Origin of the sequence: Paraburkholderia bannensis (assembly GCF_014200455.1) — a bacterium.
Taxonomy (GTDB): domain Bacteria; phylum Pseudomonadota; class Gammaproteobacteria; order Burkholderiales; family Burkholderiaceae; genus Paraburkholderia; species Paraburkholderia bannensis_A.
In genome coordinates, this window is the sequence record NZ_JACHBW010000014.1 from 173,015 (window position 1) to 230,538 (window position 57,524).

Consider the following 57,524-nt stretch of genomic DNA (forward strand, 5'->3'; position numbering starts at 1 on the left):
ACCAGTTTCGATGCGAGCGGCGCGGCGGCCGCAGCGGAAAAACGCGCGAGCAACGCGGATTCATCGACTCCCATCGCTTCCGCGATCCACGCGCGCTTCGACATGAAGCCGCTCACGACGGGCATCGCATGTCCGTGCGGCTGCGTGAAAAAAGCAGCTTGTTCGCCGTCGAGCCGCTTCGCAATGGCGGCGAGTTCGTGCTTGAGCGCGACGGGCTTGTCGATCGTGGCGACACGACCGGTTTTCGCGAGATGCGCGAGCCAGTCGCGCAGCGACAGCGAACCGGTGTCGGCGTTATGCCGTGCCCAGGCGAATGAGGGAATGCCGTGCGTTGCGGCATCGCGTGTATTCATCGTCGTCTCCATCTGTGAGCGCCGGCCATGGCAAGCGCATGGGATGAAGCCTAACGAGATCGCGCCATAGCATCTAATACTGTTTACTGATGCGACGAATCATTTGTTCTTATATCCGTGCTAGCCCGGATGACAGGTTTCTTACAGTTACGTATCAATAGATGGCTCGCGCACGCCCTTACGGAAGGGCACGCCACGGCGCGCCACGATAAGCCGCCCTGCGCCGTCGATGAACGCAGGGTGATAATGTCACCGCACCCCATTAGCATCGCTGATGCCCCGAGGGAACATGGACCTCAAGCAAATCCAGTACTTCATCGCGCTGTTCGAGGACGGCTCGGTCACGCGCGCCGCGAAGCGGCTGAACATCGTGCAACCGGCCTTGAGCATGCAGATCGCGAAGCTGGAGGACGAACTGCATCAGCAACTGTTCGAGCGCGGCGCGGACGGCATGGCGCCGACCGCCGCCGGACGGCTGATGTACCGCCTGTTTTTACCGATCCTGCGCGACCTTGCCCACGCGCGGCAGCAACTCGTGCAGCGCGACGAAGTGGTGACGGGACACGTCGGCATCGGGCTGATCGCATCGGTCACGGAAAGCGTGCTTGCGGATTCGCTGTCGCGCTTTCACGCGCGTTACCCCGATGTCGAAGTCACCGTCGCCGATGGCTACAGCGCGACCTTCATCGACTGGGTGGCGGGCGGCCAGCTCGATGCCGCCATCATCAACAAGCCGCGAGCGCGCCTTTCACTCGACTCGCGCCCGCTGCTCGACGAAGAGATGGTGCTGGCCACCAGCGCCGCGCATGGTCCCGACTTGCCCCATGCAATCGAACTCGCGCAATTGCCCGAACTCGAACTGGTGCTGCCGACGAAGCGCCACGGCCTGCGCGGCGTGCTCGACAGCGCGGCGCAACACGAGGACGTCTTGCTCGCGCCGCGCTTCGAGATCGACGCGCTCTCGACGATTCTCAAGCTGGTCGAGCACACGCGCTTCGCTACGATCCTGCCGCGCATCGTCGTCGAACGTGCCGCGCGGCACGGCACCTTGCGCGCGCGCCCGATCCTCGCGCCGCGTATCGTCCGGCACATTCTCTGCGTGAGCCATCCGCGCCGCCCATTGAGCGCGGCGGCGGAGGCGTTGATCGCGACCATCGGCGACGAGTTGCATCGGGCGTCGGCCATTGATACGAAGAAGGGCTCAGCATGAACGCACGACACTGGATTGCCGGCGAATGGACCGGGATACCCACCATCGACAGCATCGATCCCGCGACTGGCGAGGCCGTCGGCCAGTTCGCCGACGGCGGCGCGATCGAAGCCGATGCGGCCATCGCCGCTGCCCGCCACGTGTTCGATCACACGGCCTGGGCGCAGGACGCGCGCCTGCGCCAGGACGTGCTGCTCGGCTGGGCTGCCGCGCTCGAAGCCGAACGCGAGATGCTCGCGACCCTGCTCACGCGCGAAAACGGACCGGGCATCGATCCAGCAACGGATATCGGCGCGCTCATCGACAGCACGACGCGCGATGCGGTGCAGCGGACGATCGAGCGCGCGTGCGGGATGGCCGGGCGCGTGCTGCTGCGAGGCACGTGCTCGGGGCATGCGTTTCTGTCGCCGACGCTCGTTGAACACAGCGATCCCAAGGCGTTCTTCTGTCAGGACGAGATCTTTGGCCCGTTCGTCACGCTGGAAGTCTTTGAGAACGAAACGGAAGCGATCGACAAAGCCAACGACACGGTCTTCGGTCTCTCGGCAAGCGTATGGACGCACGACGGAGCGCGCGTTTCGCGTCGCGCGTGCGCTGCGCAACGGCACCGTGTGGATCAATGACCACAACAAGCTTTTCGCCGAAGCCGAAACGGGCGGGTATCGCCAAAGCGGACTGGGGCGGCTGCACGGCTACGATGCCCTCGCCGACTTCACGGAAATCAAGCACATCTGCATGCCGGCCGGCGTTGCGGGACATATCGCGCCGTTGCGGTGAATGGCAGGAAGGCGAGTCAATGGGCCTGACGCTTACGTGCTCATCACGTGACGAGCACGGCAAATCAGTTCAATTTTCGGTCTGGCCGTCTTCGCGGGGCGGTCCGCCTTGCTGTCGCCGCGCGTGCATCACTCGATCATGCTCCGCTCGCGCGGCGCTCGCCGCGTCGACCGGGTCATCACGCTGCCGCATCAGCCAGTAGACGCTGCCCAGTGCCACCAGCGCAAATGCAAGCGCCGCGATCTCGGCTGGCGCACCGGCGGGATCGAGAATGATGAATTTCCGGGCGATAGCCAGCAGCGCAACCAGAAGCACCGTTTTGACCTGCACGATGTGATCGCGACGCGCCATCACGCGCGTAATCGAATGTTTGAATTCCATCGCGATCAGCAGAGTCATGACCATACCGAAGATCGTTTGATACACCGCGTGATCCAGCGGATTCAGCGCGTCCGCAACCAGCAATGCAAGCACGGCGCGAATCAACTGCCAGAGCGACACGAGGATAATCACGGAAATCACGACACTCAGCACATGCACGACAAGCTGTTCGAATCGTTCATAAAAGCCGAGCATGTCCCACTGCAGACGCAACACATCGAGTTCCTTGCGTAGCCAGCTTCTCTTACTTTCCATGATTAGACTCCCGAAAGACCGTCGCTGCGCCGCGAGCGCACCGCACGTGCATGGATTGCACATGCGCCGTGCACAGTCCATCCCACGGTCGCGGATGCTGACATATTCAGTTATCGATAACGGAGGTCGAACTATCTTGCGGTCCTGACACCCGTTCCTGTCATCTGTTCGAAGAGGGACTCAGCCTGAAGCAGCAGGCCCATGCACTGTACGCCAACGAGCGCGATAGGGAATACTCCGTTTTGGCGGCGTCACAGGAATTGCGACACTACCCGCCCCACCCGGATGCGCCGCATGGGAGGCCTCGCGGACCATCAACCGCGGACACCGGCTTTGGATTCGATACGGACTGCTCTGGAGATGGTCGGGCCCTTGTAGCCCCTTGGGCGTTTCTCCGAAGAGAAGCTTTGCGGCGCGCCTTCCCTTGATGCAGTCCGAAAAAGCGAAGCTAAGCCATACATCTCCGGATTAGCGACTAGACTTGAAACATCGTTCGTGCATCCTCACGCGGGAGGCACGGATGGACTATCCAGTCACGATTGGAACGCGCGATCAAGGGAGGCAGACCTATGCCGAAAACCGTTCGAACCGCTGAGCAGATTCGCGACGAACTGCAGAACCGCGTGGAGAAAATCGCCGCTGACGTGCCGGGCGCTTTGCGGGTGCGCATACCCCTACCGGAGCGGCACCCACCCGACGCATCCGGGCGCAACTGGAACATGGCGCCGCGCAACGATCTCGGCGCAGATTACGCACATCATATCCAGAAGGTGATCGAAGACATGCGCACCGAGTTCGTGCTGCCAGATTGACATGTCGATACGAAACGGGAGCCGCTCATGCAAACGCACGTGTTTGTGCATCGAGGCTACGAGATCGCGGTACAGCCGGGGCAGAATGCATACGGCGCGTGGCATGCGAAGGTGAGTGTGCGCCATGCCGATAGCCCCGCCGTCGAATTTCGTCCGGAGACGGTTCAGCCGGAGTGGCTTACTCAGGATGAAGCGGTCCGCGACGGCATCGAATGGGGCACGCGTTTTGTCGATCGCAAGCTGGAAGATTTGCCCAACCCAATGTGATGCAACCCATCAGAGAAAAACGAGCGAAAAACCGGCAAAAAAAGCAGTTTCTCGAAAGACGCCAAATTCCAGTTCACTTACGGTGCAGGGATACGTGCCGCCATTATCCTTGAGAGGTGGCCTGCGCGTGAAGCGCAGGAAAACGAAACAAAGTCGTGACGTCCTCAAAGGCAGATAGCATATTCATGGTCAGGATCTATGGACGCATGCGCAGCGCCAATGGCTACGCAATACGCGACTTCCTGCATCGCTGCGACATAATGTTCGAATGGATCGAACTGTGCAGCGATCAGGAAGCGGAGGAACTGGCGCATGTGCAGCACCTTTCCGATTCGCGCTTGCCGGTCTGCGTCTTCCACGACGGAACGCGGCTGGAATGTCCCACCATCCGGCAAATCACCGAAAAGCTCGGCTGGTTTGCGAGTCCCTCCCGTGAGGCCTACGATCTGGCGATTTACGGCGCAGGACCGGCGGGATTGAGCGCCGCGGTGTACGGTGCATCGGAGGGACTGCATACCGTACTGGTCGAGCGGTTGGCACTGGGAGGACAGGCCGGTAGCAGTTCGAAGATCGAGAACTATCTGGGCTTTCCGCAGGGCGTGAGCGGCGCGCAGCTCGCTGAACGGGCGCGCGACCAGGCCGTCAAGTTCGGCGTCGAAATCCTGCTGGCGCGCGCAGGCGTGCACGCGGAGTTTCCGCCGGGCCAGGGCATCGTGTATCTGGAAGACGGCACGCGTATCACGGCGCGCACGTCTATCTGTGCAACGGGCGTGGCCTATCGCACGCTAGGGCTGGCAGGTGAAGAGCGCTTTCTTGGCGCGGGCCTTTATTACGGCGCCGGCGCCAGTGAGGCCGCGCTGATCCATGGCGAAAACGTCTACGTGGTGGGCGGCGGCAATTCGGCGGGACAGGCCGCCATGCATTTTTCGCAGTCCGCCAACCGCGTCTATATGCTCGTGCGTGACGCATCGCTCAAGAATACGTTGTCCCAATACCTGGTGGATCGCATCTCATCGGCGTCGAACATTGAAGTGCGCACGTGCACCGAAGTGACCGCGCTCGCAGGTGATGACGTGTTGCAGGAGATCTCGCTGACCGATGTGCGAACGGCACGGGAGCGCACGGAAAAAACGAATTGGCTATTCGTCTGCATTGGCGGCGTGCCACAGACGGAATGGGCCCTGGAGGTCGGCATCGTTCGCGATGAAGCCGGCTATCTCGTAACCGGTCCCGATCTGCAGGAATATCGGGCGGACCTGAATTGGCCTCTCGAACGCGCACCGCTGCATCTGGAAACAAGTATGCCCGGCGTATTCGCAGCGGGCGACGTGCGTCACGCGTCGATCAAGCGCGTGGCGTCGGCCGTCGGCGAGGGGGCCATGGCTGTGACGCTGGTGCATCGCTATTTGAATAGCGCTTGAGCACGAACGCAATGTTGATCCCGGCACGTCTGCGCATAGGAGCACGATCATGACCCCCGGTTGCACGCACCTGGGAGAGGCCCGCATTCTCCACACGTCCATCAACTATTGCGAGGACTGCGTGAAGCTTGGCCAGCCGTGGGTACATTTGAGGCTGTGTCTTTCTTGCGGCCATGTCGGCTGCTGCGATTCGTCGCCCAACCGGCATGCAAGCAAACATTTTCACGCGACCGGTCATCCGCTGGTACGTTCAATCGAACCCGGAGAAACGTGGATCTGGTGCTATCGCGACGAGATCGTAGTAGGTGAGCTTCAATCGTGAGTGCGACGCCCCGCACGGGCGGCGGCGTCGCGTTCTCAATCATCCAGGCGTCACGCACGTCGCCTCGCAACAGTGCATTGGCGAGTTGCGATTCCACCTCAAGACGGGTCTTGCGTTTGAGCATCCGCGCGCCGAACTCGGGGGCATATCCGATCTGCGCACGATGATCGCGTAACCCGTCGTCGACGCGATTGAGAAACTCCGGCACGAAATGATGCCGCAGGATTTCCATCAACCGGTCGCGCAGTTCAGGATAGTCGAGCTGCTTCGAGTCGGACTTCATGTCGTCCTGAATCAGCTGTGAGCCGACATTGCTGGTCGCGATGATGATCGTGTTGTTCTGGCGCCGGGTATCCACATCGCAAGGATCAACCTATGCCGTGCGCAATGGCCGGTATAGCAGCCAAGCTGCATTTCCACGCGCGCCGCTCTGCTAGGATCGGCAGTCTTTAGCGGGCGCGACTCAACGAGGTGCACAAGGCACCGGGCATTCGCCCCCCGGCAACGCAATAACCCATTCAGAGATCCATCCCGGCGGACATGCGGTTGAAGTCATGATTACCATAACGACGCTACGTGGCCGCCGCCGCAATCTGCACAGGATCCGCACAATCGCGACGCTACCTCACCGGCGCCTGTCATGGCTTCTTGCTTTCGCCTTGTGGTTCGGCGCCTGCGCGCCGTTGATGTCGCATATGGTCGAGAGCCGTTTCTCCGCACCCTCGACCGATATCTGCGGGACAAACGACGGTGCAGAGGCTGCGGGACTCGCGGCCACCCAGCCGGCTAAAGCAGACCAGGCGCTGATGAAATTCGACAGCTGCGCATTCTGCGCGCTGCTCCATCATGCGCCGCCGCTGCCTGTCACCCTCCCTCCCTGGCAAGCGCTTAGTTTCTGGTTCAAACGTACCCGGCAACCCCGAGCCGTATGCCGCGGATACAAGCGCTTTCGCCGCCGCGCGCATCGCAGCCGAGCGCCGCCTTCCAGCGCTGCCCCGCGGGCGTAACGCAGGCTTCCAACGTCACGGCGCGGCCCAGGACAACGCCGAAGACCTGCCTGCCCTACTGTGAGCCGCACACCGCGCGGCATGACGCGCAGCGCGCGCCCGCTTCCCTTCCCGCTATCGCCGACGCTCCATTGAGGGCGTCGCGTCCCCGCTCGCGTTTGCGCAGTGCGCCTCGCCAGGATGCGCACTGCGCGCGCACTCTTTTGTCTCGAAGGAGATCGTCATGGACATGCTGGGCATGTATCCAACGTTCTACGTACCCGGCATCGGCACGGCCTGGGTCATGGGCATCATCGGCGTGATACACGTCGTGGCCTCTCACACTTCCGTCGGCGCATCGTTTCTTTTTGCGCTTCTCGAAACACGCGCCTGGCGCGAGAAGAAACCCGAACTGCTCGTCTTCATCAAGCAGTACGGCATGTTCCTGCTGGTGTTTTCCTACATCATCGGCTCGATCACGGGCCCGGGCATCTGGTACGCCATCACCGTGGCCAGCCCTCGTGGCGTTGGCGGTCTGATCCACAACTTTGTGTGGGTCTGGGCCAGCGAGTGGGTCTACTTCACGGTCGAAGTGATCGGGGTCTACGCACTCGTCTATCTGCTCGGGAAAATCGATCCGAAAACGCATCTGAAACTGACCTGGTCCTTCGCACTGGCCTCGTGGGCAACCATGCTGCTGATCGTAGGCATCCTGTCGTTCATGATGTGGCCGGGCAACGACCGCTGGTATCGCACCGGCTCCACCAGCGATGCGTTTTTCAACGTCAACTTCTTCGCGCAGCTTGGCACCCGCACCGGCGCGATGTTCGTGATGGCCGCGCTGGTCGGGCTGCTGGTTGCGAGCCGTCTCAAGGATGCCGCTTTGCGGCGCAGCGTCGTGCGCTTTCTCGCGCCGATCGGCCTGCTCGGCGGCCTGTTCGCCGTGCTGATGTTCCTCTACTACCTGCGCACGCTGCCCAGCAACGCCATCGTGATGCTCAACACCCATCTCCTGCCCGTGTATGCGAAGGCGATGGTGGCGGTGTTCACGGTCGCCACGCTGTGGCTTCTGTTCGCATGGTGGCGTCCGCAACAGGTTTATACCTCGCTGGCGCTGGCGATGTTCGCCTTCATCGCCGTGTTCGGTGTCTGGCCCGAGGAGCGCATGCGCGAATCGATGCGCAAGCCGTACGTGGCCGGCCAGTACATCTACGGCAACCAGGTCATCGCACGCGATGTGCCGGGCAAGGGCATCGCCTCGGAAGTGGACACCATCGCCGCTCACGGCCTGCTCAAGCTGAATCCATTCGTGCCCGCCCACCTGCGTGAGGTCACGGATGCCAACGAGCTGGAGGCCGGCAAGCTGCTCACGAAAATGGCGTGCGCCAACTGCCATTCGCTGGAACCGGGTGGCCCGTTGCGCAATCTGCCCGCCAAGCTTCACTACGCCACGGACGAAGACATGATCGCGGCCTTTCTGCGCGGGCCGCTCAAATACGGCACCCAGCCGTACATGCCTCGCATCGATCTGCCCGACGACGAAGTGCGGGCCATCGCCCACTATCTCGCCGCCGTCGATCGTACCCGGACGGCGAATCCCCCGGGCGGCCAGCAGCCCCTGGCGGCCATTCAACCTGTTTCGATGAGGAAATAAGTTCATGGATATCGGAACTGTCATGAACACCCTGCGCGACCCCGCCGGGGTCCCTGCGCAGCCGGTGGTGTTCCAGATCCTGATGGTGTTGACGTGGGTGCTGCACATCGCGTTCGTGCATCTGGCGCTCGGCGCCGCGGGTCTGGCGATCTTTGCGTTTCACCGGCGCAGGCACGGCCCGCACTGGGAGCGGCTGTCGCTTGCGCTGACCAAGGTCGCGAAAGTGGCCGTGTCGCTGCTGATCGTGCTGGGCGTCGGCCCGCTACTGTTTACCCAGGTGATTTATGACCCTCAGTGGTACACGTCGAATGTGTTATCGGGGCGCTGGGCGATCGCCTTTATCTTCACGCTGATCGTCGCCTATTGCTGCTGGTTTGCGTTCTATCACGCGAACCGCGCGGGAGCGCGCCGGTATATCGGCGTTTATGCGTGGATTGCGCTCGCGCTCTTCTGCCTCGACGGCCTCATCATGCATGCGCTGTCGTATCAGGCCCTGCTGCCGCAGCGTTGGATGGACTGGTATGCGCCCGGCGGCGTGGTGGACACCCGCGGCGCGGCGCTGCACGCGATTCAATGGCCGCGCTATGTCTTCATCATGGGGCTTTCGGTGCCGGGGATCGGTCTCTTTCTGATCGCCTATACGCACTACTTCGCCGTGCGCGCCGATTACGAGGCGAAGTGGCTCGACTTCGTTCGCACGCTGGGCAGGCGGCTCGCGCGCTGGGGCTTCGCCCTGTCGATCGTACCGATGCTCGCGTGGCAGGCGGCCCTGCCCGCCGGCAGCGGCCTTTTGACCGATCCGCTCGGCTGGCTCATCGTCGCCACGCTGGCCGCGATGGCGCTCTGGATGCGCGGGGACAAGGACACGACCCACGGCTATCTGCCGCTCGCCGGCGGCGTAGCGCTGCTCGGCGCGCTGGCGATATGGCGCGAAGTGATCCGCGTGCATTATCTGCGTCCGCTCGGTTACGACGTCCAGACCTACAAGGTCCACGTGGACTGGCCGTCCACGGTGCTGTTCTTCGCGACGCTCGCCGGCATCGGCGGCCTGGTCGGGGGCTTCTATCTGCTGCTGCTCTATCGCTCGGGACGCACACAGGGCATCTACACGGCTGATCGATCCGTCTCGCGCATGGGCACTGGCGCGGTCGCGGTGCTGGGCGTCTGGATCGCTGTGTTCCTCGCCTACGGTATCGCGATTTCGGTTCGCGACACCTTCTATTGAGCCGGTCCACGGCTACTGGAGTCTCTTACATGAAAACGATGCTTCGAATCATGCTCGCGCTAGTGGCTCTGCTGCAGTCGGCCGCGTATGCCCAGTCGGCTTCGAGCGCGCCCGATGCGGGCGCAGGCCAACGGCGCGCTGCAGTATGTTTCGCCTGTCACAATGCAGACGGCGTGGCACGCATCCCCGGCGTGCCGAATCTTGCCGGGCAACAAAGCGACTATCTGGAAAGCGCGCTGCGTGCGTATCGCGACGGCAAGACGCGCCAGAATCCGACCATGAACGCCATGGCCCAGCCATTGTCGGATCGCGATATCGCCAATATCGCGGCGTATTTCAGCCAGCAGGCGCGCGACGCGAAAGGCGGCGTGCAGACCGTGGGAGCCGTCGCACAGCCGCCGCGCGAGGCGATTGTGCCGGTGCGCGCGACCGCGGCGGACAGACCCACGGCCGCAGCGCTTGCGCCCTCCGGAGCAAATCTGCTCGCATCGGGCAAGCAGGTCTATGGCACGTCGTGTTTTGCGTGTCATGCGAGCGGTGCGGCCGGCGCGCCGAAGGTCGGCGATCGCGCCGCCTGGTCCGCGCGCATCGCGCAAGGCGATGCAACGCTGCTGCAGCACGCGCTGCACGGCTTCAACGCGATGCCCCCCAGGGGCGGATGCGCAAGCTGCTCGGACGCAGATCTTCGCGCAGCCATCGCCTACATGACCGCGCAGGCGCGATAACGCGCGAGATTCGGGAAGGTGGCGCGCCATTGCGACGGATTGCCGCAATGGCGCTCGATCGATCCGCGCGAAGTGCCTTACACGAGGAAGCGTCGCGTACACCTCGCAGACGATCTCCTCGCCATGCGTTACCATGCGCGGATGTCGTCGTCCGCCGCCAACCGCAAACGTCTGAGTACATGGCTTGCCCTGCTTGCCATGTGGCTTGTCGTGGTGATGCCGGACGTCAGCCAGATCGTGGCGTCGCTGCATGCACGCGAGCCGGTCGCAGAACTTTGCTCCGGCGACACTGCTTCGGTTCATGCGGGCGCCCACCCCTTGGGCAGCCTCGCGCAATGCGGCTATTGCGATCTGCTCCATGTGCATACGCCGCTGCCCGGCGCGGCACATTCTGCGCCGCCAGCGCCGACGCGTTACGCACTAGCAGCCGCAGCCCCGTCACGTGACGTGATCGGCCGCCTCGACGGCTGGCGCCCTGACCTCGCCCGCGCCCCTCCTGTCGCCTGAGCTTCGCCAGCGCCCGCCTATGCGGGCCGTTTGTGCAGCCGGTGCGTGATGTTTGTCGCGCTCCCTCGTTCATTTCACGCTCCACGCCCGTTAAACGGCGTGCGCGCATGCTCGAACCGACAATCCATGTTTAATGCCTTTCACCGCTTTACCGGTGCGGCTTCGGCGCGACCCTTGAATATCGTGCTGGCCGTGTGCGCGCTCGCGGGTGCGATATTGCTGGGCGGTTGCGACCAGAAGCCGCCGCTCTCGTTTCAGAATCTCGACATCACCGGCAATACGCAGTTCGCCAAAAATTTTTCGCTGCCCGATACGAATGGACACACCCGCACGCTCGCCGACTACCAGGGCAAGATCGTGGTGCTGTTGTTCGGCTATACGCACTGTCCGGATGTGTGCCCAACCACGCTTGCCGAGCTATCCCAGGCGCTCGACCAGTTAGGACCGCAAAAGGCAAGCCGTGTCCAGGTGCTATTCGTCACCGTCGATCCGCAGCGGGACACGCCTGCGGTGCTGGCGCAATACGCCGCCGCCTTCAATCCGTCGTTCCGCGCCCTGCGACCAGCAGACAAGGCGCAACTGGACAAGGTGACGAACGACTTCAGTTTCGTATATCAAAAGGTGCCAGGCAGCGACGCCAGCAACTACACGATGAACCATACCGCCGCCGCCCTTGTCTTCGATTCCGCAGGCCGGTTGCGCCTTTACGCCCGTGACGGCCAGGGCGTCAAGCCCTGGGTTCACGATCTCGGCCTTTTACTGCAGGCAAGCTGACGGGACGCTTCTTCCTGATTGCTGTCCGCTTGAGTCCCCGCTAACTTAAACAAACCCATCTACAGGAGAAAGACCATGAATCGCTTCTTGCGCACTATCGCTCTGAGCATGCCGCTGGCTGCGGCAGCGCTGCCCGCATTCGCCGCCCCCTCGGGCGCGATGATGGTGTCCGACTGCTGGATTCGTTCCATGCCGGGCGACACGCCCTCGGGCGGCTACTTCAAACTGATGAATATGAGCGATAAAGGTATCGATCTTGTCGGCGTCAGCACGGACGCTTTCGGCGTGTCGATGCTGCATCAGACGCAGAGCAGCGGCAGCACGTCGAAAATGGTGATGGTCGACAAGGCGAGCATTCCTGCAAATGGCACGCTTGCCTTCGCGCCGGGGGGGTATCACGTGATGTTCGAGCATGCGAAAAAGCCGCTCGTAGTGGGATCGAGCATTCCCGTCACCTTCAAGTTCGGTGACGGCGAAAGCGTGGATGCGCAATGCGCCGTGAAGAACGCTGCAGGCCAGTGATGGATGATAAATGGCGGGCATGTTTCATCGATGTCCGCCATTTATACGAACTGCTGATTAAAAATTTCATAACTCGGATTCCTTATACTGGCGATCCGAAATAGCACTGTTTAAGCGCGCATCTGCGATAGAAACGTGATTCTGACAGTGCTAGACTTACGCGTCCCATAGCGTCCATTGGCATGAACTTACGCGCCCGAATTCGTGCAACCGCCTGGCTTGGCTTGATCGCCATGTGGCTTGTCGTGCTCGCGCCATTGGTCAGTCAACTTGTTTTGGCCCAGCGGGCGCACCAGCCGGTCGCCGCCCTATGCTCCGCCGCAGAAACCGTGGATAGTGCGCTTCATCACACGCTCGATAGCGCGCTTTCTGCCTGCGGGTATTGCGATCTGCTGGCAACCCACTCCGCCGCGCCACCGATTCCGGCTGTCATGCCGGCGCTGTTCGCACTCGTCATCGCGGCTCTTGTTCCTGCGCTGGTCTCACGCTTCACGCCGCAGGGCGCTTTCCCCTCGGGACGGCCCAGGGCGCCGCCCACCGCTTCCTGATTTCCCCTTCCCTGCTGTCATGCACTGCGCGCTCGCAAAGCGTGCGGGCGCTCAATCACGCGTATGGAATGCTCGCATGAAGCCCGCACACGCCATGCGCTAACAGGCAGCCACGCGTTGTCCCTTGCGCTCATTGCGCGACGGCGTGCGTATCGCGGCGCGTATTTTCTCTCTGCTGCTGGCTATCGAGGCATACCTTCAATGTGCTTGCTCAAATGGTTTCATCGCTACGCCGTGTGGTTTAACGTTTCCGCTTTCATCGCCGTCATGTTGTGGGCCGGTTGGGCGTGGTCTGTCGTGTATGCCCGACTCGAAGCCGGCGTCCCCATGCGACTACAACGTGTCCACGCGTGCCCGTGCCAACAACCCGATGGCGATCAACGCGCTGCAATGCGCATCTGACGCTTTCGTGTAGCAACCCCACAGAACGACGAACTTCGAAATGAACGATCCATGGCTGAAAGAGCGCGTCGAAGCCATCCGCGCACTTAAAAATCCAACCGAACATCAACGCGCGCTGCTGCTTCTGTTCGACAATCCGGCGCGCAATATTGATGAGGAACGCAAACTTTCTGCGCTCGCCAAGGCAGAAAGGGCGGCAGTACGCGCCCAGAAGGCGCGCGCGAATGCAACACGGGCGCTCAAGGAAGACCGGCTATCGCAGCGCCGCGCACGTGACCAGCTCGCCATCGTGAGAGGCGCACTCATCGATTGCGCTGTACTGGAAAATCGCGACCCCGGCGAATTGCTGGGGGCGTTGCTCTGCTTCATTGAGCAGGGCACACCATGCGATCGCGAAAGCTGGAAACAGACGGGAGACGCATTGATTGCCAGACAAATGACGGCTGGCGTTCCCACTGCGCGAACACGCACTACGGCGAGCACCCGTACACGCGCGAATTCGCCAGCGAAACCGCTTTGAGCGAGAGCGGCCAGCGCACTTGCCAGTCCGTCCAGGTGATCCCGCGCCGCATGATCGGGGAGCGGGATGCGCGCACGTTGGCCGTTGCGCTGGCGACTGTATCGGGCGCCATTCCCAGCCAACCCGAAGAAAACGGCTTTGTGGGCAACATCGCACGCGCTGGTGCGGCCGAGATTGATATGGACGGCATGCCGATGGATGGCGGTATCGGCTCGCCTCTGGGCGGCCGCAACAACATCGAGTCCGAGCAACTGTCCTGCGAGGCAGACGGCTACGTCGCCCTGCGCGCAGGCAGCGACGGCACCGTCGACCCCTACTTTGATCTTACCGGCCCATTGACCTCTGCAATCAACGCCCGCCTCTCTGGCGAATACCCGAACGAGCGTGCCAGGTTTTAGCGCGTATAAAACGCCCGTATGCATGATCGCGCAAACGTATGCGAGTAAAGAATTAACTCGCCATGCATTAAATCCTGTTGCTGCCATTGCAACATTTAGCTAGCATCCTGCCAGCTTTTTTCCACGTTTTTCGTCTGGCTGGCTGTTTGCGGGTCGGCGCGGACGAGGCTGGTTTCTATGCGCGACAGGATTAAATTATTTTTGTCATACAAAAAAAATCAAAAAAGTAGTGTTTAACAGCCAATCAGGGGTACAGGAAATCCTCTCATTGACGTAAACATGATCGAAGCAGTCGTCGAGGGACTAGACTCGCATGAAAAATCACGGAGATATTCTGTGAATGCAATTCAGTAAAACGAAAACGAATGCGCTTGCGGTCCTGAGCCAGGTCGCATCGCACCGAACGAAGAAACAGAACGTCCGCTAGCAACATAACAAGCAGTCAACAGCGGCCGGAAGAACAAAGCCTGGGGAACGACGTGTCAGTGCTGTCTATTCATGACGAGCCAAAGCAGGAGCTCGCTCAAACGCTTTCGCACGCGCACGCGAGTCATCGCGCCGTGTTGCGCCCACGCGCGCACGCTGCCGCGCGCCGCCGCCCACGACCGGTAAGCCAGCGTATGCGGTTCGCAGCAGATGCGATCCGCGCAGGCCATGCCGGCATTGCGCTTTTGATCCCGCCGATTGCGTTGTTTGCGCCGATTGCACCCCTTGCGTCGATTACGCGATCAGGCCGCGCGCCGCTCGATTCCTGAGCACGCGACACACCGCGTCAAGCCACTACATTCAGCGTCAAGCCTTGCCGGGTCATCCACAGGAACCAGGCGGGGCCAGCGCGGCACCTGGACGGGCGCCGCATGGAGAGACACGTCATGAAGATTCTCAAGCACTGGTTCGCGCGCCGTGAGGCCAACACTCACCGACGCGGCCCGAGCGTCACGGCCTCGCCCCTTCTGCTCGCGCTGGAACCGCGCGTCGTCTATGACGCGTCGGTCGCAGCCGTCGCCGTGCAGCCGCACGCGCATCAACACGAACACACCGACACGCATCGCAGCACCGAAACACAAACGGATAGCGGCTCGATCAACGCCACGCCTGCGAGCCAGAACAGCGGCCAGCAATCGAACGCCGCAGCGCAGACCACGCAGGACTCGCACGCCTCCGGTCGCCACGCAAAGACCGACGATGGCCGCGTCAATCCGCACGCCGGACAGACACCGCGCGACACCGCGGCTGACACGAGCGGCATGACAGCCACCGGCCAGACCGAGGTGGTGTTCATCGACCCGAGCGTGGCGAACTACCAGACGCTGATCGCAGGCCTGCCCGCCGGTACGCAGTACGTCGTGCTCAACGCCAGTACCGACGGCTTCGCGCAGATCGCGCAATATCTGCAATTGCATCAGGGTGTGGGTTCGATCAGCCTGATTTCGCACGGCTCCGACGGTCTCGTGCAAGCTGGTTCGGCCTGGCTGAACACGTCCGACATTTCCGCCTATCGCAGCGAGCTCGCGCAGATTGGCGCGGCGATGAAGCCGGGCGGCGACTTCCTGATCTACGGCTGCGATCTGGCGCAGCAGGCCGACGGCCAGGCGCTCGTGCAGCAGATCGCTGCGATCACGCATCTGAACGTGGCGGCCTCGACCAATGCGACCGGCGCAAACGCGCTCGGCGGCGACTGGACGCTCGAATACCAGGTGGGCACGGTGCACACCGCGCTGAACGAATCGGCCAGCGCCCAGTCGCAGTTCAACGAGCTGCTCGGCGTGACGACGGAAACCTACGACAGCGCGGCGGCCAACAACTTCGCGGCGGTCGGCCAGTCACAGTTCACGCTCGACGGGCTTGTCTACACGTTCGACCAGCCCAGCAACACCTACGCCTATAACGCGTCGAACTGGCCATTCCCGAGCGACATTTCCAACTCACCCACCGACGGCGTGCTGGAAATCAATGCTGACGGCGCCTCGACGATGCGCAACGTCACGATCTCGCTCGCCAACGGCCACCTGTTCAGCCTGCAGAGCTTCGATCTGAGCTCGTTCAACGGCGACCTGTACATCCAGGCCAACTACGCCAACGGTTCGAAGAGCTCGATGATCCAGCTCGCCACAGCCGTGGTAGGCGGCTTCGAGGGCACCGTGTCGAACCAGAACCAGCTCGGCACCGCGTTCAACAACATCGTCTCGTTCTCGCTGATCGACCAGAACGACACGGGCAGCTTCGAGCCCACGCTGAACAACCTCGCCTATATCGACAGCGGCCCGAGCGTGACCGCCTCCAGCGGCAGCGCGTCCTGGGTGTCGAGCGACAACGGCGTGGGCGGCACGGCAGTAGCGGTGGACCCCGGCATCACGCTCACCGACCCTGGTTCGTCCTCGGCCAGCAGCGCCACGGTGCGCATCACCAACGTCCAGAGCGGCGACCAGTTGTCGTTCGTGGCGCAAAACGGCATCAGCGGCAGCTACAACAGCGCTACCGGGATCCTGCTGCTGACCGGCAGCGGCTCGCCGAGCCTCGCCAGTTGGCAGGCCGCGCTGCGGTCGATCACGTACTTCAGCACGCAGACCTCGCCCAGCCTCTCGACCACCACGCGCTCCGTGTCGTTCGCATTCAACGACGGCGTGAACACAAGCAACGTGGCCACGCGCACCGTCACCATCACCGCAACCGACCAGACGCCGCTCGTGACGGAGGGCGGCGCGGCCAGCACCAGCTATATCGCCGGCACGTCCCCGGTCGCGATCGACTCCAACCTGCACGTCAGCGACGCCGACACCCCGAAGCTGACCACGGGCACCGTCTCGATCGCAAGCGGCTACACGTCGGGCGACACGCTCGCGTTCAGCAATTCGAGCGCGACGCTGTACGGCGACATCGTCGGCAGCTACGACTCGAGCTTGCACAAGCTCACGCTGACATCGGTATCCAACAACGCCACCGTCGCGCAATGGCAGAACGCGTTCGATGCCGTCACGTTCTCGAGCCCGACGGGCTCGTCGGGCGGCACCCGCGACATCACGTTCTCGGTGAGCGACGGCACCAAGACCAGCGCGCTGCTGCACCACAGCATGGTGGTCACGCTGGGCCCCACAGTCAGCACCGACATCGGCTCGGCCCAGTTCGTGAGCGGCGACAACGCCGCCTCCACGCCGGTCGCGGTCGACCCGGGCATCCTGCTCGCCGACGGCAACAGCTCCACGCTGGCCAGCGCGACGGTCTCGATCACCGGCAACTTCCAGATCGGCCACGACGAGCTGGTGTTCGTCAGCAATCCGTCGACGATGGGCAACATCAGCGGCGTCTACGACAGCGGCACGGGCATTCTGACGCTGACCGCATCCGGCGGCGCGTCGCTGCTCCAATGGCAGAACGCGCTCGCCTCGGTCAGCTTCACGAGCGACCTGATCACGCCGTCGACCGCCAACCGCACGGTCAGCTTCCAGATCAACGACGGCACGCTGACCAGCTCGATCGCCACGCGCACCGTGGCCGTGACGGCCACGGACCAGACGCCGGTGCTCGGCGGCGGCGGCAACAGCTCCGCGTTCGTCGCGGGCGACAACGCCGCCTCCACGCCGGTCGCGGTCAACAACGCCATCACCGTGGCCGACCTGGACGGCGGCCCGCTGCAGCAGGCCGTGATCTCCATCACGGCACACTACGAGGCCACCGACGTCCTCGCGTTCAACAACAACAACACCGCGCTGTACGGCAACATCTCGGCCATCTACGCGAACGGCGTGCTGACGCTGAGCTCGTCGGGCAACCAGGCCACACTTGCCCAATGGCAGAACGCGCTGCAAGCCGTCACCTACGACTCGACGGCCATCACGCCGGGCAACAGCTCGCGCACCGTCAGCTTCGTGGTGAGCGACGGCACCAGGACCAGCACGGCGGCCACCTCCACCGTGACGGTTGCCGATACGGATCAGACGCCGCTCATCGTCGGCTCGTCGGGCCACACGACGTTCACGCAGGGCAACAACACCGCCTCCACGCCCATCGTGATCGATCCCGCCATCACGGTGTCCGATCGCGACAACAGCACGCTGTCGCAAGCGAGTATCGTGATTAGCAGCGGCTACGATGCCAACGGCGACGCCCTGCTGTTCACCAATGACGGCTCGACGATGGGCAACATCACGAGCGCGTACTGGAACGGCGTGCTGGTGCTCACCTCGTCGAGCGGCTCGGCCACCCTCGCGCAATGGCAGGCCGCGCTGCGCTCGATCAGATTCACGGACGCCGCCTCGGCGCCCTCCGGCACGCAGCGTGTCATCAGCTTTTCCGTCAGCGACGGCGTGAAGACCAGCGACGGCTTCCAGCGCTCGATCAACATGGTGCTGACCGACCAATCGCCAGTCGTCACCGACAGCAGCGGTACAACGACCTTCACCTCGGCCGACAACGCGAGCTCCACGCCCGTCGTGGTCGACGCCGGTGTGACGCTGACCGATGCCGATTCGCCGACCATGACATCGGCCACCGTGGCGATCACCGGCAACTTCCATGGCGGCGAAGATGTGCTGGCGCTCGGCAGCGGCTCGTTCGGCGACATCCAGGCGGCCTTCAATTCCGGCACCGGCGTGCTCACGCTGACCTCGGCGGGCGCCTCGACCACCGCGCAGTGGCAGGCCGCGCTTCGCTCGGTCACTTATACGGACACGGCCGCCGTGCCGCAGACCGCGAACCGCGTCATCACCTTCAGCGCCAACGACGGCACGAAATCGAGCATCGGTTCGAGCAAGGTCGTCGTAGTGGATGCGACGCACCAGACGCCGGTGCTCGGGGCCTCGCGCAACAGTCTGACCTGGCTGCCCGGCCAGGCCGCCACCTCGATCGACAGCGGCATCACGCTAACCGACCTGAACGCGAGCGGCTCGACGCTGGTCTCGATGACGCTCACGGTGCAGATCACCTCGGGGCTGCAGAGCGGCGACACGCTCGGCTTCAGCCTGCCGACGTCGACGCTGACCAACGGCATGACCCTCAACTACGACGGCACCAGCGGCACGCTGACGATCACCTCTAGCGGCGGCACCCTCGCGCAATGGCAGACGGTGCTCGACCATCTGCAGTTCTCGACTGCCGCCGACGCACCGATCGGCACGCGCACGCTCAGCATCACCATCAGCGACGGCGTGAAGACGAGTGCTCCGATCGACTACAGCGTGAACGTGATCAGCTCCGCCCCGCCGCTGGGTACGACCAGCACCGGCAGCGTGAGCTTCGTGGCCGGCGACAACACCAGCGCGACGCCAGTGGTGGTCGATCCGAACCTGACGATCGCGGACCCGCTCGGCAACGTGGTCGACAGCGCGGTGTTCGCCATCACGGGCAACCTGCACAGCGGCGAGGACCAGCTCTCGTTCGTCAACGATGGCCTCACGATGGGCAACATCACCGGCAGCTACAACTCGTTGAGCGGCGTGCTCACGCTGATTTCGAGCGACGGCTCGGCCACGCTTGCGCAATGGCAGGCCGCGCTGCGCAACGTCACCTACACGGATACGCTCGTCACGCCGAACAGCGCCACGCGCACCGTCAGCCTGGCGGTGAACGCCGGTCCGCAGTTCAGCAACGTGCTGACGCGCCTCATCACGGTCTCGCAAACCGACCAGACGCCGCTGCTGTCCACCAGCAGCACCGGCAGCGCCTCCTTCGTGGCGGCCGACAACGCGGTGTCCACGCCGGTGGCGATCGACACCAGCATCGTGCTCGCCGACCTCGACAGCCCCACGCTGGCCTCGGCCACCGTGCAGATCGGCGCGGGTTTCAACGCTGGCGAGGACCTGCTCGGCTTCGTCAACGACGGCCTCACGATGGGCAACATCACGGCCAGCTACGACGCCATCCACGGCACGCTCACGCTCGCCTCGGCCGATTCGGGCGCCACCCGGCTCCAGTGGCAGAACGCGCTGCGCGCGGTCACCTACACGGACACGGCCATCACGCCCGACAACACGCAGCGCTCCATCGGGTTCACCATCAGCGACGGCACAAAATCGAGCGGTGTCCTGACGCGTACCGTCAGCGTGACCGACACCGACCAGACGCCGGTGATCTCGACCAACAGCACCGGTTCGACCACGTTTGTGGCTGGCGACAACGTGGCCTCCACGCCGGTCGCGATCGACACCGGCATCACCCTGTCCGATCTCGACAACGGCACGCTGGCGTCGGCCACCGTGCAGATCGGCGCCGGCTTCCATGCCGGCGAGGACGTGCTCACGTTCATCAACGACGGCACGATGGGCAACATCGGCGGGACCTACGCCCCGACCACCGGCACGCTCACGCTGACCTCACAGAATCACACGGCCACCCTCGCGCAGTGGCAGGCCGCGTTGCGCTCGATCACCTATCTCGATACGGCGATCACGCCGGACACGACCACGCGTACCATCGATTTCACCGTCAACGACAACGTGAAGACGAGCGCCGTCTACTCTCGCGACGTGAGCGTGGCCGACACCGACCAGACGCCGCTGATCTCCACCAGCAGCACCGGCAGCGCCGCGTTCGTGGCCGCGGACAATGCGCCTTCGACGCCGGTCGTGATCGACGATGGCATCGCGCTCGGGGACGCCGACAACACGACGCTGGCTTGCGCGACCGTGCAGATCGGCGCCGGCTTCCACGCCGGTGAGGACATACTCAGCTTCACCAACGACGGCACGATGGGCAACATCACGGCCAGCTACGACGCCGTGAACGGTACGCTCACGCTGACTTCCCAGAACGCCAGCGCCACGCTCGGCCAATGGCAGGCGGCATTGCGCGCTGTCACCTACACGGATACGGCGGTCACGCCCGATACGACCACACGCTCCATCGGCTTTGTGGTCAACGATGGCGTGAAGCACAGCGCTGCGCTCACACGCGACGTCACCGTGGCCGCTACTGACCAGACCCCGCTGATCTCGACGGGCAGCACGGGCGCGGCCAATTTCGTGGCGGGGGACAACACCGTGTCCACGCCAGTCGCGATCGACAGCAACCTCTTGCTCAGCGATCTCGACAACAACACGCTGGCTTCGGCCACCGTGCAGATCGGAAGCGGCTTCCACATCGGCCAGGATGTGCTTGGCTTCATCAACGACGGCTCGACGATGGGCAACATCACGGCGACCTACGACGCGGTGCACGGCACGCTCACGCTGACCTCGGCCGATTCGACCGCCACGCAGCTGCAATGGCAGAACGCGCTGCGCGCCGTCACCTATACCGATACGGCGATCACGCCCACGGCTGTGACGCGCACCGTCGGCTTTACCGTCAGCGACGGCACGAAGACGAGCGCTGCGTATTCGCGCGATGTCACGGTAGCCGACACCGACCAGACGCCGATCGTGAACTCCACGAACGGCGGCTCGGCCTCGTTCGTCTCTGCCGACAACGGCCCGTCGACGCCCGTCACAATCGATTCGGGCATCGTTCTGAGCGACCGCGACAACGCGACGCTCGCATCGGCGACCGTGCAGATTGGCGCGGGTTTCCATGCTGGCGAAGACGTGCTCTCGTTCGTGAACGACGGCGCGACGATGGGCAATATCACCGCGAGCTACGATGCGACGCACGGCGCGCTCACGCTGACTTCGGCGGGCGCGACGGCCACGCTCGCTCAGTGGCAAAACGCGCTGCGCTCAGTCACGTATATCGATACCGCGATTACGCCCAATACGGCCACGCGCGCGATGAATTTCAGCGTGAGTGATGGCGAGAAATCGAGCGCCGCCCATACGCGCAATGTCAGCGTCGCCGCAATCGATCAAACACCGCTGATTTCGTCGGGGAGTACGGGTTCGGTCTCCCTCGTTGCGGGCGATAACGTCGCTTCGACACCGGTGGCTATCGACACGGGCATCACGCTTTCGGATCGTGACAATACGACGCTGGCTTCGGCTACCGTGCAGATTGGCGCGGGTTTCCATGCTGGCGAAGACGTGCTCTCGTTCGTGAACGACGGCACGACGATGGGCAACATCACCGCGAGCTACGACGCAACGCACGGCACGCTCACGCTGACTTCGGCGGGCGCGTCGGCCACGCTGGCGCAATGGCAAAACGCGCTGCGCTCGATCACCTACACCGATACGGCGATCACGCCTGACACCGCCACGCGCACGATCAGTTTCAGCGTCAACGATGGAGTGAAGTCGAGCACGGAGATTTCACGCAGCGTAACCGTGACGGATACGGATCAGACGCCGGTTATCGCCACAAGCAGCACAGGTTCGGCATCGTTCGTCGCAGCCGACAATGCACCGTCAACGCCGGTTATCGTCGACACGGGCATCACGCTTTCGGATCGTGACAATACGACGCTGGCTTCGGCTACCGTGCAGATTGGCGCGGGTTTCCATGCTGGCGAAGACGTGCTCTCGTTCGTGAACGACGGCACGACGATGGGCAACATCACCGCGAGCTACGACGCAACGCACGGCACGCTCACGCTGACTTCGGCGGGCGCATCGGCCACGCTGGCGCAATGGCAAAACGCGCTGCGCTCGATCACCTACACCGATACGGCGATCACACCCGACACCGCCACGCGCACGATCAGTTTCAGCGTCAACGATGGCGTGAAGAACAGCACCGCCCTCATGCGTGACGTCACCGTCGCGGCCACGCACCAGACCTTGCTGATCGACACGGGTAGCGACACGCTGAGCTACACCGCAAGCGGCAAGGCCACCGCGACGATCACCGTCGGCGACAACATCACGCTGACCGACCGCAACACCACGCCGCCCACCTCGGCCACGGTTGCCTTCAGCGGCGCGTTCGACGCCCAGCACGACGTCCTGGCCTTTGCATCGAGCGCGGCGACGGGCGACATTGCCGCAAACTACAACGCCGCAACCGGCACGCTCACGCTCACCTCAGCGAACTCAACGGCGACCCTCGCGCAGTGGCAGGCCGCGCTCGCCGCAGTAACCTACCGCGACACTCAGGCCGAGCACAGCAACGGCACGCGCACGCTCGTCTTCACGATCGCCGACGCGAGCAGCACGAGCGCCGTGGCCACGCGCACGGTGAACATCGTGGGCGTCCCGCAACCAGTCGGCACACCAATCCTGCCGCAGGAAAGCGCCACCAGCGCTGCGCCCCAGGACGTCACGCCGCCGCCCGTGACCGGCACGACGCGCACCGATCCGCTGATCCTCTCCGGCCTGACCGGCCGCGAAGATGGCGTCGCGAACCCGCTAATCGTGTTGACCGGCGCGGCGTCACGCGTGCCGGTCGGCACCATCGTCGCGCCGCCGACCTTCACGTTCTCGACGGCCGGCATCCACGCGGATTCGTTGGGCCATACCCGCGTCGATCACCTCGATTCGATCGTGCCGACTGCCACCGATACGGCGCCCGTCAGTGCGCATACGCAGCCAGCCATCGACGTCCATCCGCTGCGCGCCGCCAGCGGCGGCTTCACGCTGAATGTCGCGCCGCTGACGTCCGACGCGCACGCCGGAGAAGCGGCCAACATCACGCTCACGCTCGCCAATGGCGCCGGGCTGCCCGCCTGGTTGCATTACGACGCGGCGCACGGCGTCCTCACCGGCACGCCGCCCGCGGGCGTGCGCGAAGTGCGCGTGGTGATGCAGGTGCGCGACGCGGCGGGCAACGTCACGAGCCGCGAAATCGTGATCCGCTTCGATACCGCACACGCCGCAAAACCCGCGCAAGGCAACGCCACGGGCCATGCCGCAACGCCATCCGTGCCGCACGCGCCGCACGCCGACGTTCCTGCGGCCAAAGCCTCGCTTGCCGCCCAGTTCGCCCAGGCGCGCGCGGCGCTGCACGTCGCCCGCGACGACACGGCGGCTGCCGCGAACACGGCGCGCCGCTCATGAAATCCGCATTCGTTTCGCCCATCACTACTTTTACGCAACTCGCTACTTTTTCGAAGAGACCCGACGAAGTGAAAAAAACATCGCCTACGGGACGCATGCCGCGTCCCGCCCTGCTCGCGGTTGCCGTTGCCGTTCTGTGGCTGTCTGGCTGCGCGATCAAGCCCACGCCTTTCACCGACGCCGAGCGCGCCGAAACCGCCCGCGCCGACCGCACGACGATGTTCGCCAACCAGCAACCCGTGAGCGGCCCGATCACGCTCGACGAAGCGATGGCGCGCGCGATCCGCTACAACCTCGACCATCGTCTGAAGATGATGGAAGAGGCGCTCGCACAGCATCAGCTCGACCTGTCGAACTTCGATCTGCTGCCGAAGCTCACCGCGCAGGCCGGGTACACCAACCGCAATCACCCCCTCGCTTCGTCGTCGCAAGGTCTCTACACCAACGAACAGTCGCTGATCCCGTCGTACTCGACCGACCAGAATGACCGCACGGCGGACCTGAGCCTGTCGTGGAACGTGCTCGATTTCGGCGTGAGCTACTTCGAAGCAAAGGAACAGGCCGACCACGTGCTGGTGCTCGAACAGCGCCGCCGCAAGGTCGTGCAGCTGATGATGCAGCAGGTGCGCGAAGCTTACTGGCAGGCCGTGGGCGCACAGCGTCTGCGCGATCGCATCGGGCCGCTGCTCGATCAGGCGAAGAGCGCGCTTGACGATTCACGCAGCGCCCAGGCGCAAGGTCTGCGCTCGCCGGTCGAAACGCTCAACTATCAGCGCACCCTGCTCGATCTGATGCGCCAGCTCGAAGCCGTGCGCGACCAGCTTGAAGAAGCCAAGCCGCGTCTGGCGTCGCTGATGAATCTCGAACCGGGCCAGGACTACACGCTCGCGCCCGCCGATGCCTTCAGCGTGCCCGCCTTCGACATGGCCATGCCGAAGATGGAAGACATGGCGCTGCAGCGCCGCCCCGAACTGGTCGAGGCGAGCTACAACGAGCGCATCAGCGTCAACGAGACCCACAAGGCGATGGCCAAGCTGCTGCCCGGCATCGAGTTCAGCCTCGGCGCGCACTACGACAGCAACAGCTTCCTCGTCTACAACGCGTGGCGCTCGGCGGGCATCAGCGTGAGCTGGAATCTCCTGAACCTGCTGAACTACAAGTCGATTCACGGCACCGCGCAGGCACAGCTCGACGTCGCCAAGGTCCAGCGCATGGCGCTGAGCATGGCCGTGCTCACGCAGGTCCACGTCGCGCGCAGCGAACTGGCCGCCAGGACGCGCCAGTTCGACCTGCTCAAGCAGCTCAATGACGTCGATCAGCAGATCCTGGAGCACACGCACAACGCGACCATCGCGAACGCCCAGGGCAAGCTTGAGGAAATTCGCGTGGCGACCGCGGCCATGATGTCGGAGCTGCGTCTCTACCAGAGCTACGGCGAACTGGAGAGCGCATACGGCCAGATGCTGGCGACGCTCGGTCTCGATCCGGTGCCCGATGCCGTCGGTGGTCACGATCTGGCCGCGCTCGAACAGTCGATCGCCGCGGAGCGCCAGCAGTGGGACCGGCTCGCGCGCGGCGTCGATGCCACGCCGGCGATGTCGCTGCCCGTGCAGCCCGGCCCGACGCTGACCGCCGCAGCGCTTTCCGCAGGAGTCGCAGCGAAATGACGCAGTTCACGCCGTTTTTGCATGCCCGCAGCGCCGTTGCCCTGGCGCTGCTCGTCGCGGCAGGCGCGGCTTCGGCGGCCGCGCCCGCTGCGGTGCCCAATGCTGCGCCAGCCTCACCCGCGGCGAACGCCGCGGCCCCGCTGGACAGCTCCGACTCGCGCGCCCGCATCCAGCTCGTCTCGCGCGATCAGGTCGACGTGTCGAGCGAGATCTCCGCGAAAATCGCCGCCCTGCCGTTCCGTGACGGCGACGCGTTCCGCGCCGGGCAAACGCTCGTCGCGCTCGACTGCTCGCTTTATCACGCGCAGTTGCAAAAAGCCCAGGCCGATGCCGACGGCGCGCGCGATCTGCTCGCCACCAACCGCAAGCTCCAGGCGCTGCACTCGATCGGCGATCTCGACGTCCAGCAGGCGCAGGCCAAGCAGAAAGCCAGCGCCGCCGACGTCGCCTACATGCAGGCGACGGTGCGCAAGTGCACGATCGCCGCGCCCTTCGACGGACGCGTGTCGAAACGCAGCGCCGCGCCCCAGCAGTTCGCGGAACCCGGCAAGCCACTGCTTACGATCGTCGATACGGGTCATCTCGAACTCAAGATGATCGTGCCGTCGAAATGGCTGGTGTGGCTCAAGCCGGGCCACGCGCTGAACGTGCAGGTCGACGAAGTCGGCAAGGCCTATCCGGCCAAGGTCGCGCGCATTGGTGCGCGCGTCGATCCGGTCACGCAAACCGTCGATGTGACGGCGGCGTTGAACGGCAATGCGCCCGAGCTGCTGCCGGGCATGAGCGGATGGGCGACCTTCGCGCGGTGATGCAATGATGGACACATCCACGGCCGAAGAAGCGGGCCAGAAAGCCGCTCAGGAAGCGCCACCGCAGCCGCGCATCGACGCTCACCAGCTCGCGCTGCTCTGGCAACTGTCGGCCCGTGCACGCCAGGCGGCGAGCGAATCGACGCTGGGTTTCACGATCGTCAACGAAACGCTTGCGCTCGTGCCTTACCGGCAGGCGGCGTGGTGGCGCGGCGACGCGCCAGGTCACGTCGCCGCCGTCTCCGGGCTGCCGCAAAGCGACCCGAACGCGCCATACGTGCAATGGCTGAACGCCTTGTGCAAGGCGCTCGCGAACGGTCTGCGCAACGCGCCGCCAAAGCACGCAGCGGCGCACGTCGAAGGCCAGGGCGCGGCCGTGCTGCCCGCGCGCCCACAGGTGCGCACCTTCACCGCCGCCGATCTGCAGGCCGATGCGCCGCACGTCGCCGCCGAGTGGAGCGCGTGGTGGCCCGCGCACGGCGCCTGGCTGCCGCTCACCGATCGCGCGGGGCATCCGGCAGGCGGCGTGGTGTTCGCGCGCGACGAGGCGTGGACCGCCACCGACGCCTCGCTGCTCACCGAGCTGGGGCAGGTCTGGGCACACGCATTTCAGGCCTTTGCGCCGCGCGCCAGCTGGCGCGAACGGCTGCGCGCGGTATTGAAACCCGGGCGCACGCAACGCCGCGTGTTGATCAGCGTGGCGGTGGCCTGTGTGATTCCGCTGCGACTGACCGTGCTCGCACCCGCCGAGGTCACGCCGAAAGACCCCTTTATCGTGCGTTCGCCGCTCGATGGCGTGATCGATCACTTGTACGTGCAACCGAACCAGCCCGTGCAGCGCGGCACGCCGCTCTTCGGGCTCGACGCCACGACGCTGCAGTCGCGCTATGCGGTCGCGCGCAAGGACTTCGATACCGCGCAGGAGGAATTGCGCCAGACCGCGCAGCTTGCCGTCACCGACGATCACACGCGCCTCGATATGGCCGAGCGCCAGGGCAAGCTCGAACAGAGCCGTGTGGAACTCGATTACACGGCGCGCCAGCTCGCGCGCGTGAACGTGAGCGCCACGCGCGCGGGCGTGGCTGTATTTAGTGATCCAAACGAATGGACCGGCAAGGCTGTCGCCGTGGGCGAAAAGATTCTCGTGCTCGCTGATCCGGCACATGTCGAAGTCACCGCGTGGCTCCCTGTTGCCGATAACATCGACGTGAAGCCCGGCACGCGCCTCACGCTCTATCCGAAGAGTTCGCCGCTATCGAGCTACGACGCGACGATCGATTCGGTCGCGTGGCGCGCTGAACCGACGCCCGAGGGCGTGCTCGCCTACCGCGTGCGCGCGACGCTGGCCGCCGACGACACGCACGCGCCGCTTGGCGCGATGGGCACGGCGCGCATCCGCGGGCCGTGGGTGCCGGCGATCTACTACGTGCTGCGCCGCCCGCTGACGCTCGCGCGCCAGTGGCTCGGCTGGTGAGGCCGCGGCCTGCCGCTGTCATGCGCCGCTGCCATGCGAAGTTGCCACACGCCAATGCCCTATGTAGTCACCCAACGCTGAAGCCTCAATCCGCACCATGTCCCGACTTCCGCCGTTGCGTCAGGAACTGACGCTCACGCCAGGCGCAGCGACGCCCGATGGCGCGCCCACCTGGATGCTGCACGATCCGGCCGCGAACCGCTTCTTCCAGATCGGCTGGCCGGCCTTCGAACTGCTATCGCGCTGGCCGCTCGACGATGCGCGCGCGATCGTCGAAAGCGTGAACCGCGAGACCACGCTTTGCGTCACGCCCGACGATCTCGAAGCACTCGTGCGCATGTTGCGCCAGCAGAACCTGCTGATCGCCACTCATGCGCAGGACACCGCGCGCCTGCAGCAGCACGCCGATGCGCAGCACACGTCGCGGGCAATGTGGCTGCTCAAGCACTATCTGATGATCCGCGTGCCACTCTGGCATCCCATGGCGTTTCTGCGCCGCACCGCGCGCTATGTCGCGTTCGCGTACCGCCCCGCCTTCTGGACGGGCGTCGCGATCGTCGCGCTGCTGGGGCTGTTTCTGGCCTCGCGGCATTGGGACGAATTCGTCCACACCTTTCACGGCTATGCGGACTGGCGCGGATTGATTGGCGTAGGCATCGCGCTGGGCTTCGCCAAGGTGCTGCACGAATTCGCGCATGCGTTCACGGCGCAGCGCTACGGCTGCCGGGTTCCGACTATGGGCGTGGCGCTGCTGGTGATGGTGCCGGTGCTCTACACGGATACGACCGAAGCCTGGAAAGTACCCGGACGCAGACAGCGCCTGTGGATCGGCGCGGCGGGCATGCTCAGCGAAATCGCGCTGGCAGCGCTGGCGACGCTGGCCTGGAGCGTGCTTCCCGACGGCCCGCTGCGAGCGGGCGCCTTCATGCTCGCGACCACCACCTGGATTGCCACGCTCGCCATCAATGCGAGCCCGTTCATGCGTTTCGACGGCTACTTCCTGCTCTCGGACTGGCTCGATATGCCGAACCTGCACGACCGCGCCTTCGCGCTCGGGCGCTGGTGGCTGCGCGAATGGCTGTTCGGGTTCGGCGATCCGCAGCCGGAACCTTGCACGGCGGCCAGGCGGCAGTTCCTGATCGCCTTCTCGTTTGCGACCTGGCTGTATCGCGTGATCGTGTTCATGTCGATCGCGCTCGTGGTGTATCACGCGTTTTTCAAACTGCTGGGAATGCTGCTGTTCTGCGTCGAATTTGGCTGGTTCATCGCGCGGCCGATCTGGCGTGAAGCGCATCTGACCTGGCAACGCCGCGACGAACTCCACTGGCGCCGCGAAACCCGACGTTCGGCGCTGCTTGGTGCAGCCCTCGTCGCGTTCTTCGTGCTGCCCTGGCATGCTGGCGTGAGCGCACCCGCTGTGCTCGGACCGTTGCGCGCGCAAGGGCTTTATACGGTCGAAGCCGGCTATCTGGCTGCCAATCCGCCGCCCGCCCGGGACGGCCAGCATGTGCGCGCGGGCGAGACGCTCGCCGTGCTCGTGTCGCCCGACCTGGAGGGCCGGCTGGCCGAAGCGAAGGCAAACGAAGCGCAATTGCGCTGGGAAGTCGAACAGCAGCCCTTCGACGACCGGCTGCAACAGCAAGGCACTGCACTGGCGCGCCGCTGGGATGCGGCGAGACAAACGGTGGCGGGACTGGAAGCCGAGATCGCGCAACTCACGCTGCGCGCGCCGTTCGACGGCACCGTGCAGGCCGCCGACGAACAGCCCGCGGCGCTCACCTGGCTGCCACGCGGTGAACGTGTGTATGACCTGATTGCCCCGGACGGCGTAAAGGCCGATGCCTATGTCAGCGAGAACGACGTCACGCGCCTGAAGGCAGGTCAACCCGCGGTGTTCGTGGCGAGCCTGCCCGAACTCGCGGCGCGTCGCTGCCGTATCGATGCGATCGACAAGGTCAATGTGGCCACGCTAGACGCGCCATCGGTGGCGAGCACTTACGGCGGTCCCATTCCGGCCGAGCAGGACGCGAAAACGCATCGCCTCGTGCCGCTGCAGGCAACCTGGCAGGTGCGGCTGGGCAGTTGCAACGACAACACCGGTATCGGCCGCGAGATCAACGGCACGGCACAGTTAGGCGCAGGACGGGAAAGCTGGCTGGGGCGAGGGGCGCGCTTTGTCGCCGCGGTCCTGCAGCGCGAGGTGGGATTCTGATTGAAGGGGGAAGGAATGTTCGGAGCGTCTTGGTGGGAGAAGGCGATGTTGCTGCGATGCCGGCTCGCCCACTTGCACTCGGGCGGGCCGCTACGCCCACGCTCAAACTCAGGATTGGCGGCGCAGTTAGTCCTTTAGCCAGCGCGCTCTGCTCCCCCGTCAAGCCGTCGCAACGATTCACATCAAAAGAGATGTCGCCTGCCGCGCATCGATGGCCCTCTGCGTGCCACTGGCTGATCCACACCAGGCAACGCATCGCTCACCGTAGATCAGTTGCGCCGAGCACGCGCGAAGGGCGGTTTTTGCCGCGCAATCGCCTTCGCCTATATCGAGATTAAAGATCCGGCACGCCGCTGTATAACAAAACTGAACTTACATTGTTGCGGAAGTAGCTGTGTCACGGAGTGAGCTTTGTAGTCCAGCGTCTACCCCATACTGGGACGGGATCGATCCTGCGTATCGGTGCGGCCACCAAGCACCATTCGATTGATAGGCAAGTCTCGACTGTGCGCCGTGCTCATGAGAGGTAGCTGATACCTCAATTGTCAGCGTGCTCACGCGCGTTGCGGCGAATAGCCTGAGGTGGTTCACCAAACGCTCGCAGAAACGCACGGCGCATTCTGTCTGGATCAGCAAAACCCGTTTCTCGCGCAACGACGTCAATTGGCAACCTGCCCTGCTCGACCATGAGACGCGCAGCTTCCAACCGCAGGTTCTCGACAGCCTTCATCGGTGATTGTCCGGTCTCCTCACGAAACGCACGGCTGAATTGGCGCACACTCAGATTGGCGGCTTCAGCGAGCCTGTCGACTGTCAGCGGGGTGTGCAAATTGCCTTTCGCGTAGACCAGCGCGGTTTGTATCCGGTCAGTTTTTGCATCGAGGTCCAACAGTGTGGAGTGCTGTAACTGTCCACCGGCACGTCGATGGAACATGACCATTCGCTTGGCGACAATTCGCGCTACCTTTGCGCCAAGATCTCTTTCCACCATCGAAACCGCAAGATCGGTCCCTGCAGTCATGCCCGCGGACGTCCATACCGGACCGTCCACGATAAAGATCCGATCTTCTTCGACTTTGACCTTCGGATACGTCGTTTGCAATTCGCGCGCGTGTGCCCAGTGAGTCGTGGCGCGCCGATCGTCCAGAACACCGGCCTGAGCCAGGAAGAACGCGCCCGTGCACATTGAGGCAACGCGTCGGGTGTTTTTCACGGCGCCTTTCAAATATTGAATCAGCCCGGCGCTCGCCATATGCGAGCCAGTGATGACGCCGCCGATGATCACCGTATCGAATCCCCCTTCAGCGAAACTGTCCGTCATGACGGAATATCCGAGAGAACTTTGAACCGGTCCACCGCTTTCAGATATCAGACGTATCTCGTAGTACGGCTCCTTCGTCAGTCGGTTTGCGAGCTCAAACACAGTTAGTCCGCCGAAAATCATGACCTGGAAGCCTGGAACGACGATGTAGCCAATGCGCAGCATGATAAGTCCCGAAAAATAGCAGGCCATAACCTTACGTCCTGCAAGCTGGCGCGTGGCGCGAGCCTTCGCCTGCTGAGCTGTGAGTCTAACGAGCGATCCCGATGCCGATAAGACTGACCGCGCCAGCATGGCCAGAATTGTCGGAAATACGTCCTTTCCGCGGCGTTGAGGGCTTCTACCATTAGCGGATTCCCGAGTCTTACGTCGGACTATTCTAGAAACCCCTATGGAAAGCAATCTCTCTGGAACAGAGTCTATTCTTGTGCCCTCTATTTCGCGCCGTGCGTTCGTCGCGAGCGGGATGGCTTTGGGTGCGAGCCTGCTACTGGATCGCGGGGCGCAGGCGCAAGGCCCTGATACCGAACGCGCATCCGCTATCAAGGAATACGACGTCAACACCAATGGCATCACCCTGCACGTAACCGAACAGGGAGAGGGGCCAGCCGTACTGTTCTGCCACGGGTTTCCGGACACTTCCTACACGTGGCGCCGGCAGATGAAAGCCGTGGCGTCTGCCGGATTTCGGGCAATTGCTCCTGATATGCGCGGCTACGGACGCAGTTCGGCACCGGCAGATCCCAGCTTGTACACGCCGCTGCAAACAGTGGGCGACCTTGTGGGCCTGCTCGATGCATTGAAGGTTCAGGACGCTGTCCTTGTCGGTCACGACTGGGGCGCAACACATGTGTGGCAAGCAGCATTGATGCGTCCCGACCGATTCAAGGCCGTGTTCTGTCTGAGCGTGCCGTTCGTTCCTCGTGGGGATATCAGCGTCTTCGAGAAGATGCGCAAGTCCGGCCACCAGGATGACTTCTACATGTTCGAACAGATCCGGGCGGACGCCGATCAGATCTGGGCCGACGCCACGGTGACCATTCCGGGAATCCTGTACTGGGCCTCGGGCTCCGCTCCCGCAGACGAGCGATGGAGTCCTATGGATCCGGCACGGAGTCTTCACCGTGCGGCGCCCGGACCGTTACCGTCATGGGCAGATCCGGATTACGTTGCGCATAACGTAGCGGAATTTCAGCGCACCGGCTTTCACGGTGCGCTGAATTACTATCGGGCCGCTGAACCGTACTTCTACCTGTCCGCTCCATGGAAGGACGCCAGGATTACGCAGCCTTCGTTTTTCATCTGGGGCAAGGCAGATGGCTTGAAAGAGCTTTATCCGCTGACCGTGGACCAGATGCGCTCCGGCGTTCCAGGTCTCATTGGCGGTCTCGAACTCGACAATGTGGGCCACTGGGTACAACACGAAGCGCCTGATGTGGTCAATGAGCAACTCGTCAAGTTCCTGCACGCCGTAACGCCCAGCTGAGAAACGGATTTCACGATGGTGACAGGCAAAAGCCCCGTGTACAGGTTGAACAAGGGAATTGAGACGCCCGCATTCGGACTTGGGGTGTTCCGTAGCGAGCCTGAGAAAACCGTAGCCGCGGTCAGATCGGCCGTCGCAAATGGATATCGGCTGATCGACACCGCTGCGGCCTATATGAACGAGCAGCAGGTTGGAGAAGGTATCCGCTCGTCCGGTGTCCCTTGGGAGGACGTCTTCGTGACGACCGAGGTGTGGATCACCGACAACGGCTACGACCATGCCGGATTGCCGAGAACATCGATATCTTCGACATCGCACTCGCGTCGGAAGAAGTTCAGGCAATCAGCGCGCCCGACACCGGCGACCGAGGCGGACCGGACCCGGAACAGGTGAGTCCGCCATACTTTCCCATCATCAATCGTGATTAAACCAGACCTCCTGATCTCAGCCATGTCGCGCCGCACGCCGCGCGCCAATGGAACAGCCTTTGATGCAAGCCTGTTGTTGAGCAAAGCAGTTTTTGGTGCTGGGGCTGCCGGCGGCACGGTGGTTGTCGGCGCCAGTGCAGCTAACGTCCCTGATCTGACCGTGCATACCTTCAGCTCGCCGCGCCACACAACGCGCTACCTGGAGGCTGGCCCTGCCGATGGACCGTTGATGATCTTCCTCCATGGCTGGCCCGAGATCGGCCTGATGTGGCGCGCACAAATCGAGGCGTTCGCATCCGAAGGCTGGCGCTGCGTTGCACCGGATATGCGTGGCTATGGCGGCTCATCGGCGCCGGCCGCAACCGAGGCCTATGCCTTGCACGAGATTGTCCACGACATGGTCGAGCTCCACGACCATTTGGGGGCGCGCCCGGCAATCTGGGTTGGCCACGACTGGGGAAGCCCTGTGGCCGCAGCGCTCGCTGCGCACCATGGGGCGCGTAGTTGCGGCGTGGTGTTGATCTCAGTCCCTTACTTTCCCGAGGGCTTCGCGCTGCCCAATCTCTTGCCGCTGATCGACCGTCAGCTGTACCCTGCGGACCGATATCCGGATGGGCAATGGGATTACTTCCGCTTTTACCTGACGCACTTCAGCCAGACGGTGAGCGATTTCGAGGCGGACACCCCGGCAACGCTAGCGTCGCTCTTTCGGCGCGGCAATCCTGCTTCTGCAGGCCAGGTCTCTGCTTCCGCCTTGATCACCGAAAAAGGTGGGCGTTATGGCTCAGCGCATCGCGCCCCGGCGACACCGCCCGATCCGGCGCTCTGGCCGCCTGCCGACTTTGACGCGCTGGTCGATGCGTTCGATGTCAGTGGCTTCCGTTCGGTCAACGCCTGGTACCTGAACGATGCCGCCAACATTGCCTACGCGCGCGCAGCGCCGCAGGGCGGCCGGCTACGGCGGCCCGTTTTGTTCGTCAACGGTGATTGGGATCCCATCTGCGACATCAACCGCAGTCGCCTCGGAGAACCCATGCGTAGCGCTTGCGCCGCCCTCTCCGTTACGAACCTGCCCGCTGGCCACTGGCTTCCGCTTGAGCGCAAGGCGGAGCTCGTCCAAGCGATTCGTGCATGGCTTAAGACGAGCGCGTTGTAGCAGGTGGACCGGCCGGGCGAACGTCTTCCCGTCGAAATTAACCCGTTCGTCGATTGGCTGAAGCAACGCTAGTGCAAGACAAGAGCGACGAATCAATTCGACTGCGCTATCTTTGAGTCTTCAGATTCTCCTCCCCGTCAATCGAACAATGAAACCTGCTTTAAGCGAACCGTCAGGCGTTCTGATCACTGAGCGCTTGTGGCTACGGCCGGCGAGTCGTCAACATGTGTCGGCTTTGCTGGGATATAGCATTGCTAATCGAGCACATCTGCAGCCATGGGAGCCGTCCCGGCCCGAAGCGTTCTACACGTTGCCGTCGATTGAGGCACGGCTCGAATCCATGGAAAAGCAAATCGCGGCTGGCCTTGCCATACATCTGTTGTTTTTCGACAAAGAGGAAGGTCAACTGATCGGCGACTGCAACTTTACTAACATCGTACGAGGGCCGTTCCAGGCATGTCACCTTGGCTTCTCGATTGCGCATGATCATGAGGGGCGTGGGTTGATGCGTGAATGTCTCGCTACTGCAATCCAGTATATGTTCGCCGAGCTTGGGCTACACCGTGTCATGGCGAACTATCGACCCGAGAACAAGCGAAGCGCGCAGTTGCTCAATAAGCTGGGCTTCGAGCAAGAAGGCATCGCTCGCGCATACCTGAAAATAAACGGTGTTTGGGCGGATCATGTCCTGACTTCACTGATCAACCCAGCGGACGTTTGATCTCTTGTCAACGCGCCCGCCTTGCCACGCTTACCAATGCTTTCTTGACGCCGCCGCTGCTACCTGAATCTGCGCGTAGGCATGCCGATAAGGCACGAAACCTACGCTACCCAATAATCTACAAAGGCCTTTACCTCATCGCGTGATCGAAAAAAAACCTGCGCGCTGGTGAAACGACGCAATGGCCTTCCACATCAGCTCGGGATTTGAATACATGGGGAAATGTCCGCAGTGCGGGATCTCAGCCAGTTCGACACCCTGCTCGCGGATATGATCGAGGTAGGAAAGCGATGAGTTCTGTTCGCCATACATGAACATCCGCGGAAACGGCAGGCCGAGAAACTTCGCCATCAGGTTGCCGTTGTCAGAGAGGTCGACCATCGACCGGAAGATGCCGCCAACCGCTTCGGCACGTACCTTGTGACGCAGGCTCGCCGAATAGAGCGCGCTCGCGTACGCCGGGGCGTGTAACGCGCGTTCGATGAAGTCATCAAAAAACCGCAGAGCATCATCGCGCGGGTGCTCGATGATCTGCCGGCTGAGAAAGCAGTCCTCCGGTGCGAGGTTGCCTTCAATATCGACAAAGCTGATCACGCGCTCCGGATGCCGATGTGCAAGCATCAGCGCAGTGAGGCCACCCATCGAATGGCCAACCAGATGAAAACGTTCGAATCCGGCTCGCTCCAGCACCGCAAGCGCCGTATCCACGAGGAACGGAATGCTGATCTTCGAGAGCTCGGCGCAACGCGTCTCGCCGCAACCCGGCGCGTCGTATGCGACGAACGGATGACCGGCGAATTGCGCCTGACGGACAATATCGGCGTAGTCTTCCTTGGTTGAGCCAAACCCGTGCAGGAACAGGATCGGCGCCTTCTCGCCGTCCCGGCGGATAGCCGAAACGTCCAGCTTCGATTCATCGACGGAAAACACGAACTGTGCGCGGGTAAATTCTGCAGTCATCTTCTTTACTCTCTGGATAAGGAACGCTTCGCACCGGCCACGACGACATATGAACCGTCGAGGCCGGCCACTTTTGCGACGCGTTAGTTTGTCAGCGTCCGGCAGAAGTCTTGAATTGCTGCACAAGCGCGCAACAGCGACTCGTCATCGAGCGCATACGCGATGCGGATGTAAGGCCCGAGCCCGAATGCGCTCCCGTGCACAGTCGCAACGCCCTTCTCGTCGAGCAACGCGTTGACTACGGCTTCGTCGCTATCGAGACGCACACCCGACGGCGTGGTCTTGCCGAGCAGGTCTTCGCACGATGCAAACACGTAGAACGCGCCTTGCGGCACTGCACAGTGCAGACCAGGCGCCTGGTTGATCTGCTGGACGAGCAAATCGCGACGGCGCTGGAACGCCTCGCGCGAATGCTCGATGAAGTCCCGCGGCCCAGTCAGGGCGGCCAAAGCCGCGTATTGCGAAATCGTCGATGCGCCTGACGTCTGCTGACCCTGCAGTTTCTCCATCGCTTCTACCAGCCAGCCGGGACCGGCGCCAAAGCCAATGCGCCAGCCCGTCATCGCGTAAGCCTTCGACACACCGTTCATCGTGAGCACACGGCCGCGCAATCGGGGCTCGACCTGGGCGATCGTGAAAAATTCCAGGTTGTCGAAAATCAGATGCTCGTAAATGTCATCGGACAGTACCAGCACCTGCGGATGCGCGAGCAGCACTTCGGCCAGCGCCTGCAGTTCCGCGCGGCTGTATACCGCGCCGGTCGGGTTCGACGGCGAGTTCAGGATGAGCCAGCGCGTGCGTGGCGTTATCGCGGCTTGCAATGCATCGGCTGTGAGCTTGAAGCCGCTACCAGCGTCGCACGAGACGATCACTGACTGCGCGCCGCACAATTGAACGACTTCGGGATAGCTCACCCAGTACGGCGCCGGCACGATTACCTCGTCGCCTTCGTTGAGCGTCGCGGCCAGCGCGTTGAAGATCACCTGCTTTCCGCCGCTGCAGACAAGCGTGTCGCGCCAATCAACGTCGAGGCCGTTTTCGCGCTGGAACTTCGCGGCGATCGCTTCGCGCAGCGCGCGTAGCCCCGCCACCTGTGTGTAGCGCGTATGGCCCGCGCAGATAGCGGCAATGCCCGCGTCGCAAACATGCCCGGGCGTGTTGAAATCCGGCTCGCCGGCGCTCAACGAGATAACGGCGGAGCCGCTCGCGCGCCGTGCCGCGACGCGATCCATAACTTTGTAGGTTGCCGACGGGCGTGCGGCGGCAAGGAAGCGGTTCAGACCTTCAGCCGACGCGTTCATTGTGGCTCCCTCCAGTTCGTGAGACCCATCAACTCCAGCGTGCTGCGGCCTTCACGTAGCGCGTCCATCATCTTCGCTTCCTTGTCGGCACGTGCCTGCCCCTGCGCCATGGTCTCGCCGACGTGTGCAGCAGGAATCACGAGGACGCCGTCATCATCCGCGACAACGAGATCGCCGGCAGCGACGGGCGTTCCCGCGAAGTTGATCGTCTGACCGACCGACGGCGAACTCGCCTTGATGGTGCCGCGCATACAGATGCCGCGAGTGAACACCGGGAAGCGGCGCGCCGTGAGTGCCGCGATGTCACGCACACCGCCATCGATGACCAGACCCACGACGCCGGCTGCTTCCGCGGCCACCGTCAGCACCTCGCCCCAATAGCCCGCAACGAAGCCGCCGGTCGATATCACGAGCACGCTGCCGCGCGGCACCCTCTCCATTGCGATATGGATCGAGAGGTTGTCGCCAGGCGAGCATTCGAGCGGATACGCCGCACCGGCAACCGACGCACCCGACCATACCGTGCGGATGGCGGAGTCGACGGCGCTGGTGGCAACACCCGACGCTTCATAGAGCGTGGACGTGCCCAGTCTGAGCGCTTGTTCCAGCAGGGGCTGAGCGTAGGATTGAGCGATAGTCATGATTCAGCCTTTGGATTGCAGCGTGTGATAACCGAGTGCCGCACGCGCATCACCGAGGGACTTGCCCTGGGCGATCTGTTCGCGGATGCGCGACTCGACTTCCTCGATCTGGCGGGCGATCTGTGCGACTTCGCGTGCGCGGCCACGCGGCACAACGACAACGCCATTCGCATCCGCCACCACGATGTCGCGTGATGCAACGCGCGCGGTGCCGATCCCAACCGTCGTGTTGACCGACTCGACCTGCACGCGGTCCTTGCCGGTGCGCATGAAGCGACCCGCCGTGAACAGCGGATAGTTGTCGCCGAGCGCCTTGTTGACGTCGCGACACACGCCATCGATTACCGTGCCGGCGATGCCGCGCAGCCCCGCGTACTGCGTCATGATGTCTCCCCACACAGTGCAGTCGGTGCGGCCGTCGTTGTCGAGCACGATGACGTCGCCTTGCGCGACATCGTCGATAAAGTCGCCGACCGTGCTGGGGGGATTGCTGGCCGGTACATATTTGACGGTGAAGGCAGGACCCACCACTACATTCGCGTAATTCGCGAGCGGCACGATGCCGAGCGCCTGACCATGCAAACCGAGCTTGTCCATCGCATCGGAAATGCCCGGGGTATCCAGTCCGGCGAACAGCGCGACCAGTTCCTGATCTTCAGCACCAGCCTTCTTCAGGTTAGTCATATGAAAACTCCACAAAATGATGTCGGATCAGCGAACTGCGATCGCTTCGAATTCCTTGTCGTGCATGACCTCTGCAACCGGGCGACCGGCTCGCACGGCCGCCACCATGCCATCCTGGCGGTGCGCAATACGCTCGCCGAGATCCACCACGTCCTCGATACGAGCGGCCGGCACGAACACCGTGCCGCAGCGATCGGCGATCACGTAGTCGTCTTCGCTTACGGTCACGCCCGCCATCTGTACGGGCTTTCCTGAGTCGATCTGGATAACACGGTTGCGCGCGCTGATCATCGTCACGCCGCGCCCAAAGACGGGATAACCAATTGACTCACTGCCTTCGATATCACGGCTCAAGCCGTCGATGACCGATCCGCGGACCTGCTTTGCGGTGGCGGCGTTGGCGAGGATGTCGCCCCAGCACGAGATACCCTGCGCTCCACCGGCGATGACCAGGACACGATCGTCCGTGGTCACCGCGTCGATGACGGGTGAAATCAAATGCACGGCCGGTTTCGCATCGGCCTTCGGCCCGAGCTGGATAGTGCTCGCCCGACCGACGATCTTCGGGCAATCCCACAACGGACGCAGTCCATAGGTCGCACCGGGCAGACCGAGAAAGTCAAGCGCGTCGGAAACCGTGTTTGTGTCCAGCGCCGCGAGGCGATCAAGAATGAGGGACGGGCTCATAACGGGTATTTCCATGGAAAAGAGCGGAGAGTGCGGCAATCCTCGCCCCATCCTTTTGATATGTAAATTTCGTATTCAGTATCTGGCTGATACTATTTCCGGATCAGGCACAATGAAAAGTCCGTCGCGCTCTCCCGCTCTCTGCAATAGGACCGATTCACATGAACAATACGATCGATTTCAGGCTGATAAGGCAGTTATGGATGTTTCTCGCCGTCGCGGAGGAGCAGCATTACGGACGGGCGGCGAAGCGGTTGAATATGTCGCAGCCGCCGCTCACGGAGCAAATCAAGGTTCTTGAACAGTCGCTCAAACTGCAGCTCTTTTATCGGTCCCGGCAAGGCACGCAGCTCAGCCCAGCGGGGGCGGCGATATTGCCCGCCGTTCGGCAATTCGCAGATCAGGTGGAACGACTGGAACACGTAGTGCGCGAAGTGGCTGCCGGTCAGTCTGGTGTCTTGCATGTTGGCGCTATCACTTCTGCCATGCTGGAGACGGTCCCGCCCCTGCTGGAAGCGCTTAAACGTGAGCACCCCCAACTGACGGTATTCGTGCGCGAAATTGATAGCGTCGATGCTATTCCAGCGCTGGAAGCAGGTGAGATCGATCTGGCATTTGTCCGCGTCGATGGGGAACCTGGCAACGGCATCGCCACGCTGCCGCTTGCCGAAGACAGGTTGGCAGTAGCGCTTCCGAAGGATCATCCGCTAGCTGCGCAGTCCAGGGTTCGACTGAAATCGCTTTCGAATGAGCAGCTTGTGATGTCATCGCGGCAGGTCAGCCCTGTGTACTTCGACTTGCTTACGTCGGTATGCCGTTCACATGGGTTCACTCCACGCGTCACTCACGAGGTCCGCTCGGTCACCTCGCAGATCGCATACGTCGGATGCGGACAAGGTGTAGCGCTGGTACCTGCAACGATGCGGAAGTTGGCCCCGGAGAACGTGGTAGTGCGGCCTCTGAAAGAGAAGGTCATGGTTGTCACCGCTGCTTTGGTATGGAATACCGGGCGCCACCATCCGATGGTCGACAAAATCGTTTCATGGCTTGCACAAGGCGCGTCGAGGCATTCGCGACACTGAGCGCGCGCTCTGCGGTTCGGGCGAGACGCAACGTACCCGGAGTCGGCTGCCAATCGATCCACGGTTGAATGATCGACCTCAATGCCGCGTTCAGCCATCCTCCAAGGCGTGGGACAGGGCCCGCGAATACTCAAGGATGGGCGTACGCGTGCGGCTGTATTGGCGGCGGCATGCGCGATTTGCGCCCACGCCCTACTTCAGCGGCGACAACCCTCCTTGCCGCCCCAGGACCATCCCTGGCAAGCCATCTGAAAGACGCCGCTCGCCCGAGACGCAGCACCTTCCATTACCAAAGGTATGGGAAAGAGCCCAGAAAATGTAGCTGGGTGAAGCAAATTGGCTTGATACGCTGCACTTCATGCATTAACCGCGATGTTCACCCAACTGACGCACAACCTTCCGCCAGCCGGAAGAAAGGCGCCATTTGTGCGAACAAATGCGGGTTCGCAGTCGAGTGTCTCCGCGCAATCACAAACGCGGGCCATACCCGACTCACGACGGAAATTTCCTTGAACTCGCCAGTTGGGATGACAAATGACCCCAAACCTGACATTTGCGCCGCAAAGCGTGCTCCATCCGGGCGCGATCGGCGCGGACGATGTTTGCGCAGCAGCCAGACCTGCGGCGATCTCCAGCACCGACATCCTCACGGTCAAGAACCTGTCGAAGATCTTCGGCCCGAAGCCCGAGCGTGCCGCTGAACTCGTCCGTCAAGGCCTCGGCCGAAACGAGATCTTCGAGCAGACGGGCAACATGGTCGCCGTCAACAACGTGAGCCTGAGCGTCAAGGCAGGCGAGATCTTCGTCGTTATGGGCCTGTCCGGTTCCGGTAAATCGACGCTCGTGCGCCTGCTCAACCGTCTAATCGAGCCGACTTCGGGCCAGGTTATTCTCGAAGACCGTGACATCGCGCCCATGTCAACGAACGAATTGCGCGAAGTGCGCCGCAAGAAAATGGCGATGGTGTTTCAGTCGTTCGCGCTGCTGCCAAACCGGACGGTGCTCGACAACATCGCGTATGGTCTGGAAGTCGCCGGTCTGAAGAAGGCACAACGCTACGACATCGCGCGTGCAGCACTGACGCGCGTCGGCCTCGGTTCGTATGAAAGGCTGCTGCCAGGCGAGCTCTCGGGAGGCATGCAGCAGCGCGTCGGCCTGGCTCGCGCGCTCGCCGTGAATCCTTCCGTGCTGCTGATGGACGAAGCGTTTTCGGCGCTCGATCCCCTCATCCGGTTTGAAATGCAAAACGAACTGCTGCGGCTTCAAAAGGAAGAGCAGCGGACCATCGTGTTCATTTCGCACGACATCGAAGAAGCGATCAAGATCGGCGGGCGCATAGGCATCATGAAAGACGGCTGCCTGATCCAGGTCGGCACCCCTGCCGAACTGATCCAGTCGCCCGCCGATGCCTACGTGCGCGACTTCTTCCGCAACGTCGATGTGTCGCGCTTCCTGAAGGCATCGAGCCTCATGACATCAGTGGAACACCGGCTGATTTCCTGCGCCGTCGCCGCACCTTCGGAGCGCTATCTGAATCAGCTTATCGACAGCGGCGTCGAATGCGGCTACGTGTGTGACGAAGCGGGTCGATATCAGGGCTGCGTGACGCTGGCCTCTTTGCACAGGACGGGTTCCCATTCGATCCGGGAAGCGTTCGTGAGCGACGTGAACGCTGTCCCGCTGGATACGGATCTGCATCAACTGGCCGCCATCGCGTTGAGCCAGCAACACGATGTCCCCGTCACCGACACAGCCGGCAGGCTCGCGGGCGTCGTGTCCTGCCGGACGATTCTCAAGCAGGTCATGGAACGGAGAGCAGCATGAACTCGTCAGTCATCGGGAAGTTTGCGGAAAACGCTGTCAACTTTCTCTTTCAGCATTTCCGCGGCGGCTTCGACGCTTTCTCCGCCGCATTGGGCGCAGTCATCAAGTTGCTTGAAGACGGACTCGCTGCCGTGCCGTTCGTCGCGATGCTAATCATTCTCGTCGCGTTCGCTTTGTGGCGGCGGGGCGTCGTGTTCTCGGTCTTCGTCGGCTTTGCGCTGCTGGCGATCCAGTACATGGGACTGTGGGCGCAGACGGTGTCGACGTTGGCGCTGGTGATGGCTGCAACCGTCTTCAGTCTTGTCATTGGTGTGCCGCTGGGCATCTGGGGGGCGCGTAACAAACGCGTCGAAATGGTCCTGCGCTCGCTACTCGATTTCATGCAGACGATGCCGGCATTCGTCTATCTGATCCCCGCCGTCATCCTGTTCGGTTTGGGCCGGGTGCCCGCCGTGATCGCAACTATCGTGTTCTCGATGCCCCCCGTCGTACGCCTCACCACGCTGGGCATTCGCCAGGTGCGCGAAGAACTGCTGGAAGCGGGCCGCTCGTTCGGCAGCACCGATTCGCAACTGCTCTGGAAAATCCAGCTGCCGAATGCGCTGCCGTCGATCATGGCTGGGGTGAATCAGACCATCATGATGGCGCTCTCGATGGTCGTGGTCGCATCGATGATCGGCGCAGGCGGGCTTGGCGAGTACGTGTTGAGCGGCATCCAGCGGCTTGACATCGGAATCGGCTTCGAGGGCGGGCTGGGCGTCGTGCTGATTGCCATCGTGCTCGACCGCCTCACGGAGAGCTTTGGCGTGAAGCCAAAGAAGGCGAAGCGCGCCGTACGAGCCCCAAAGCCCGGCACGAATACGGCGGCGCGCACCTGACGCAAGCTCACGCCGTTATCTCCCAGTAAAGAAAACAGCACACCACATTGCCAGGTTCGTCCATCTTTCTATCATTTTCACAATCGCGTAGGAGTACTGTATGAAGACCAATCTGATCAAATCATGGGTTGCGAAACTGACTGCATCGGCGATAGTTGCAATAAGCGCTGGCCACGCTGTAGCGGCGGAACCGATCAAGATGGCGGTGACGAACTGGGCGGACGTGCTGGCCGTCGCCAACGTGGCCAAATACGTGCTCGAGACCAGTCTCAAGCAGCCCGTCCAATTCGTGCAGGCTGATATCGGCATCCAGTATCAGGGCGTCGCGCGGGGCGATCTCGACATCATGGTCGGCGGATGGTTGCCGGTGACGCATGGCGCCTACTACGCGAAGTACAAGAACGACATGGACGACGTCGGCGTCATCTATACGGGCGGCAAGAACGGTTGGGCGGTCCCCGCCTACATTCCCGAGTCGCAGGTTGCAACGATTTCCGACCTCGAAAAGCCGGACGTGAAGAGCAAGCTGAACGGCACCATCCAGGGCATCGAGCCCGGCGGCGGTCTGATGCAGGCATCTGAAAAGGCTCTCAAGGCGTACGACCTCAACGGCTACAACCTGCAATCGTCAAGCGAGGCCGGCATGCTCGCGGGCGTGTCGCGTGCCTATCAGTCGAAGCAATGGATCGTCGCAACGGTCTGGAGCCCGCATTGGCTGTTCCAGAAATGGCAGATGCGCTACCTGAAGGACCCGAAAGGCACGCTGGGCGGCGAGGAGCAGGTACATGCCTTCGCATCGAAGCAGTTCGCAACAAAATTCCCCCGTGCTGACGTGTTCTTCAAGCACTTCAAGCTGAGCCTCGCCGACGTCGAGGCAATTGAATTCGAAGGCAACAGCACGAACGACTACGCGACGGCGGCGAAGAAATTCGTCGATGCCCACCCGGAAAAGCTGAAGGCCTGGTTGCAGCAATAAGCCGCACAGGCTCCCATATGGCATCAACCGGTTTTGCCGTCTTGCACTACATGCTTCACGATTTTTCCCGGAGTCACCACGTGAACGAGAACTCGCGCTTTTTTGCAGAACCGCTCCAGAGCCGCGACCCTGTTATCGCATCGGAGATTGCGCTGGAGTTGCGCCGCCAGCAAACGCAGATCGAACTGATTGCTTCCGAGAACATCGTCTCGGCGGCAGTCATGGAAGCGCAAGGCACCGTGCTGACCAACAAGTACGCGGAAGGCTATCCGTCGAAGCGTTACTACGGCGGCTGCGAGCATGTGGACCGCATCGAGGCGCTCGCGATCGACCGCGTGAAGGCGCTGTTCGAAGCCGGGTTCGCCAACGTCCAGCCGCACTCGGGCGCACAAGCGAACGGCGCCGTGATGCTCGCGCTCGTCAAGCCGGGCGATACGGTCATGGGCATGTCGCTCGATGCGGGCGGGCATCTGACGCACGGTGCGCGTCCCTCGCTGTCCGGCAAATGGTTCAACGCAGTGCAGTACGGCGTGAGCCCCGACACGTATCGCATCGATTATGACCAGGTGCGCCGTCTTGCCGAAGAGCATCGGCCGAAGCTGATTATCGCTGGGTATTCGGCGTATCCGCGCGCGCTGGACTTTGCCGCATTCCGCGATATCGCCGATAGCGTGGGCGCGCTGCTGATGGTCGATATGGCGCACATCGCCGGCATCGTCGCGGCAGGACGGCACGAGAACCCGGTTCGATACGCGGACGTCGTGACGTCGACGACACACAAAACGCTGCGCGGGCCGCGCGGCGGCTTCATCTTCACCAATAACGGCGACATCGCGAAGAAGATCAATTCGGCTGTGTTTCCCGGCTTGCAGGGCGGCCCGCTGATGCATGTGATCGCGGGCAAGGCGGTGGCGTTCGGCGAAGCACTGCGCCCTGAATTCACGGCGTATATCGATCAGGTGCTGCGCAACGCGCAGGCGCTCGGCAATGTGCTCAAGTCGGGCGGCGTGAACCTCGTGACGGGAGGTACGGATAACCATCTGTTGCTTGTCGATCTGCGCTCGAAAGGTCTGACGGGAACGCAGACGGAGAAAGCGCTGGAGCGCGCGGGCATCACCTGCAACAAGAACGGCATCCCGTTCGACACGGAAAACCCGACGGTCACGTCGGGCATTCGCCTCGGCACGCCGGCAGGCACGACGCGCGGCTTCGGCATTGCGCAGTTCGAGCAGATCGGCCAGATGATTCTCGACGTGCTGACTTCACTGGAACGGGAGCCTGGCGGCGATGAACTGGTGGAACGCGCCGTACGCAGCCGCGTGCGGGACCTGTGCAACCAGTTCCCGATTTATTCGCATGCGGAAGCGCTTGTATAAGCCACGCCGCTGATTCAACCGAACGCAGCGGCACGCAGTTTCGCGCGCCGCAAGTGAAATTACTCAAGAGAGAACCGACATGAGCTTCGAGGGAGTCCACACGCCACTCGTCACCCCGTTCAAGGCCGATGGCGAGATCAATCACGCTTTGCTCGGCAAGCACGCCGCGAATCTCGCGGGCCGCGTTTGCGGCCTCGGCATTGGCGGCACGACGGGCGAATACTACGCGCTGAGTTTCGACGAGCGCGTGCAGACTTTCAACACGGTCGCCGAAGCAGCGGGCGGCAAGTCGTATCTGACGGCGGGCATCAACGCAACGACGACGAAAGAAGTGATCCGCCTCGGTCAGGAAGCGAAGCGTGCGGGCCTGAACGCGCTGCTGCTCGCCGCTCCGTATTACGCACAGCCGACTCAGGAAGAACTGCTGGCCCATCTGCTGAAGGTGGACGACGCGCTCGACATGCCCGTGATGCTGTACAACTTCCCGGCGCGCACAGGCACGGCAATCGGCGACGAGGTGCTGTCGAAACTGCTCGAACGCTCCAACTTCATCGCGATGAAGGAAAGCACCGGCGACGTTTCGCATCTGCATCATCTCGCCACGCACTTCAAGGATCGTCTGACGCTGAGCTGCGGCATGGATGATCAGGCACTGGAATTCTTCGCGTGGGGCGCAAAGAGCTGGGTCGGCGGCGCGTCCAACTTCCTGCCGGAAGCGCACACCGCGCTGTTCGACGCCTGCGTGAAGCGAGGCGATTTCGCGACCGGGCGCCAGTTGATGGCGCAATTGCTGCCCGTGCTGGAACTGCTGGAGCGTAGCGGCAAGTTCATCCAGTACGTTCGATACGGCTGCGAACTGGCGGGCACGCCCGTCGGTGCGGCGCGCGCGCCGCTTGGCACGCTCGATGAAGAAGAACGCAGCACGTTTGCCAGGCTGGTTCGCCCATTGTTGCGCAACGCTCAGTAAATCCGCATGGCCTCGAAACTGGAATTCGCGCGGTTTCCCGCTCCCGACGGCGTCAACGGATGGTGGGAAAGCCTGCCGCCGCCCAAGCCTGCCGTAGCGGTGTCGTCGGAACGCCGCTACGACTGGGTCGTGGTCGGTGGCGGCATTACGGGCCTGTGCGCGGCCCGGCGGCTTGCCGAGCTTGCACCCGATGCGTCGATTGCGCTCGTCGAGGCGGATCGCATCGGGCGCACAACAGCTGGGCGTAATTCCGGCTTTTTCGTCGATCTGCCGCACGACATCAGCAGCGAGAGCTATTCGCGCAGCGTGGAAGCGGATAAGGCGGACGTGCGGCTCCAGCGTCACGGTATCGACTATGTGCGTTCGGCGGTGAAGGAGCACAAGATCGAATGTGACTGGCGCGACGACGGGAAATTTCATGCGTCGGTCAATCGCAAGGGACATGCGGCGCTCGCGCATTTTGCCGAAGGCCTGGAGCGTATCGACGAAGCCTTCGAATGGCTGGACAAAGCCGCCATTACGAAGGTAACGGGCACGGACTTCTACGAGGGCGCGCTGTTCACGCCAGGATGCAGCACGGTGCAGCCCGCGGCTTTGATGCGCGGTCTTGCTGCGTCCTTGCCCGCCAATGTGCAGGTCTTCGAACTCAGCGCCGTGAAGCGCATCGAGGACCAAGGGCTAACGAAGGTGCTGACGCTCGCGGGCGGCAAGATTGGCGCGAAACGCGTGATTCTCTGCACCAATGCGTACGCGGCGACCTTCGGCGGGCATCCGAACGGACTGTTGCCTGTGTACACCTTCGCATCGATGACGCGCGTGATGACCCCCGACGAAGTGAAGCGGCTAGGTGGCACGCGTTCATGGTCGCTGATTCCCGCCGACCCGATGGGCTCGACCGTGCGCCGTCTGGCCACCGACCGCATCTGCGTGCGCAATCACTTCGCGTTCCGGCCGAACCTCGAAGTCTCGCAAGGGGATCTGGCGAAAGCGAAGAATCTGCATCAACGCTCGTTCGACCGGCGCTTTCCGATGCTCAAGGACGTCGAACTCGAATACACGTGGGGCGGTCCGCTGTGCCTGTCGGCGAATAACGGCGCGCTGTTCGGGCGCAGGGCCGATGGCGTGTTCGAAGCAGTCGGATGCAACGGTCTGGGTCTTAGCCGCGGTTCGGCTTCCGGCAAGCTGATTGCCGAATATGCGCTCGGTCAGTCCAGCGATCTCGTGCGTCAGCTTCTGAACCAGCCGCATCCGCGTTCGCTGCCCGTGCGGCCGATTGCCGATGTCGCGGTATCGGCGGCCATCTGGGTCAAGGAATTTTCGGCGGGAGCCGAGCTTTAAATCTGTGAGGACAGGACATGACGATGTATCAGGAATGGAAGCAGAAAGCGGACGCCCTGTCGCTCGACGGCAGAGCCTTTATTGCAGGAGAGCGCGCAAACGCGGCGTCGAATGAGACCTTCGCGACGCTGAATCCTTCGACAGGTAAAGTTCTCGCCGATATCGCCAGGTGCGATGCGAAAGATATCGACCGCGCTGTGACCGCGGCGCGAGACGCATTCGAATCCGGCGTGTGGTCGAAGGCCGCGCCTGCGCAGCGCAAGGCGGTGCTGCTGCGCCTCGCTCAACTGATCGACGAGAACGCCGAAGAACTGGCGCTGCTCGAAGCACTCGAAGCCGGCAAGCCGATCAGCGAATGCATGGGACTGGACATTCCCGAGTCGGCGGCCTGCATCCGCTGGCATGCGGAAGTTACCGACAAGCGTTACGATGCCCTGTCGCCGTCGGGCGCGAGTGTCGTCAGCATGATTACGCGCGAGCCGATCGGCGTTGTCGGCGCGGTGCTGCCGTGGAATTTTCCGGCGCTGATGCTTGCGTGGAAGATCGGCCCGGCGCTGTCGGTCGGCAATAGCGTGATCGTGAAGCCCGCCGAACAGACCTCGCTATCGACGCTGCGTATCGCCGATCTTGCACAGGAAGCGGGTGTACCGGCCGGTGTGTTCAGCGTGGTGACGGGCTTTGGCGAAAGCGCGGGGCAGGCCTTGGGCCGCCATGCCGACGTCGATCTTGTGGCGTTCACCGGCTCGACGGAAACGGGCAAACGGTTCTTGCATTACTCGGCGGACACGAATCTGAAGCGCGTGGTGCTCGAATGCGGCGGCAAGAATCCGCAAGTCGTGTTGCCCGACGTTGCGAATCTCGATGCCGTTGCCGAGCAGGCCGTCGCCGCTGCATTCTGGAACATGGGGGAGAACTGTAGCGCGGGCTCGCGCATCCTGGTTCCTGCTTCGCTGAAAGCAAGCCTGCTCGAAAAAGTACTGGCGGTACTCGAAGGCTGGAAGACGGGTGACCCGCTCGACCCCGACGTCAAGCTCGGCGCGCTGATCGAGCAGAAGCACTTTGAGAAGGTGCTCGCGCACATCGAAAAGGCCAAGGCGGAAGGGGCGCGCCTCGTGTGCGGCGGCAAGGCCACACACGCGGAGTCGGGTGGCTGGTTCGTCGAGCCGACCATCTTCGATAACGTGACGCCGGAAATGAGCATCGCTCGCGACGAAGTGTTCGGCCCGGTGGTGTGCTTCATCGAATATGCGGACGTGGAACACGCCGTGCGTATTGCGAACGACACCTGCTACGGCCTCGCCGCTTCTTTGTGGACCGACAACGTGAACAGCGCGCACAAGGTCGCGGCGCGGATTCGCGCAGGCACCGTTACGGTGAACTGCTTCGGCGAGGGTGATCTGTCGACGCCGTTCGGCGGGTTCAGGCAATCGGGCTTCGGCGGACGCGACAAATCGGTCTACGCGCACGACCAGTACTGTGAGCTGAAGACCACCTGGCTGAAGCTCGACTAGACTGGTTGAATATGCAACGCCAACCCGGCCGCCCAGGCCGGGCTTTTCCACAACTCAACGCGGAACACCATGCGAGCAGGATTCATCGGAACGGGCACGATCACACAGGCAGTCGTGACGGGCATGCTGAAATTCGGCGTGCCGTTTGAACAGATATCGCTGTCGCCACGCAACGCGAAAACAGCTGCTGAGCTAGCCGCGCGTGACGGGCGTATTCATGTCTGCTCCAGCAATCAGGAAGTGCTTCAGCGTTCGGATGTCGTGTGTCTCGCGGTGGTGCCGCAAATCGCGTCAGAAGTTTTGCGCGAACTGGAATTCGACGCGCGTCATCATGTGATCAGTTTCATGGCGGGTGTTTCGCTGGATCAGTTGCGCGGCCTTGTTCGTACGGGCGGCAAGATCGCGCGTGCCGTGCCGCTGCCCGCTGTGGCGCAGGGTAAAGGCAGCACGGCAATCTGCCCCGCCGACGAAGTCGCCCGCGCGATTTTCGCGCCGCTGGGCCAGGCCGTCGAAGTGGACAGTGAAGACAAGTTCGATGCTCTATCGGCCGTGACGGCGACCATGGCGAGCTTCTACGCGGTGCTCGAAACGCAGGCATCGTGGCTTGTGCAACAAGGGCTCGACTATGCCGACGCACGTGCATTTCTGTCCGGCTACTGTGTGGGACTTGTTCACGATACGACGCGCACCGACGAGCCGTTCGCAGCGATGGTGCAGCACTCCATGACGCCGGGCGGCATCAACGAACAGGTGCACGCCGAGCTTTCGCGCCGCGGCGCCTACGCGTGTTACAGCGACGCGCTCGACGGCGTGCTGCGGCGAATCAGCGGACGCGCGTGACGACCGGCGTCGAATGCGCAATGCGCGCACCGGCGGCGGATAATCATCAGATGCCGCACAGGCGTAAAGAAAGCGCCCGCGCACTCGGGTTGCACATTGCCAGTTGCCGGGAAGAGTCGCACACTAGATTTAGCGCGGGCAGTCAGAACCCGACACATCGCGGCCGCATTGCGCATCCGCTTTACAGGTGAAAGCCATGCAAAAGAAACAGTTGTTCGCCGACCGGCTGCTCGCGCAGATGCCGTCTTTGCGCGCATTGCGCTGCTTCGTCACGGCTGCCCGCTACGAAAGCTTCACGCAGGCCGCCGAGGTGCTGTGCGTCACCCAGGCCGCCATCAGCCGCCAGATCAAGGAACTGGAAGATTCGCTGGAAGTCCCCCTGTTCGAGCGCACGGGCAGGCATATCGCGCTGACGGACGCGGGGCGCATTCTGTACAACGCGTCCTATCTGTCGATCATGAACATCGCCGAAGCCGCCGAAGCCGTGCGCCGCACCGAGCGGCATGCGCTGACGATCTGCGTGTCGCATACGTTTTCGGCGCTGTGGCTGTCGCTGCGGCTGCCCGGCTTTCGCAGGCGTTTCCCGGACATCCGTTTGCATGTGATGGTCACCGAGCATTTCATGGAGCTGGACGAGCTCATGGAACCGGACATCATCATCACGAAGAATCCGCCGCGCGAGCCCGAGTACGAGATCGAGCCGCTCTTTCACGACGTGGTGTATCCCGTGTGCAGTCCGTCGTTTCATGAGCGGCATTTCCACGCGAGACAGTTGAAGCCCCTGGATCTGCTGTCGCATCCGACCTTGAACCTGTCGCCGCTGGGACGCGCGCAGGTTTGCGAGCACGTGGACTGGCGCGTATGGCGCAACTGGTTCCAGCAGGGCGACGGCTCGGACCGGCTGGCCGAGAACGACCATCTGGAGAGCAACGACTACCGGCTGCTCGTCGCGCAGGCGGAAGCCGGCGAAGGCACGCTGCTCGGCTGGCATCACCTCGTGCACCGCCAGGTCGAACAGGGGCGGCTGTTGCGGCCCGTGCAGGATGCGCTCGAGTTCAACGACCGTCATCACTACCTGATCACGCACAAGAACGCCAAACTGCGGCCCGAGTATCTGCAATTCCGTGAATGGCTCGGCGAAGAAGTCGCCTCGATGATGGGCGAATGGCGCGGCGTCGAAGCCGAAGCGACGACGAAATAGCGTATTGGCGCAGACGATATGAGCGGCCACGAGTCCCACAATGTCGGCGCAGGCAACGCCATGCCAAGCGACCTCACACACAACAAGGCTGGAACGGCGCGTCCGTTACGCTTTGGCATCGTGCTGTTGCCGAACTTCACGTTGACGGCGTTTTCGGGTTTCGTCGATCTGCTCCGACTAGCTAGCGACGAAGGCGATATGAGCCGGCCGGTGCGCTGTTCGTGGACGATCGTTGGCGAATCGCTGGCGCCCGTCAGGGCGAGTTGCGGCATTCAGGTGGCGCCGTGGACGACCTTCGATGAAGCAGGCGAGTTCGACTACGTCGTCGTGGTCGGCGGACTGCTGCATTCCGGGCCGTCGGCGAGCAAGGCCACGCTCAGGTTCATTCAGGACGCGGCCAAAGGGCCCGCAACATTGGTGGGCATTTGCACGGGCGTTTTCGCATTGATGCGCGCCGAAGTCATGAACGGCTATCGCATCTGCGTGAGCTGGTTTCACTATTGGGACTTCGTCGAGCGCTTTCCGGGCGTCGACGAACGCAATCTGGTTGCAGACCGGCTGTTCGTTATCGACCACCGGCGCATCACGTGTTCGGGCGGCCGTGCATCGATTGACGTCGCCGCAGCGATCCTGTTACGCCATGTAGAAGCGACGATCGTCCAGAAGGCGCTGCGCATCATGCTGGTCGACGACGCGCAAAAGGGAAACACGCCGCAGCCCCATCCGCCAGGGCTCGAACCGGCCACGCATCCAAAGGTGCGCCGCGCGATCCTGCTGATGGAGCAGCACATCGGTCAGCCGTTGAGTCTCGCCGAACTCGCGCGTCGGCTGGAGCTCTCCGCCAGGCAGCTGGAGCGCCTGTTCGCCGCGGAGACAGGCAAGTCGCCGCACGCGTACGGACGGCAGATCCGCATTCGCATGGCATCGTGGCTGCTGACGAGTTCGGACCGCACGGTCGCGGATATCGCCACGTCTTGCGGCTTTTCCGACGCCTCGCACCTCGGTCGCGAATTCAGAAAAGAATTCGGCGAATCTCCTGCTGCTTATCGCGTTGCGCGTCCGCAGAGCCGCGCCCTTGCCATGGCCGCGAACTGACGCGCACGCCGCGCCCCCCCACCACCGCAACGAGACAACATGCCGACCGAACAACTATCCGTCGAAATGGCGTACTTCGGCCTGAACGTCAAAGGCGCGCGCCGCTGGTACTCGATCGACGAGCGCGACTGGCAGCCGATGAAGATCGGCGATACGACGCTGGCTGGCTTCTCGTGGATCCCCGTTGCGCAAGACGAGGGCGGCGCGTGGTCCAGCTACTGGATGCGTCTTCAGCCAGGCACGCGGTCGCCGCAGCACCGGCACGACTCGACTGAACTGATCGTGATTCTCGAAGGCGTATTCACGGACGACGACGGCGCCGATTTTCTTCCGGGCCAGACGGTGTGCTATGCGGCGGGCTCGTGTCACAGCACGTCGTCGACACGAGGATGCACGGTGCTGGTCGTCTCGCATACCGGCTCCACAGTCGTCTCGCGCACGCAAGCCTGACGCCTCGACGGAGAAAACGATGCCCAATACCGCCGCTACCTCACGCAGGTTGTGTGTCGCCGCGCTGATCGCCTTTGCGATGGCACTGGCCAGTGAGGCGAGTCTCGCTCAGCAGGTCGTGAAAATAGGCGTATCCGCGCCATTGACGGGCCTTGGCGCACCCAACGGCAAGGACATCGAAAACGGCGTGCGGCTCGCCGTTGAAGAAGCAAACGCGCAGCATATCAAGCTGGACGGACAGGACGTTCGCTTCGAACTCGATTCAGTCGACGATCAAGGCGACCCGCGCGTGGGCGTTCAGGTCGCTCAGAAACTTGTCGACGATGGCGTCGTGGCCGTGGTTGGCTATTACAACTCCGGGGTCGCGTTACCGGCATCGCCGATCTTCGCCCAAGCAGGTATTCCACTCATCGATCCCGCCGCCACGAATCCCGCCATCACGCGACAAGGATTGAAGAACGTGTTTCGCGTCATCGCCACCGATGCCCAGAATTCTGGCAGCGCAGGCAAGTACGCCGTCACGGTGACGAAGGCGCAGCGCATTGCCGTGATGGACGACCGCACGGCCTTCGGCCAAGGCGCCGCGGACGAATTCAAAAAAGCCGTCTCGGCGGCGGGCGGCCGGATCGTCGCGTCGGAATACACGCAAGACAAGGCCGTCGAATTCAATGCGCAACTCACCAATATCAAAACGGCGAACGCCGACCTGCTCTACTTCGCCGGGCTCGACAATCAGGCGGCGCTTTTGACGAAACGCATGAGGCAGCTTGGCATGAAGGCGCAGTTCGTGGGCAGCGGCGGCATTGCCGACAGCATCTTCATCAGCGTTGCGGGCAGCGCGGGCGAAGGCGCGATGGCGTGGGAATATGGACGGCCCGTCGATTCCCTGCCGCACGGCAAGGCGTTCGCGGAAAAGTTCAAGAAGCGGTTCGGCGCGCACACGCTGACCTACGCGCCATTCGCGTATGACTGTGCCTGGGTGGCGATCAACGCGATGAAGCAGGCGAACTCCGCAAAGCCGGAGGTGTTCATGCCCGCGCTGCGCACGACGCAATACGACGGGATCACAGGCAAGATCGAGTTTGACGCATTCGGCGACCTCAAGCATCCCACCTCGACGCTGTATCAAGTGAAGAACGGCAAATGGGTGCCCGTGACGACGATCAGCGCCGAACAGGCGCAACCATGAAGGACTGGACCCGGGCCTCGACATGAAGGAGAGGCGCGCTATCTGGTCGTCGCGAATACCTGCGTCTTTCCATGCAGATGTTCACGGCCGACCTGCGGCACAGGGAGATCGACGTCGCCGTGCGCTTCGGCGAAGGAAGATTGAATATGCCAACCACGACCCGAGTACAGTCACAAAAGATGGAATTCACGAAGGCCACATGGATTTACGAATCACGCAACAGAAATTCCCGGCGTGGAAATGTGGTTCTTTATCTGAGATCACATCAGCCTTAACGTTACCGAACGTCGTCTCAGGCTTGTGTTTGATTCCCTCGTAGAAGGCAGAAATAATCTCTTCCTTGAAACTGTCGCCGCGCGGATGTGCCTTTACGACTGCGTCACGTTCAGTATCGCTGTACTGATCATATTTCAGACCGAGAACATCCATTTCCACGCCGGCCGTCACCAGTGCAATGACCGGATGCATGTGTTGGGGAATACCGGGCGTCGTGTGCAAGGCAATAGATGTCCATACGGTGTCGATATCGTTCTGCGATATGCCCTCTTGTTCGAGGAAATCACGCGCGGCGTTGGCTCCGTCGACTTCAAACCTCTCGTTCGCGCTGCTGTACTGTTTCATAAGGCCGAAATCGTGAAACATGCAGCCGCAATAAAGCAGCTCAGGGTCGAATTTGAGATTTCGCCTCGCGCCAGCGAGGGCGCCAAAGTAGAAAACCCGGCTCGAGTGGTTGAAGAGTAACGGGGTGGTGTTTTCCCGCGCGATCTCGGTCACTTTCCTGACAAGTGCACTATCCGGGATTTTGACGCCGTCAATTTCGATTGTCATCGTTCGCTCTCGTTGAGTGTCCGCAATAAGCGGATGGAGGAGATACGTCACTCCCCGCCAGGGTGGTGACGTAGGTGACCAGAAAGAAAGGTTTGGCTAGCGAGGATGGTTGGTCTCGTCGCGTACGGACGTATTCCCAAGCTGCTCCTGCGCTTCCAGGGCGAGCCTGACACCCGCGCCATAGGCAGGATCAGCCTTTGTGCAGTGCTCGATATGGAGTTCCCGGACTGCTGCGGAAACGCCATGCATCGCGCGTGCGGTATTTTCAAAAAGCACCTGCTGTTGTGCTGCAGACATCAAGCGAAACAGTTCCCCGGGTTGACTGAAATAGTCCTCATCGGCTCGGTGATTCCAGTGGCCTGCTTCCCCCTCCAGCGGCAACGGCGGCTCACTAAAGTCAGGTTGATCGAGCCACGCGCCGGTTGTATTGGGGTTGTAGGACGTTAAACCGCCCCGCTTGCCGTCGACACGCAGGAGTCCATCGCGGTGATAGCTGTTGTAGTGCCTTGTCGCCTTCGGCGCGTTGACAGGAATCTGGTGATGATTCACGGTCAGCCGATAGCGCTGTGCATCACCATACGAAAAGAGCCGACCTTGTAGCATCTTGTCGGGCGAAAAGCTGATTCCGGGGACGATATTTGCAGGATTAAAGGCTGCCTGTTCGACGTCTGCAAACCAGTTTTCCGCGTTGCGGTTAAGCTCGAAACAGCCTGCCTCAATAAGCGGGTAATCCTTCCTCGACCAGACTTTGGTGAGGTCGAAAGGGTTGAACTTGCACGTGGAAGCCTCTTTTTCCGGCATGATCTGGAAGTAAAGTGTCCAACGCGGAAACTCGCCGCGCTCGATCGCGTCATACAGATCCCTATGGTGACTTTCGCGATCGGAACCGACCAGGGCGACCGCCTCGGCGTCGGTCAGATTCTGAATACCTTGCTGCGTACGCATGTGAAATTTGACCCACGAACGCTCACCGGCCGCGTTGATCAGGCTGAAGGTGTGACTGCCAAAGCCGTGCATGTGGCGAAACGAACGGGGGATACCACGATCGCTCATGACAATGGTGACCTGGTGGAATGCCTCGGGAAGTTGCGTCCAGAAGTCCCAATTGCTTTGGGCGCTACGCAATCCCGTGCGGGGATCGCGTTTGATTGCGTGATTGAGGTCCGGAAATTTCAGTGGATCTCTCAGGAAGAACACCGGAGTGTTGTTCCCGACAAGGTCCCAGTTACCCTCCTCCGTGTAGAACTTCAGCGCGAATCCGCGAATGTCCCGTTCTGCGTCTGCGGCGCCCCGTTCACCCGCGACAGTCGAAAAGCGGGCAAACATCTCTGTAGCCTTGCCGACCTCTGAGAACAGCTTCGCACGCGTATAGGCCGTTACATCGTGGGTCACGGTAAACGTACCGTAAGCGCCCGATCCCTTTGCGTGCATGCGACGCTCCGGAATGACTTCCCGATCGAAGTACGCAAGCTTCTCCAGGAACCATACATCCTGGAGAAGTGCCGGGCCGCGCGGCCCGGCTGTCTGAATATTCTGGTTGTCCGGCACAGGTGCGCCGAAAGCGGTCGTCAATTTGCTCATTGCGTGCTCCAAGGGAAGCTGCGTGAAAAAAGAGATGAGGCTCACGGTGACGCGACGCATTCGACACGTACCAGTGATTTCTCCCGGGCGCGTTGCAGGAAAGTGTGGCGAATATGAGGTTGTTTGAACTGTCAGCCACCGTGGAACTTGCCGACATCCCCCATGCTTTTCCACGCCCGCTGTGTCAACTTCGTTCAGCCGGAAACCGGCGGAACATTTCCGATTCCGTATATCAGGATTTCGAAACTGACGAACAGTGATAAAGATTCCTCACGACGCGATAGTCGTTGGCGTCGAACGCATCAACGAGTTTGTGCTGCAGATCGCGGGGAATTTTCGACGCGAGCATCATCCAATCTGCGTTATGGGGGAAATGGCCGCGCGTCGACGGTTTGTAGATATCATCGCCGCGCCTTATGCGATCACCAGATAGAACGCAGTGACCACTTTGCCGCGCACGACTACGTTTCCACGTTTGGGCGCCATAATGACCGGCGGTCGAGTCCCTGCATGCAATCGTGAGATTTCCTGCCGGATTACATCCGATGAACTCGATGCGTGCTGTCGCACCGGGCGTTACAGACTTACCCGGTGTCGCTTGACGTAGTCTGCGTAGCCTGGTGGATTGTGGTCCCTCGGTGTCTCGCTTCAGATCTTTTGAGATCGTCTCCAGCAGCGCTAGAGTGCTATCCCAAATAGCGTTTCGATCCAGCTCGCGCATTTCTCACCTTCCGTCGTTTTGGCGAAATATCAGTTAGATGAAATCCTATGGCAAAGAAAATCCAGGAAAAGTGAAGATTAAAAATTCTGAAGAGAAACCCCGCCATTAGAAGGTGTTATGCACTTTTGTTAAGGGCTGCAAAGTGGACGAGCATAAGCACGGAGAATACGACGAAATGCAACCCAGCCAATGTTTCGGGCA

At 62.3% G+C, this 57,524-nt stretch carries 48 protein-coding genes and 2 pseudogenes (1 of these 50 cut by a window edge); 38 read left to right on the forward strand and 12 right to left on the reverse strand.

Features of this window, described 5'->3' with window-relative positions:
• Nucleotides 1-353: the 5' portion of a UbiD family decarboxylase gene (locus tag F4827_RS23375; protein WP_183727377.1), read on the reverse strand. 1,141 nt of this gene lie to the left of the window's left edge; only the first 353 of its 1,494 coding nucleotides appear in the window; the start codon lies at nucleotides 351-353; its stop codon lies beyond the left edge, outside the window.
• A 289-nt stretch (nucleotides 354-642) separates the two neighbouring features.
• Here F4827_RS23375 and F4827_RS23380 point away from each other — a divergent pair, with 289 nt between their 5' ends.
• Both F4827_RS23380 and F4827_RS23385 read left to right on the forward strand, forming a co-directional pair.
• Complete coding sequence (locus tag F4827_RS23380; RefSeq protein WP_183727375.1) at nucleotides 643-1,563, forward strand: LysR family transcriptional regulator; 921 nt, start codon at nucleotides 643-645, stop codon at nucleotides 1,561-1,563.
• Nucleotides 1,560-2,340, forward strand: a pseudogene (locus F4827_RS23385) (aldehyde dehydrogenase family protein). The gene F4827_RS23380 and the pseudogene F4827_RS23385 overlap by 4 nt, the downstream one beginning before the upstream one ends.
• Before the next feature lie 69 nt (nucleotides 2,341-2,409).
• Here F4827_RS23385 and F4827_RS23390 read toward each other — a convergent pair.
• The gene (locus F4827_RS23390; protein ID WP_183727647.1) at nucleotides 2,410-2,976 is read right to left on the reverse strand and encodes a phosphate-starvation-inducible PsiE family protein; all 567 of its coding nucleotides are present in this window, start codon (nucleotides 2,974-2,976) and stop codon (nucleotides 2,410-2,412) included.
• A gap of 569 nt (nucleotides 2,977-3,545) precedes the next feature.
• On the opposite strand from F4827_RS23390, the gene F4827_RS23395 reads away from it, so the two are divergent.
• From F4827_RS23395 to F4827_RS23410, 4 genes are all read left to right on the forward strand, one after another.
• Nucleotides 3,546-3,788 carry a hypothetical protein gene (locus tag F4827_RS23395; protein ID WP_183727373.1) on the forward strand — a complete coding sequence of 81 codons (243 nt, stop codon included), beginning with the start codon at nucleotides 3,546-3,548 and terminating at the stop codon, nucleotides 3,786-3,788.
• 27 nt (nucleotides 3,789-3,815) lie between these two features.
• Nucleotides 3,816-4,055, forward strand: coding sequence for a DUF6566 family protein (locus F4827_RS23400; protein ID WP_183727371.1), 240 nt, complete (start codon nucleotides 3,816-3,818; stop codon nucleotides 4,053-4,055).
• Nucleotides 4,056-4,261: 206 nt separating this feature from the next.
• The gene (locus F4827_RS23405) at nucleotides 4,262-5,476 is read left to right on the forward strand and encodes an NAD(P)/FAD-dependent oxidoreductase (RefSeq protein WP_260184642.1); all 1,215 of its coding nucleotides are present in this window, start codon (nucleotides 4,262-4,264) and stop codon (nucleotides 5,474-5,476) included.
• A 49-nt stretch (nucleotides 5,477-5,525) separates the two neighbouring features.
• Nucleotides 5,526-5,798: a UBP-type zinc finger domain-containing protein gene (locus F4827_RS23410; protein ID WP_183727645.1), complete on the forward strand. Its 273-nt coding sequence runs from the start codon at nucleotides 5,526-5,528 to the stop codon at nucleotides 5,796-5,798.
• 61 nt (nucleotides 5,799-5,859) lie between these two features.
• Here F4827_RS23410 and F4827_RS23415 read toward each other — a convergent pair.
• A pseudogene (locus tag F4827_RS23415) lies at nucleotides 5,860-6,156 on the reverse strand (AAA family ATPase); the annotation flags it as partial.
• A gap of 196 nt (nucleotides 6,157-6,352) precedes the next feature.
• On the opposite strand from F4827_RS23415, the gene F4827_RS36020 reads away from it, so the two are divergent.
• The 15 genes from F4827_RS36020 (at nucleotide 6,353) to F4827_RS23490 (ending at nucleotide 30,081) form a co-directional block, all read left to right on the forward strand.
• Complete coding sequence (locus F4827_RS36020; RefSeq protein ID WP_183727367.1) at nucleotides 6,353-6,805, forward strand: DUF2946 domain-containing protein; 453 nt, start codon at nucleotides 6,353-6,355, stop codon at nucleotides 6,803-6,805.
• A gap of 223 nt (nucleotides 6,806-7,028) precedes the next feature.
• The gene (locus F4827_RS23425; protein WP_183727365.1) at nucleotides 7,029-8,438 is read left to right on the forward strand and encodes a cytochrome c; all 1,410 of its coding nucleotides are present in this window, start codon (nucleotides 7,029-7,031) and stop codon (nucleotides 8,436-8,438) included.
• A gap of 4 nt (nucleotides 8,439-8,442) precedes the next feature.
• On the forward strand, nucleotides 8,443-9,663 hold the full coding sequence (locus tag F4827_RS23430) for a hypothetical protein (RefSeq protein WP_183727363.1): 1,221 nt from the start codon (nucleotides 8,443-8,445) through the stop codon (nucleotides 9,661-9,663).
• Nucleotides 9,664-9,692: 29 nt separating this feature from the next.
• Nucleotides 9,693-10,388, forward strand: a complete 696-nt coding sequence (locus F4827_RS23435) for a c-type cytochrome (protein WP_183727361.1) — start codon at nucleotides 9,693-9,695, stop codon at nucleotides 10,386-10,388.
• A 123-nt stretch (nucleotides 10,389-10,511) separates the two neighbouring features.
• Nucleotides 10,512-10,895, forward strand: a complete 384-nt coding sequence (locus tag F4827_RS23440; protein ID WP_183727359.1) for a DUF2946 domain-containing protein — start codon at nucleotides 10,512-10,514, stop codon at nucleotides 10,893-10,895.
• A gap of 126 nt (nucleotides 10,896-11,021) precedes the next feature.
• Nucleotides 11,022-11,669: an SCO family protein gene (locus F4827_RS23445; protein ID WP_183727357.1), complete on the forward strand. Its 648-nt coding sequence runs from the start codon at nucleotides 11,022-11,024 to the stop codon at nucleotides 11,667-11,669.
• A gap of 75 nt (nucleotides 11,670-11,744) precedes the next feature.
• Complete coding sequence (locus F4827_RS23450; protein WP_183727355.1) at nucleotides 11,745-12,191, forward strand: copper chaperone PCu(A)C; 447 nt, start codon at nucleotides 11,745-11,747, stop codon at nucleotides 12,189-12,191.
• Nucleotides 12,192-12,373: 182 nt separating this feature from the next.
• Nucleotides 12,374-12,739, forward strand: a complete 366-nt coding sequence (locus F4827_RS23455) for a DUF2946 domain-containing protein (RefSeq protein WP_183727353.1) — start codon at nucleotides 12,374-12,376, stop codon at nucleotides 12,737-12,739.
• 442 nt (nucleotides 12,740-13,181) lie between these two features.
• A complete protein-coding gene (gene traD / locus F4827_RS23460) occupies nucleotides 13,182-13,661 on the forward strand; it encodes a conjugal transfer protein TraD (protein ID WP_183727352.1) in 480 nt (159 codons plus the stop codon).
• On the forward strand, nucleotides 13,658-14,059 hold the full coding sequence (locus F4827_RS23465) for a hypothetical protein (protein ID WP_183727350.1): 402 nt from the start codon (nucleotides 13,658-13,660) through the stop codon (nucleotides 14,057-14,059). The genes traD and F4827_RS23465 overlap by 4 nt, the downstream gene beginning before the upstream one ends.
• Nucleotides 14,060-14,931: 872 nt before the next feature.
• On the forward strand, nucleotides 14,932-23,919 hold the full coding sequence (locus F4827_RS23470) for a DUF4347 domain-containing protein (RefSeq protein WP_183727349.1): 8,988 nt from the start codon (nucleotides 14,932-14,934) through the stop codon (nucleotides 23,917-23,919).
• Nucleotides 23,916-25,586, forward strand: coding sequence for a TolC family protein (locus F4827_RS23475; RefSeq protein ID WP_183727347.1), 1,671 nt, complete (start codon nucleotides 23,916-23,918; stop codon nucleotides 25,584-25,586). Before F4827_RS23470 ends, F4827_RS23475 begins: the two co-directional genes overlap by 4 nt.
• Nucleotides 25,583-26,395, forward strand: coding sequence for an efflux RND transporter periplasmic adaptor subunit (locus tag F4827_RS23480; RefSeq protein WP_183727344.1), 813 nt, complete (start codon nucleotides 25,583-25,585; stop codon nucleotides 26,393-26,395). The genes F4827_RS23475 and F4827_RS23480 overlap by 4 nt, the downstream gene beginning before the upstream one ends.
• A gap of 7 nt (nucleotides 26,396-26,402) precedes the next feature.
• On the forward strand, nucleotides 26,403-27,869 hold the full coding sequence (locus F4827_RS23485; protein WP_409258847.1) for an efflux RND transporter periplasmic adaptor subunit: 1,467 nt from the start codon (nucleotides 26,403-26,405) through the stop codon (nucleotides 27,867-27,869).
• A 97-nt stretch (nucleotides 27,870-27,966) separates the two neighbouring features.
• Entirely contained in the window at nucleotides 27,967-30,081 is a 2,115-nt protein-coding gene (locus tag F4827_RS23490) for an HlyD family efflux transporter periplasmic adaptor subunit (RefSeq protein WP_183727340.1), read from the forward strand.
• A 538-nt stretch (nucleotides 30,082-30,619) separates the two neighbouring features.
• Here F4827_RS23490 and F4827_RS23495 read toward each other — a convergent pair.
• On the reverse strand, nucleotides 30,620-31,567 hold the full coding sequence (locus F4827_RS23495) for a GlxA family transcriptional regulator (protein ID WP_183727643.1): 948 nt from the start codon (nucleotides 31,565-31,567) through the stop codon (nucleotides 30,620-30,622).
• A gap of 226 nt (nucleotides 31,568-31,793) precedes the next feature.
• Here F4827_RS23495 and F4827_RS23500 point away from each other — a divergent pair, with 226 nt between their 5' ends.
• From F4827_RS23500 to F4827_RS23515, 4 genes are all read left to right on the forward strand, one after another.
• Nucleotides 31,794-32,888 (forward strand): alpha/beta fold hydrolase, encoded by a 1,095-nt coding sequence (locus tag F4827_RS23500; RefSeq protein WP_221303784.1) that lies wholly within the window; start codon nucleotides 31,794-31,796, stop codon nucleotides 32,886-32,888.
• 15 nt (nucleotides 32,889-32,903) lie between these two features.
• The gene (locus tag F4827_RS23505; RefSeq protein ID WP_183727338.1) at nucleotides 32,904-33,281 is read left to right on the forward strand and encodes an aldo/keto reductase; all 378 of its coding nucleotides are present in this window, start codon (nucleotides 32,904-32,906) and stop codon (nucleotides 33,279-33,281) included.
• Between the two features lie 57 nt (nucleotides 33,282-33,338).
• On the forward strand, nucleotides 33,339-34,472 hold the full coding sequence (locus F4827_RS23510; RefSeq protein ID WP_183727335.1) for an alpha/beta fold hydrolase: 1,134 nt from the start codon (nucleotides 33,339-33,341) through the stop codon (nucleotides 34,470-34,472).
• Between the two features lie 148 nt (nucleotides 34,473-34,620).
• Nucleotides 34,621-35,193 carry a GNAT family N-acetyltransferase gene (locus F4827_RS23515; protein ID WP_183727333.1) on the forward strand — a complete coding sequence of 191 codons (573 nt, stop codon included), beginning with the start codon at nucleotides 34,621-34,623 and terminating at the stop codon, nucleotides 35,191-35,193.
• A 135-nt stretch (nucleotides 35,194-35,328) separates the two neighbouring features.
• Here the strand turns inward: F4827_RS23515 and F4827_RS23520 are convergent, their stop codons facing one another.
• The 5 genes from F4827_RS23520 to F4827_RS23540 form a co-directional block, all read right to left on the reverse strand.
• Complete coding sequence (locus tag F4827_RS23520; protein ID WP_183727639.1) at nucleotides 35,329-36,153, reverse strand: alpha/beta fold hydrolase; 825 nt, start codon at nucleotides 36,151-36,153, stop codon at nucleotides 35,329-35,331.
• An 83-nt stretch (nucleotides 36,154-36,236) separates the two neighbouring features.
• Nucleotides 36,237-37,454 carry a pyridoxal phosphate-dependent aminotransferase gene (locus tag F4827_RS23525; RefSeq protein WP_183727331.1) on the reverse strand — a complete coding sequence of 406 codons (1,218 nt, stop codon included), beginning with the start codon at nucleotides 37,452-37,454 and terminating at the stop codon, nucleotides 36,237-36,239.
• Nucleotides 37,451-38,095 (reverse strand): RraA family protein, encoded by a 645-nt coding sequence (locus tag F4827_RS23530; protein WP_183727329.1) that lies wholly within the window; start codon nucleotides 38,093-38,095, stop codon nucleotides 37,451-37,453. The genes F4827_RS23525 and F4827_RS23530 overlap by 4 nt, the downstream gene beginning before the upstream one ends.
• A gap of 3 nt (nucleotides 38,096-38,098) precedes the next feature.
• The gene (locus F4827_RS23535; protein ID WP_183727327.1) at nucleotides 38,099-38,779 is read right to left on the reverse strand and encodes an RraA family protein; all 681 of its coding nucleotides are present in this window, start codon (nucleotides 38,777-38,779) and stop codon (nucleotides 38,099-38,101) included.
• 27 nt (nucleotides 38,780-38,806) lie between these two features.
• Complete coding sequence (locus tag F4827_RS23540) at nucleotides 38,807-39,466, reverse strand: RraA family protein (RefSeq protein WP_183727325.1); 660 nt, start codon at nucleotides 39,464-39,466, stop codon at nucleotides 38,807-38,809.
• A 161-nt stretch (nucleotides 39,467-39,627) separates the two neighbouring features.
• Between F4827_RS23540 and F4827_RS23545 the strand changes: the two genes are divergently transcribed.
• From F4827_RS23545 to F4827_RS23605, 13 genes are all read left to right on the forward strand, one after another.
• Complete coding sequence (locus tag F4827_RS23545) at nucleotides 39,628-40,548, forward strand: LysR substrate-binding domain-containing protein (protein ID WP_183727323.1); 921 nt, start codon at nucleotides 39,628-39,630, stop codon at nucleotides 40,546-40,548.
• Between the two features lie 534 nt (nucleotides 40,549-41,082).
• Nucleotides 41,083-42,372 (forward strand): glycine betaine/L-proline ABC transporter ATP-binding protein, encoded by a 1,290-nt coding sequence (locus tag F4827_RS23550; RefSeq protein WP_183727321.1) that lies wholly within the window; start codon nucleotides 41,083-41,085, stop codon nucleotides 42,370-42,372.
• A complete protein-coding gene (locus F4827_RS23555; protein ID WP_183727319.1) occupies nucleotides 42,369-43,250 on the forward strand; it encodes a proline/glycine betaine ABC transporter permease in 882 nt (293 codons plus the stop codon). The genes F4827_RS23550 and F4827_RS23555 overlap by 4 nt, the downstream gene beginning before the upstream one ends.
• Nucleotides 43,251-43,350: 100 nt before the next feature.
• Entirely contained in the window at nucleotides 43,351-44,226 is an 876-nt protein-coding gene (locus tag F4827_RS23560) for a glycine betaine ABC transporter substrate-binding protein (RefSeq protein ID WP_183727317.1), read from the forward strand.
• Nucleotides 44,227-44,306: 80 nt separating this feature from the next.
• Nucleotides 44,307-45,602 (forward strand): serine hydroxymethyltransferase, encoded by a 1,296-nt coding sequence (gene glyA / locus F4827_RS23565; RefSeq protein WP_183727315.1) that lies wholly within the window; start codon nucleotides 44,307-44,309, stop codon nucleotides 45,600-45,602.
• A 79-nt stretch (nucleotides 45,603-45,681) separates the two neighbouring features.
• Nucleotides 45,682-46,569 (forward strand): dihydrodipicolinate synthase family protein, encoded by an 888-nt coding sequence (locus tag F4827_RS23570; RefSeq protein WP_183727314.1) that lies wholly within the window; start codon nucleotides 45,682-45,684, stop codon nucleotides 46,567-46,569.
• 6 nt (nucleotides 46,570-46,575) lie between these two features.
• A complete protein-coding gene (locus F4827_RS23575) occupies nucleotides 46,576-47,907 on the forward strand; it encodes an FAD-binding oxidoreductase (RefSeq protein WP_183727312.1) in 1,332 nt (443 codons plus the stop codon).
• Nucleotides 47,908-47,924: 17 nt separating this feature from the next.
• Entirely contained in the window at nucleotides 47,925-49,418 is a 1,494-nt protein-coding gene (locus F4827_RS23580) for an aldehyde dehydrogenase (RefSeq protein ID WP_183727310.1), read from the forward strand.
• A 69-nt stretch (nucleotides 49,419-49,487) separates the two neighbouring features.
• Nucleotides 49,488-50,258: a pyrroline-5-carboxylate reductase gene (locus F4827_RS23585; RefSeq protein ID WP_183727307.1), complete on the forward strand. Its 771-nt coding sequence runs from the start codon at nucleotides 49,488-49,490 to the stop codon at nucleotides 50,256-50,258.
• Nucleotides 50,259-50,454: 196 nt separating this feature from the next.
• Nucleotides 50,455-51,459 (forward strand): LysR substrate-binding domain-containing protein, encoded by a 1,005-nt coding sequence (locus tag F4827_RS23590; RefSeq protein ID WP_183727305.1) that lies wholly within the window; start codon nucleotides 50,455-50,457, stop codon nucleotides 51,457-51,459.
• A gap of 60 nt (nucleotides 51,460-51,519) precedes the next feature.
• Nucleotides 51,520-52,554, forward strand: a complete 1,035-nt coding sequence (locus F4827_RS23595; protein WP_183727303.1) for a GlxA family transcriptional regulator — start codon at nucleotides 51,520-51,522, stop codon at nucleotides 52,552-52,554.
• 39 nt (nucleotides 52,555-52,593) lie between these two features.
• On the forward strand, nucleotides 52,594-53,004 hold the full coding sequence (locus F4827_RS23600) for a cupin domain-containing protein (RefSeq protein ID WP_183727301.1): 411 nt from the start codon (nucleotides 52,594-52,596) through the stop codon (nucleotides 53,002-53,004).
• 19 nt (nucleotides 53,005-53,023) lie between these two features.
• Complete coding sequence (locus F4827_RS23605) at nucleotides 53,024-54,193, forward strand: branched-chain amino acid ABC transporter substrate-binding protein (protein ID WP_183727299.1); 1,170 nt, start codon at nucleotides 53,024-53,026, stop codon at nucleotides 54,191-54,193.
• Between the two features lie 186 nt (nucleotides 54,194-54,379).
• On the opposite strand, the gene F4827_RS23610 is transcribed toward F4827_RS23605, so the two are convergent.
• From F4827_RS23610 to F4827_RS23620, 3 genes are all read right to left on the reverse strand, one after another.
• Nucleotides 54,380-55,021 carry an HD domain-containing protein gene (locus tag F4827_RS23610; RefSeq protein WP_183727297.1) on the reverse strand — a complete coding sequence of 214 codons (642 nt, stop codon included), beginning with the start codon at nucleotides 55,019-55,021 and terminating at the stop codon, nucleotides 54,380-54,382.
• 96 nt (nucleotides 55,022-55,117) lie between these two features.
• Complete coding sequence (locus F4827_RS23615; protein WP_183727295.1) at nucleotides 55,118-56,602, reverse strand: catalase; 1,485 nt, start codon at nucleotides 56,600-56,602, stop codon at nucleotides 55,118-55,120.
• 232 nt (nucleotides 56,603-56,834) lie between these two features.
• On the reverse strand, nucleotides 56,835-57,323 hold the full coding sequence (locus F4827_RS23620; protein WP_183727292.1) for a DUF3331 domain-containing protein: 489 nt from the start codon (nucleotides 57,321-57,323) through the stop codon (nucleotides 56,835-56,837).
• Nucleotides 57,324-57,524 lie beyond the last annotated feature (201 nt).

What these genes read in the sequence shown, in the direction of transcription:
- F4827_RS23620 (WP_183727292.1), bottom strand. Translation starts at nt 57,323, where the DNA reads ATGCGCGAGCTGGATCGAAACGCTATTTGGGATAGCACTCTAGCGCTG.
- F4827_RS23485 (WP_409258847.1), top strand. Translation starts at nt 26,403, where the DNA reads ATGGACACATCCACGGCCGAAGAAGCGGGCCAGAAAGCCGCTCAGGAA.
- F4827_RS23450 (WP_183727355.1), top strand. Translation starts at nt 11,745, where the DNA reads ATGAATCGCTTCTTGCGCACTATCGCTCTGAGCATGCCGCTGGCTGCG.
- F4827_RS23470 (WP_183727349.1), top strand. Translation starts at nt 14,932, where the DNA reads ATGAAGATTCTCAAGCACTGGTTCGCGCGCCGTGAGGCCAACACTCAC.
- F4827_RS23540 (WP_183727325.1), bottom strand. Translation starts at nt 39,466, where the DNA reads ATGAGCCCGTCCCTCATTCTTGATCGCCTCGCGGCGCTGGACACAAAC.
- F4827_RS23520 (WP_183727639.1), bottom strand. Translation starts at nt 36,153, where the DNA reads ATGACTGCAGAATTTACCCGCGCACAGTTCGTGTTTTCCGTCGATGAA.
- F4827_RS23400 (WP_183727371.1), top strand. Translation starts at nt 3,816, where the DNA reads ATGCAAACGCACGTGTTTGTGCATCGAGGCTACGAGATCGCGGTACAG.
- F4827_RS23605 (WP_183727299.1), top strand. Translation starts at nt 53,024, where the DNA reads ATGCCCAATACCGCCGCTACCTCACGCAGGTTGTGTGTCGCCGCGCTG.
- F4827_RS23535 (WP_183727327.1), bottom strand. Translation starts at nt 38,779, where the DNA reads ATGACTAACCTGAAGAAGGCTGGTGCTGAAGATCAGGAACTGGTCGCG.
- F4827_RS23445 (WP_183727357.1), top strand. Translation starts at nt 11,022, where the DNA reads ATGTTTAATGCCTTTCACCGCTTTACCGGTGCGGCTTCGGCGCGACCC.
- F4827_RS23500 (WP_221303784.1), top strand. Translation starts at nt 31,794, where the DNA reads ATGGAAAGCAATCTCTCTGGAACAGAGTCTATTCTTGTGCCCTCTATT.
- F4827_RS23380 (WP_183727375.1), top strand. Translation starts at nt 643, where the DNA reads ATGGACCTCAAGCAAATCCAGTACTTCATCGCGCTGTTCGAGGACGGC.
- F4827_RS23480 (WP_183727344.1), top strand. Translation starts at nt 25,583, where the DNA reads ATGACGCAGTTCACGCCGTTTTTGCATGCCCGCAGCGCCGTTGCCCTG.
- F4827_RS36020 (WP_183727367.1), top strand. Translation starts at nt 6,353, where the DNA reads ATGATTACCATAACGACGCTACGTGGCCGCCGCCGCAATCTGCACAGG.
- F4827_RS23490 (WP_183727340.1), top strand. Translation starts at nt 27,967, where the DNA reads ATGTCCCGACTTCCGCCGTTGCGTCAGGAACTGACGCTCACGCCAGGC.
- F4827_RS23575 (WP_183727312.1), top strand. Translation starts at nt 46,576, where the DNA reads ATGGCCTCGAAACTGGAATTCGCGCGGTTTCCCGCTCCCGACGGCGTC.
- F4827_RS23440 (WP_183727359.1), top strand. Translation starts at nt 10,512, where the DNA reads ATGCGTTACCATGCGCGGATGTCGTCGTCCGCCGCCAACCGCAAACGT.
- traD (WP_183727352.1), top strand. Translation starts at nt 13,182, where the DNA reads ATGAACGATCCATGGCTGAAAGAGCGCGTCGAAGCCATCCGCGCACTT.
- F4827_RS23510 (WP_183727335.1), top strand. Translation starts at nt 33,339, where the DNA reads ATGTCGCGCCGCACGCCGCGCGCCAATGGAACAGCCTTTGATGCAAGC.
- F4827_RS23495 (WP_183727643.1), bottom strand. Translation starts at nt 31,567, where the DNA reads ATGCTGCGCATTGGCTACATCGTCGTTCCAGGCTTCCAGGTCATGATT.
- F4827_RS23525 (WP_183727331.1), bottom strand. Translation starts at nt 37,454, where the DNA reads ATGAACGCGTCGGCTGAAGGTCTGAACCGCTTCCTTGCCGCCGCACGC.
- F4827_RS23405 (WP_260184642.1), top strand. Translation starts at nt 4,262, where the DNA reads ATGCGCAGCGCCAATGGCTACGCAATACGCGACTTCCTGCATCGCTGC.
- F4827_RS23610 (WP_183727297.1), bottom strand. Translation starts at nt 55,021, where the DNA reads ATGACAATCGAAATTGACGGCGTCAAAATCCCGGATAGTGCACTTGTC.
- F4827_RS23435 (WP_183727361.1), top strand. Translation starts at nt 9,693, where the DNA reads ATGAAAACGATGCTTCGAATCATGCTCGCGCTAGTGGCTCTGCTGCAG.
- F4827_RS23560 (WP_183727317.1), top strand. Translation starts at nt 43,351, where the DNA reads ATGAAGACCAATCTGATCAAATCATGGGTTGCGAAACTGACTGCATCG.
- F4827_RS23530 (WP_183727329.1), bottom strand. Translation starts at nt 38,095, where the DNA reads ATGACTATCGCTCAATCCTACGCTCAGCCCCTGCTGGAACAAGCGCTC.
- F4827_RS23580 (WP_183727310.1), top strand. Translation starts at nt 47,925, where the DNA reads ATGACGATGTATCAGGAATGGAAGCAGAAAGCGGACGCCCTGTCGCTC.
- F4827_RS23515 (WP_183727333.1), top strand. Translation starts at nt 34,621, where the DNA reads ATGAAACCTGCTTTAAGCGAACCGTCAGGCGTTCTGATCACTGAGCGC.
- F4827_RS23570 (WP_183727314.1), top strand. Translation starts at nt 45,682, where the DNA reads ATGAGCTTCGAGGGAGTCCACACGCCACTCGTCACCCCGTTCAAGGCC.
- F4827_RS23505 (WP_183727338.1), top strand. Translation starts at nt 32,904, where the DNA reads ATGGTGACAGGCAAAAGCCCCGTGTACAGGTTGAACAAGGGAATTGAG.
- F4827_RS23390 (WP_183727647.1), bottom strand. Translation starts at nt 2,976, where the DNA reads ATGGAAAGTAAGAGAAGCTGGCTACGCAAGGAACTCGATGTGTTGCGT.
- F4827_RS23600 (WP_183727301.1), top strand. Translation starts at nt 52,594, where the DNA reads ATGCCGACCGAACAACTATCCGTCGAAATGGCGTACTTCGGCCTGAAC.
- F4827_RS23615 (WP_183727295.1), bottom strand. Translation starts at nt 56,602, where the DNA reads ATGAGCAAATTGACGACCGCTTTCGGCGCACCTGTGCCGGACAACCAG.
- F4827_RS23430 (WP_183727363.1), top strand. Translation starts at nt 8,443, where the DNA reads ATGGATATCGGAACTGTCATGAACACCCTGCGCGACCCCGCCGGGGTC.
- F4827_RS23585 (WP_183727307.1), top strand. Translation starts at nt 49,488, where the DNA reads ATGCGAGCAGGATTCATCGGAACGGGCACGATCACACAGGCAGTCGTG.
- F4827_RS23545 (WP_183727323.1), top strand. Translation starts at nt 39,628, where the DNA reads ATGAACAATACGATCGATTTCAGGCTGATAAGGCAGTTATGGATGTTT.
- F4827_RS23595 (WP_183727303.1), top strand. Translation starts at nt 51,520, where the DNA reads ATGCCAAGCGACCTCACACACAACAAGGCTGGAACGGCGCGTCCGTTA.
- F4827_RS23425 (WP_183727365.1), top strand. Translation starts at nt 7,029, where the DNA reads ATGGACATGCTGGGCATGTATCCAACGTTCTACGTACCCGGCATCGGC.
- F4827_RS23410 (WP_183727645.1), top strand. Translation starts at nt 5,526, where the DNA reads ATGACCCCCGGTTGCACGCACCTGGGAGAGGCCCGCATTCTCCACACG.
- F4827_RS23550 (WP_183727321.1), top strand. Translation starts at nt 41,083, where the DNA reads ATGACCCCAAACCTGACATTTGCGCCGCAAAGCGTGCTCCATCCGGGC.
- F4827_RS23555 (WP_183727319.1), top strand. Translation starts at nt 42,369, where the DNA reads ATGAACTCGTCAGTCATCGGGAAGTTTGCGGAAAACGCTGTCAACTTT.
- F4827_RS23395 (WP_183727373.1), top strand. Translation starts at nt 3,546, where the DNA reads ATGCCGAAAACCGTTCGAACCGCTGAGCAGATTCGCGACGAACTGCAG.
- F4827_RS23590 (WP_183727305.1), top strand. Translation starts at nt 50,455, where the DNA reads ATGCAAAAGAAACAGTTGTTCGCCGACCGGCTGCTCGCGCAGATGCCG.
- F4827_RS23455 (WP_183727353.1), top strand. Translation starts at nt 12,374, where the DNA reads ATGAACTTACGCGCCCGAATTCGTGCAACCGCCTGGCTTGGCTTGATC.
- F4827_RS23475 (WP_183727347.1), top strand. Translation starts at nt 23,916, where the DNA reads ATGAAATCCGCATTCGTTTCGCCCATCACTACTTTTACGCAACTCGCT.